At 38.1% G+C, this 57,671-nt stretch carries 60 protein-coding genes, 9 tRNA genes and 1 pseudogene (1 of these 70 running past the window's edge); 23 read left to right on the forward strand and 47 right to left on the reverse strand.

Annotated features, from left to right (window positions below):
* Nucleotides 1-139 precede the first annotated feature (139 nt).
* The 18 genes from AC1M9N_RS03955 to AC1M9N_RS04040 all read right to left on the reverse strand — a co-directional run bounded on the left by AC1M9N_RS03955 (nt 140) and on the right by AC1M9N_RS04040 (nt 14,571).
* Nucleotides 140-214, reverse strand: a tRNA-Thr gene (locus tag AC1M9N_RS03955).
* A gap of 14 nt (nt 215-228) precedes the next feature.
* Nucleotides 229-304: transfer RNA gene (locus AC1M9N_RS03960), tRNA-Gly, on the reverse strand.
* 34 nt (nt 305-338) lie between these two features.
* Nucleotides 339-422: transfer RNA gene (locus AC1M9N_RS03965), tRNA-Tyr, on the reverse strand.
* A gap of 53 nt (nt 423-475) precedes the next feature.
* Nucleotides 476-551, reverse strand: a tRNA-Thr gene (locus AC1M9N_RS03970).
* A 98-nt stretch (nt 552-649) separates the two neighbouring features.
* A complete protein-coding gene (gene trpE, locus AC1M9N_RS03975; protein ID WP_481591890.1) occupies nt 650-2,143 on the reverse strand; it encodes an anthranilate synthase component I in 1,494 nt (497 codons plus the stop codon).
* Nucleotides 2,144-2,260: 117 nt separating this feature from the next.
* Nucleotides 2,261-2,932, reverse strand: a complete 672-nt coding sequence (locus AC1M9N_RS03980) for an HAD-IA family hydrolase (RefSeq protein WP_035270445.1) — start codon at nt 2,930-2,932, stop codon at nt 2,261-2,263.
* A 58-nt stretch (nt 2,933-2,990) separates the two neighbouring features.
* Nucleotides 2,991-3,665: an FHA domain-containing protein gene (locus AC1M9N_RS03985; protein ID WP_481954308.1), complete on the reverse strand. Its 675-nt coding sequence runs from the start codon at nt 3,663-3,665 to the stop codon at nt 2,991-2,993.
* A 69-nt stretch (nt 3,666-3,734) separates the two neighbouring features.
* A complete protein-coding gene (gene gspD / locus AC1M9N_RS03990) occupies nt 3,735-6,122 on the reverse strand; it encodes a type II secretion system secretin GspD (RefSeq protein WP_373683353.1) in 2,388 nt (795 codons plus the stop codon).
* Nucleotides 6,123-6,164: 42 nt separating this feature from the next.
* A complete protein-coding gene (locus tag AC1M9N_RS03995; RefSeq protein WP_481954309.1) occupies nt 6,165-7,001 on the reverse strand; it encodes a type II secretion system protein N in 837 nt (278 codons plus the stop codon).
* On the reverse strand, nt 7,001-7,744 hold the full coding sequence (gene gspN, locus AC1M9N_RS04000) for a type II secretion system protein N (RefSeq protein WP_092766456.1): 744 nt from the start codon (nt 7,742-7,744) through the stop codon (nt 7,001-7,003). The genes AC1M9N_RS03995 and gspN overlap by 1 nt, the downstream gene beginning before the upstream one ends.
* 166 nt (nt 7,745-7,910) lie before the next feature.
* Nucleotides 7,911-8,234: an H-NS histone family protein gene (locus AC1M9N_RS04005; protein WP_035267603.1), complete on the reverse strand. Its 324-nt coding sequence runs from the start codon at nt 8,232-8,234 to the stop codon at nt 7,911-7,913.
* A gap of 126 nt (nt 8,235-8,360) precedes the next feature.
* The gene (locus tag AC1M9N_RS04010; protein ID WP_035267539.1) at nt 8,361-8,777 is read right to left on the reverse strand and encodes an acyl-CoA thioesterase; all 417 of its coding nucleotides are present in this window, start codon (nt 8,775-8,777) and stop codon (nt 8,361-8,363) included.
* A 9-nt stretch (nt 8,778-8,786) separates the two neighbouring features.
* Entirely contained in the window at nt 8,787-9,980 is a 1,194-nt protein-coding gene (locus AC1M9N_RS04015) for a heme biosynthesis protein HemY (protein ID WP_481954310.1), read from the reverse strand.
* 2 nt (nt 9,981-9,982) lie between these two features.
* The gene (locus AC1M9N_RS04020) at nt 9,983-10,822 is read right to left on the reverse strand and encodes a hypothetical protein (protein WP_035267542.1); all 840 of its coding nucleotides are present in this window, start codon (nt 10,820-10,822) and stop codon (nt 9,983-9,985) included.
* Complete coding sequence (locus tag AC1M9N_RS04025) at nt 10,819-11,601, reverse strand: uroporphyrinogen-III synthase (protein ID WP_481591886.1); 783 nt, start codon at nt 11,599-11,601, stop codon at nt 10,819-10,821. Before AC1M9N_RS04025 ends, AC1M9N_RS04020 begins: the two co-directional genes overlap by 4 nt.
* A gap of 9 nt (nt 11,602-11,610) precedes the next feature.
* Complete coding sequence (gene hemC / locus AC1M9N_RS04030; protein WP_481954369.1) at nt 11,611-12,531, reverse strand: hydroxymethylbilane synthase; 921 nt, start codon at nt 12,529-12,531, stop codon at nt 11,611-11,613.
* Nucleotides 12,532-12,626: 95 nt separating this feature from the next.
* Nucleotides 12,627-13,364 carry a LytR/AlgR family response regulator transcription factor gene (locus AC1M9N_RS04035; RefSeq protein WP_092766460.1) on the reverse strand — a complete coding sequence of 246 codons (738 nt, stop codon included), beginning with the start codon at nt 13,362-13,364 and terminating at the stop codon, nt 12,627-12,629.
* A gap of 52 nt (nt 13,365-13,416) precedes the next feature.
* The gene (locus AC1M9N_RS04040) at nt 13,417-14,571 is read right to left on the reverse strand and encodes a sensor histidine kinase (RefSeq protein ID WP_035267548.1); all 1,155 of its coding nucleotides are present in this window, start codon (nt 14,569-14,571) and stop codon (nt 13,417-13,419) included.
* Here AC1M9N_RS04040 and argH point away from each other — a divergent pair.
* Nucleotides 14,562-15,992, forward strand: a complete 1,431-nt coding sequence (gene argH / locus AC1M9N_RS04045; protein WP_051586571.1) for an argininosuccinate lyase — start codon at nt 14,562-14,564, stop codon at nt 15,990-15,992. The genes AC1M9N_RS04040 and argH overlap by 10 nt on opposite strands.
* 28 nt (nt 15,993-16,020) lie before the next feature.
* Nucleotides 16,021-16,290, forward strand: a complete 270-nt coding sequence (locus tag AC1M9N_RS04050) for an oxidative damage protection protein (RefSeq protein ID WP_035267550.1) — start codon at nt 16,021-16,023, stop codon at nt 16,288-16,290.
* 217 nt (nt 16,291-16,507) lie between these two features.
* Here the strand turns inward: AC1M9N_RS04050 and AC1M9N_RS04055 are convergent, their stop codons facing one another.
* Nucleotides 16,508-16,975 (reverse strand): hypothetical protein, encoded by a 468-nt coding sequence (locus tag AC1M9N_RS04055; protein WP_180028781.1) that lies wholly within the window; start codon nt 16,973-16,975, stop codon nt 16,508-16,510.
* A gap of 270 nt (nt 16,976-17,245) precedes the next feature.
* Between AC1M9N_RS04055 and AC1M9N_RS04060 the strand changes: the two genes are divergently transcribed.
* A complete protein-coding gene (locus AC1M9N_RS04060) occupies nt 17,246-17,668 on the forward strand; it encodes a GNAT family acetyltransferase (RefSeq protein ID WP_179999046.1) in 423 nt (140 codons plus the stop codon).
* A 6-nt stretch (nt 17,669-17,674) separates the two neighbouring features.
* On the opposite strand, the gene AC1M9N_RS04065 is transcribed toward AC1M9N_RS04060, so the two are convergent.
* The 4 genes from AC1M9N_RS04065 to AC1M9N_RS04080 form a co-directional block, all read right to left on the reverse strand.
* Nucleotides 17,675-18,451 carry a class I SAM-dependent methyltransferase gene (locus AC1M9N_RS04065; RefSeq protein ID WP_481954311.1) on the reverse strand — a complete coding sequence of 259 codons (777 nt, stop codon included), beginning with the start codon at nt 18,449-18,451 and terminating at the stop codon, nt 17,675-17,677.
* A gap of 132 nt (nt 18,452-18,583) precedes the next feature.
* A tRNA-Phe gene (locus tag AC1M9N_RS04070) sits at nt 18,584-18,659 on the reverse strand.
* A 136-nt stretch (nt 18,660-18,795) separates the two neighbouring features.
* A tRNA-Phe gene (locus AC1M9N_RS04075) sits at nt 18,796-18,871 on the reverse strand.
* Nucleotides 18,872-19,043: 172 nt separating this feature from the next.
* Entirely contained in the window at nt 19,044-19,421 is a 378-nt protein-coding gene (locus tag AC1M9N_RS04080; protein ID WP_481588832.1) for a GNAT family N-acetyltransferase, read from the reverse strand.
* Between the two features lie 93 nt (nt 19,422-19,514).
* On the opposite strand from AC1M9N_RS04080, the gene hisB reads away from it, so the two are divergent.
* A complete protein-coding gene (hisB, locus tag AC1M9N_RS04085) occupies nt 19,515-20,108 on the forward strand; it encodes an imidazoleglycerol-phosphate dehydratase HisB (protein WP_035267557.1) in 594 nt (197 codons plus the stop codon).
* Nucleotides 20,108-20,725, forward strand: a complete 618-nt coding sequence (gene hisH, locus AC1M9N_RS04090) for an imidazole glycerol phosphate synthase subunit HisH (RefSeq protein ID WP_035267559.1) — start codon at nt 20,108-20,110, stop codon at nt 20,723-20,725. The genes hisB and hisH overlap by 1 nt, the downstream gene beginning before the upstream one ends.
* Nucleotides 20,726-20,775: 50 nt before the next feature.
* Here the strand turns inward: hisH and AC1M9N_RS04095 are convergent, their stop codons facing one another.
* Complete coding sequence (locus AC1M9N_RS04095; RefSeq protein ID WP_228133253.1) at nt 20,776-21,204, reverse strand: helix-turn-helix domain-containing protein; 429 nt, start codon at nt 21,202-21,204, stop codon at nt 20,776-20,778.
* Between the two features lie 556 nt (nt 21,205-21,760).
* Here AC1M9N_RS04095 and AC1M9N_RS04100 point away from each other — a divergent pair.
* The 3 genes from AC1M9N_RS04100 (at nt 21,761) to AC1M9N_RS04110 (ending at nt 24,324) form a co-directional block, all read left to right on the forward strand.
* On the forward strand, nt 21,761-22,522 hold the full coding sequence (locus AC1M9N_RS04100; protein ID WP_179999052.1) for a hypothetical protein: 762 nt from the start codon (nt 21,761-21,763) through the stop codon (nt 22,520-22,522).
* A 129-nt stretch (nt 22,523-22,651) separates the two neighbouring features.
* Nucleotides 22,652-23,383, forward strand: coding sequence for a 1-(5-phosphoribosyl)-5-[(5-phosphoribosylamino)methylideneamino]imidazole-4-carboxamide isomerase (gene hisA / locus AC1M9N_RS04105; protein WP_035267561.1), 732 nt, complete (start codon nt 22,652-22,654; stop codon nt 23,381-23,383).
* Between the two features lie 53 nt (nt 23,384-23,436).
* Nucleotides 23,437-24,324: a DMT family transporter gene (locus AC1M9N_RS04110; RefSeq protein WP_481591884.1), complete on the forward strand. Its 888-nt coding sequence runs from the start codon at nt 23,437-23,439 to the stop codon at nt 24,322-24,324.
* 2 nt (nt 24,325-24,326) lie between these two features.
* Here the strand turns inward: AC1M9N_RS04110 and AC1M9N_RS04115 are convergent, their stop codons facing one another.
* The 4 genes from AC1M9N_RS04115 to AC1M9N_RS04130 are packed head-to-tail and all read right to left on the reverse strand — an operon-like array spanning nt 24,327 to nt 26,689.
* Entirely contained in the window at nt 24,327-24,641 is a 315-nt protein-coding gene (locus AC1M9N_RS04115) for an antibiotic biosynthesis monooxygenase family protein (RefSeq protein WP_035267565.1), read from the reverse strand.
* A 26-nt stretch (nt 24,642-24,667) separates the two neighbouring features.
* A complete protein-coding gene (locus tag AC1M9N_RS04120) occupies nt 24,668-25,060 on the reverse strand; it encodes a DUF4870 family protein (RefSeq protein ID WP_035267567.1) in 393 nt (130 codons plus the stop codon).
* A gap of 29 nt (nt 25,061-25,089) precedes the next feature.
* Nucleotides 25,090-25,713, reverse strand: a complete 624-nt coding sequence (locus AC1M9N_RS04125) for a DUF1294 domain-containing protein (protein ID WP_035267569.1) — start codon at nt 25,711-25,713, stop codon at nt 25,090-25,092.
* Nucleotides 25,714-25,738: 25 nt separating this feature from the next.
* Complete coding sequence (locus AC1M9N_RS04130; protein ID WP_481591883.1) at nt 25,739-26,689, reverse strand: homoserine kinase; 951 nt, start codon at nt 26,687-26,689, stop codon at nt 25,739-25,741.
* Nucleotides 26,690-26,803: 114 nt separating this feature from the next.
* On the opposite strand from AC1M9N_RS04130, the gene hisF reads away from it, so the two are divergent.
* The gene (gene hisF, locus AC1M9N_RS04135) at nt 26,804-27,562 is read left to right on the forward strand and encodes an imidazole glycerol phosphate synthase subunit HisF (protein ID WP_035267573.1); all 759 of its coding nucleotides are present in this window, start codon (nt 26,804-26,806) and stop codon (nt 27,560-27,562) included.
* A gap of 265 nt (nt 27,563-27,827) precedes the next feature.
* Here hisF and AC1M9N_RS04140 read toward each other — a convergent pair whose 3' ends face one another.
* Nucleotides 27,828-28,463 carry a sterol desaturase family protein gene (locus AC1M9N_RS04140; RefSeq protein ID WP_180028773.1) on the reverse strand — a complete coding sequence of 212 codons (636 nt, stop codon included), beginning with the start codon at nt 28,461-28,463 and terminating at the stop codon, nt 27,828-27,830.
* Between the two features lie 199 nt (nt 28,464-28,662).
* Between AC1M9N_RS04140 and AC1M9N_RS04145 the strand changes: the two genes are divergently transcribed.
* Nucleotides 28,663-29,673, forward strand: a complete 1,011-nt coding sequence (locus tag AC1M9N_RS04145; protein ID WP_481591882.1) for an AraC family transcriptional regulator — start codon at nt 28,663-28,665, stop codon at nt 29,671-29,673.
* Nucleotides 29,674-29,712: 39 nt separating this feature from the next.
* Here the strand turns inward: AC1M9N_RS04145 and AC1M9N_RS04150 are convergent, their stop codons facing one another.
* Together AC1M9N_RS04150 and AC1M9N_RS04155 are read right to left on the reverse strand one after the other, a co-directional pair.
* Nucleotides 29,713-29,958, reverse strand: coding sequence for a hypothetical protein (locus AC1M9N_RS04150; RefSeq protein ID WP_179999072.1), 246 nt, complete (start codon nt 29,956-29,958; stop codon nt 29,713-29,715).
* A 72-nt stretch (nt 29,959-30,030) separates the two neighbouring features.
* Nucleotides 30,031-31,074, reverse strand: coding sequence for a DNA/RNA non-specific endonuclease (locus tag AC1M9N_RS04155; RefSeq protein WP_481591881.1), 1,044 nt, complete (start codon nt 31,072-31,074; stop codon nt 30,031-30,033).
* A gap of 300 nt (nt 31,075-31,374) precedes the next feature.
* Here AC1M9N_RS04155 and AC1M9N_RS04160 point away from each other — a divergent pair, with 300 nt between their 5' ends.
* The gene (locus AC1M9N_RS04160; RefSeq protein WP_228133254.1) at nt 31,375-31,737 is read left to right on the forward strand and encodes a hypothetical protein; all 363 of its coding nucleotides are present in this window, start codon (nt 31,375-31,377) and stop codon (nt 31,735-31,737) included.
* Between the two features lie 69 nt (nt 31,738-31,806).
* Here the strand turns inward: AC1M9N_RS04160 and AC1M9N_RS04165 are convergent, their stop codons facing one another.
* Nucleotides 31,807-33,687 carry a potassium transporter Kup gene (locus AC1M9N_RS04165; protein ID WP_035267583.1) on the reverse strand — a complete coding sequence of 627 codons (1,881 nt, stop codon included), beginning with the start codon at nt 33,685-33,687 and terminating at the stop codon, nt 31,807-31,809.
* Between the two features lie 123 nt (nt 33,688-33,810).
* Here AC1M9N_RS04165 and AC1M9N_RS04170 point away from each other — a divergent pair.
* The 3 genes from AC1M9N_RS04170 to AC1M9N_RS04180 all read left to right on the forward strand — a co-directional run bounded on the left by AC1M9N_RS04170 (nt 33,811) and on the right by AC1M9N_RS04180 (nt 34,588).
* Nucleotides 33,811-33,901, forward strand: a tRNA-Ser gene (locus AC1M9N_RS04170).
* 206 nt (nt 33,902-34,107) lie between these two features.
* A complete protein-coding gene (locus AC1M9N_RS04175; protein ID WP_035267585.1) occupies nt 34,108-34,335 on the forward strand; it encodes a hypothetical protein in 228 nt (75 codons plus the stop codon).
* 177 nt (nt 34,336-34,512) lie between these two features.
* A tRNA-Thr gene (locus AC1M9N_RS04180) sits at nt 34,513-34,588 on the forward strand.
* A 49-nt stretch (nt 34,589-34,637) separates the two neighbouring features.
* On the opposite strand, the gene AC1M9N_RS04185 is transcribed toward AC1M9N_RS04180, so the two are convergent.
* The 3 genes from AC1M9N_RS04185 to AC1M9N_RS04195 form a co-directional block, all read right to left on the reverse strand.
* Entirely contained in the window at nt 34,638-35,477 is an 840-nt protein-coding gene (locus AC1M9N_RS04185) for a class I SAM-dependent methyltransferase (protein WP_481954312.1), read from the reverse strand.
* A gap of 8 nt (nt 35,478-35,485) precedes the next feature.
* Complete coding sequence (locus AC1M9N_RS04190) at nt 35,486-36,784, reverse strand: FAD-dependent oxidoreductase (protein WP_481612715.1); 1,299 nt, start codon at nt 36,782-36,784, stop codon at nt 35,486-35,488.
* A 448-nt stretch (nt 36,785-37,232) separates the two neighbouring features.
* A complete protein-coding gene (locus tag AC1M9N_RS04195; RefSeq protein WP_035267590.1) occupies nt 37,233-38,102 on the reverse strand; it encodes a pirin family protein in 870 nt (289 codons plus the stop codon).
* 300 nt (nt 38,103-38,402) lie between these two features.
* Between AC1M9N_RS04195 and ycaC the strand changes: the two genes are divergently transcribed.
* Both ycaC and AC1M9N_RS04205 read left to right on the forward strand, forming a co-directional pair.
* Nucleotides 38,403-39,029 carry an isochorismate family cysteine hydrolase YcaC gene (gene ycaC / locus AC1M9N_RS04200; protein ID WP_035267592.1) on the forward strand — a complete coding sequence of 209 codons (627 nt, stop codon included), beginning with the start codon at nt 38,403-38,405 and terminating at the stop codon, nt 39,027-39,029.
* A gap of 122 nt (nt 39,030-39,151) precedes the next feature.
* Complete coding sequence (locus tag AC1M9N_RS04205) at nt 39,152-40,075, forward strand: LysR substrate-binding domain-containing protein (RefSeq protein WP_481954313.1); 924 nt, start codon at nt 39,152-39,154, stop codon at nt 40,073-40,075.
* A gap of 45 nt (nt 40,076-40,120) precedes the next feature.
* On the opposite strand, the gene ahpC is transcribed toward AC1M9N_RS04205, so the two are convergent.
* From ahpC to gigD, 8 genes and pseudogenes are all read right to left on the reverse strand, one after another.
* The gene (gene ahpC / locus AC1M9N_RS04210; protein ID WP_035267594.1) at nt 40,121-40,684 is read right to left on the reverse strand and encodes an alkyl hydroperoxide reductase subunit C; all 564 of its coding nucleotides are present in this window, start codon (nt 40,682-40,684) and stop codon (nt 40,121-40,123) included.
* Between the two features lie 420 nt (nt 40,685-41,104).
* On the reverse strand, nt 41,105-41,599 hold the full coding sequence (locus AC1M9N_RS04215; protein ID WP_035267597.1) for a flavin reductase family protein: 495 nt from the start codon (nt 41,597-41,599) through the stop codon (nt 41,105-41,107).
* Nucleotides 41,600-41,711: 112 nt separating this feature from the next.
* Nucleotides 41,712-42,144, reverse strand: a pseudogene (locus AC1M9N_RS04220) (uroporphyrinogen decarboxylase/cobalamine-independent methonine synthase family protein); the annotation flags it as partial.
* Nucleotides 42,145-42,378: 234 nt separating this feature from the next.
* Nucleotides 42,379-44,463 (reverse strand): catalase, encoded by a 2,085-nt coding sequence (locus AC1M9N_RS04225; RefSeq protein ID WP_481609751.1) that lies wholly within the window; start codon nt 44,461-44,463, stop codon nt 42,379-42,381.
* Between the two features lie 319 nt (nt 44,464-44,782).
* Entirely contained in the window at nt 44,783-45,004 is a 222-nt protein-coding gene (locus tag AC1M9N_RS04230) for a hypothetical protein (RefSeq protein ID WP_035267598.1), read from the reverse strand.
* 542 nt (nt 45,005-45,546) lie between these two features.
* The gene (locus AC1M9N_RS04235) at nt 45,547-45,759 is read right to left on the reverse strand and encodes a cold-shock protein (protein WP_035267602.1); all 213 of its coding nucleotides are present in this window, start codon (nt 45,757-45,759) and stop codon (nt 45,547-45,549) included.
* A 241-nt stretch (nt 45,760-46,000) separates the two neighbouring features.
* Nucleotides 46,001-46,077: transfer RNA gene (locus tag AC1M9N_RS04240), tRNA-Met, on the reverse strand.
* 518 nt (nt 46,078-46,595) lie between these two features.
* On the reverse strand, nt 46,596-47,048 hold the full coding sequence (gene gigD, locus AC1M9N_RS04245) for an Lrp/AsnC family transcriptional regulator GigD (RefSeq protein ID WP_092766480.1): 453 nt from the start codon (nt 47,046-47,048) through the stop codon (nt 46,596-46,598).
* 141 nt (nt 47,049-47,189) lie between these two features.
* Between gigD and kynU the strand changes: the two genes are divergently transcribed.
* The 4 genes from kynU to AC1M9N_RS04265 all read left to right on the forward strand — a co-directional run bounded on the left by kynU (nt 47,190) and on the right by AC1M9N_RS04265 (nt 51,877).
* Nucleotides 47,190-48,443 carry a kynureninase gene (kynU, locus tag AC1M9N_RS04250; protein ID WP_481954314.1) on the forward strand — a complete coding sequence of 418 codons (1,254 nt, stop codon included), beginning with the start codon at nt 47,190-47,192 and terminating at the stop codon, nt 48,441-48,443.
* A gap of 40 nt (nt 48,444-48,483) precedes the next feature.
* Nucleotides 48,484-49,884, forward strand: coding sequence for an amino acid permease (locus tag AC1M9N_RS04255; RefSeq protein ID WP_180028467.1), 1,401 nt, complete (start codon nt 48,484-48,486; stop codon nt 49,882-49,884).
* A 17-nt stretch (nt 49,885-49,901) separates the two neighbouring features.
* Nucleotides 49,902-50,651 carry an alpha/beta hydrolase gene (locus tag AC1M9N_RS04260; protein ID WP_481954315.1) on the forward strand — a complete coding sequence of 250 codons (750 nt, stop codon included), beginning with the start codon at nt 49,902-49,904 and terminating at the stop codon, nt 50,649-50,651.
* A 65-nt stretch (nt 50,652-50,716) separates the two neighbouring features.
* A complete protein-coding gene (locus AC1M9N_RS04265) occupies nt 50,717-51,877 on the forward strand; it encodes a porin (protein ID WP_481954316.1) in 1,161 nt (386 codons plus the stop codon).
* A 115-nt stretch (nt 51,878-51,992) separates the two neighbouring features.
* Here AC1M9N_RS04265 and AC1M9N_RS04270 read toward each other — a convergent pair whose 3' ends face one another.
* From AC1M9N_RS04270 to AC1M9N_RS04285, 4 genes are all read right to left on the reverse strand, one after another.
* Complete coding sequence (locus tag AC1M9N_RS04270) at nt 51,993-52,397, reverse strand: hypothetical protein (RefSeq protein WP_481954317.1); 405 nt, start codon at nt 52,395-52,397, stop codon at nt 51,993-51,995.
* A 153-nt stretch (nt 52,398-52,550) separates the two neighbouring features.
* Entirely contained in the window at nt 52,551-53,126 is a 576-nt protein-coding gene (gene ssb, locus AC1M9N_RS04275) for a single-stranded DNA-binding protein (RefSeq protein WP_481954318.1), read from the reverse strand.
* 51 nt (nt 53,127-53,177) lie between these two features.
* Nucleotides 53,178-54,542: an MFS transporter gene (locus AC1M9N_RS04280; protein WP_481954319.1), complete on the reverse strand. Its 1,365-nt coding sequence runs from the start codon at nt 54,540-54,542 to the stop codon at nt 53,178-53,180.
* A gap of 173 nt (nt 54,543-54,715) precedes the next feature.
* The gene (locus tag AC1M9N_RS04285) at nt 54,716-55,801 is read right to left on the reverse strand and encodes a DUF475 domain-containing protein (RefSeq protein ID WP_179999088.1); all 1,086 of its coding nucleotides are present in this window, start codon (nt 55,799-55,801) and stop codon (nt 54,716-54,718) included.
* 317 nt (nt 55,802-56,118) lie between these two features.
* On the opposite strand from AC1M9N_RS04285, the gene tenA reads away from it, so the two are divergent.
* From tenA to uvrA, 3 genes are all read left to right on the forward strand, one after another.
* Nucleotides 56,119-56,793 carry a thiaminase II gene (gene tenA / locus AC1M9N_RS04290; RefSeq protein WP_481586851.1) on the forward strand — a complete coding sequence of 225 codons (675 nt, stop codon included), beginning with the start codon at nt 56,119-56,121 and terminating at the stop codon, nt 56,791-56,793.
* Between the two features lie 172 nt (nt 56,794-56,965).
* Nucleotides 56,966-57,337 (forward strand): hypothetical protein, encoded by a 372-nt coding sequence (locus tag AC1M9N_RS04295; protein WP_481612722.1) that lies wholly within the window; start codon nt 56,966-56,968, stop codon nt 57,335-57,337.
* 255 nt (nt 57,338-57,592) lie between these two features.
* Nucleotides 57,593-57,671 carry the beginning of an excinuclease ABC subunit UvrA gene (gene uvrA / locus AC1M9N_RS04300; RefSeq protein ID WP_180028471.1) on the forward strand. The gene runs 2,753 nt beyond the window's last position, so only the first 79 of its 2,832 coding nucleotides appear in the window; its start codon is at nt 57,593-57,595; its stop codon lies off the right edge, out of view.

Here is a 57,671-nt window from a genome sequence, read left to right on the forward strand (position 1 = left end):
CGTTTACGTCGAACACAATTCTAAGATTGTTCAGTATCGACCTGTCGCCAAAAAAAATGACACTTTAAATACTTGAAAAGCAGACTAATAAGCCTGCTTTCTTTAAAACTTTGTAGAAATTTCTACTAAACTGTATATCTGGAGCTCTTATCGAGATTTGAACTCGAGACCTCTCCCTTACCAAGGGAGTGCTCTACCACTGAGCTATAAGAGCATTTAATACTTCGATGGAGCGGGAGACGAGGGTCGAACTCGCGACATGCAGCTTGGAAGGCTGCCGCTCTACCAACTGAGCTACTCCCGCATATTGGTAAGACACTAGATCGAAGTTTTAAAATTGGTGGTGAGAGAAGGATTCGAACCTTCGAAGCTTACGCGGCAGAGTTACAGTCTGCTCCCTTTGACCGCTCGGGAATCTCACCATTTACACTTACTTCAGTGTTGTTCTTTACTCGACTACTTAAACTCTCTAAGATGGTGCCGGCACACGGATTCGAACTGTGGACCTACTGATTACAAGTCAGTTGCTCTACCAACTGAGCTATGCCGGCGTTTCTTAGTGTTTCGTACGTTTCGTATCGGAACGGTGTGCAGTTTAGCAAAACTTGAAATCCGTGCAAGTGTTTTTTTCAAAAAAAACCCTAAAAACTCACAAAATCAATCCGTTTGATGATAATTCAACCGCTTTGATCACTGCGCGAGCTTTTATTTGGGTTTCATTCCACTCAGAATCAGGATTTGAGTCTGCAACAAGACCCGCACCAGCCTGTACATAAACCTTATTTTCGCGAATAACACAGGTTCTAATCGCGATAGACATGTCCATTTCACCATGCCAGCCTAAATAACCAACAGCACCGCCAAAAATTCCACGTTTTACTGGCTCAACTTCGTCAATAATTTCCATAGCACGAATTTTTGGTGCCCCAGAAAGTGTTCCTGCAGGGAATGTTGCTTTAAAAACATCCAAAGCATCTACGCCTTCCTCAACTTCCCCTTGCACATTAGAAACAATATGCATGACATGTGAATAACGTTCGATCACCATTTGATCAGTGACTTGCACTTTACCGATTTTTGATACACGCCCAATATCATTGCGACCCAAATCAATCAACATTAAGTGCTCTGCGATTTCTTTCTCATCGGAAAGTAAATCTTTTTCCAGCGCTAAATCTTCTTCTTTGGTTTTACCTCGTGGTCGTGTGCCCGCTAATGGGCGCACAGTCGCCACTCCATTTTCTAAACGCGATAAAATTTCAGGTGATGAGCCCACAATATAAAATGGCTTTTCATCACTAAGCGTCTTTCCTTGTACTAAAAACAGATATGGTGAAGGATTAAGATGACGTAATGCACGATATACTTGTAAAGGATCACCATCAAAGTCCGATACCATGCGATGACCAGGAACCACCTGCATCACATCACCTGCACGAATGTATTCTTTAACAGTTTCAATCGATTCTAAGAATTTTTCTTTACCTGTTAATGATTCAAAATGAGGGGCCGTGTGAGGCTTTGCCTGCAAGCTCACCGGTGTGGCAAGTAATGATTCAATTTCATCCAGCTGGCTTTGTGCTTTATTAAAAGCATCCGCATCCTGTGTATCCGCATGTACGATAATAAATAGCGTGTCTTTTAAATTATCAAAAACTACAACTGTTTTAGACAACATGAGCCATAAATCTGGCAATCCAACAGGATCAGCATCAGGAACGTTATTTAAGCGCGGTTCAATATAGCGTACCGCGTCATAACCCAAATAGCCCACCAAGCCCCCTGTAAAGTTGGGCAAATCTGGGAGTTCTGCTTTTGATGGCACTTTGAACTGCGATTGAAAGTCACGGATATACTGGAAAGGATCTTGACACTCAAACGATTCGACTTGGCCATCAGCTTTCTGAATTGTTAACTGTCCTTCATTGCAAGAGAATACCGTTGACTCGCCCAGACCAATAATCGAGTAACGCGCCCAGTTTTCACCACCTTCTACAGACTCAAATAAATAGGCTTGTTGATGTTGTTTTAAACGTGCAAATACTGACAATGGAGTGTCAGTATCAGCTAAGCGTTGGCGATAAACTGGAATTAGGTTAAAACCTTGCGATTGAAGCTGTTGAAATTGAGTTGATGTTGTCATGAGGAATTCTCTGTAGTTTTCGATGCATATTGAATGTTCTATAAAGTCTGCGCTGAGAGACGCCATCGAAAAACATTAAAACTATTCATTCCTCTACCCTTCTTTATTTATTACAACTTACTTAGAAATCAACACAGTTAAATCATCAACTACTTGTTGCGGCTTACATAGCTGAATATCTTCGCCATGATTATAACCATAGCTTACGACAATACAATCAATACCCGCACGGCGCGCTGCCTCTACATCATTCGATGAGTCACCAATCATCAAGGTATTGTCCAGATCAGTTCCAAAGGCCTCAACACAATGCAACAAAGGTTTAGGATCTGGTTTTCTCACCTCAAAACGATCTCCACCCACCGTATCCACAAAATAGTGATCCATCTTTAATTCAGCCAATATTTTTCTAGCGGGTAATTCCGGCTTATTCGTGACACACACCATTTTTTTTTGATGAGCTCGACCCCACTCTAAAAATTCGATAATGCCGTGAAATGGACGCGTATCCACGCACGGTTCGGCATTATAAATTTCTAAAAAAGTATCCAATAATTGTTGATGCTCAGAAGGCTCTACACGCCCAGTCAGATGCATTAAAACACTCTGACAGAACAATGAAGTCCCTTTGCCAATCCAATTTCGAACTTGAGATTCTGTGACCAAAGGCAGTTCTAATACATTCAAACTCATATTCATGGCACGATATAGATCAAATGCCGAATCAACCAAAGTTCCATCCAGATCAAAAAGAATTAAGTCACGCTGTTCCAAATTCGCAATATTCATTATTTTAAACCTAACAAAAAAGGCATGCGAAAGCATGCCTTAAAAAATCACATGCAACTTAGTTGAAAATAAACCAGGCAACTAGTGCCACAATCACTAACACCAATAATGCCATTAAGCCAATATTGGCATTTTTTTGAGTTTCCAACTCTTTTTCCGTACAAGCTGCAGGAATATTTACCTCACACGCTTCATGCTTATTGACAGTTGTATTAACATCAACTCCTTCAGGAATTGGGGCTGGTTTAGGAATTCCTACATTTTGAGGCATACCATCTCGAGTAAGCTGAACTGAGCTATCTCGCTCTTTCAGATCAGGCATACCCTGCTCAAGCATTTCAGCTGCTGCTGTCTTCTCTACTGCAACCTTTGAAGAAATTTCAGCTGTTGCGATTGCTTCGGTAGGCTGCTGAACATCTTGTAATGTTTGTGCAGATTGCGCAGGTGCTAAAACTGAAAATTTATGGCTAGCAAATTGCAGAATATCGCCATCTTTAACAATAGTTTCGCCTTCAGCAACTTTTGTATCGTTAATAAACGTGCCATTTGACGAACCTAAGTCTTGAACAGTGAGCACCTGCTCTTTTAGAAACAAAGCAGCATGACGACGTGATACATCTGCAGACTGAATCAAAATATCTGCATCTTGATGACGACCCACCAACATGTCTCGATCGATATCAACTTCTTTACCCGCAAATTCGCCAGTAATTGTTTGTAATTTCCAAGTCATAGTTTCGATCCATTATTCAAGTTTTGACATTTTAACATGGCTGTTTTCGAGATTCACATTGAACGCATGTTATCGAGACGGTCTCAATGTCGTGGTTGTGACCGTATTTTGTGTTCTTTGCACATCTTGTTTTGGCTCAATCGCGACAGGGGTTTCCACCACGACTTGGGCATTGTTTGTATTTGTTGTGGCAACTTGATTGTAAATCACAGGCTTTGGCAGCACTCGCGTTGATTTCACCACAGGATCCTGAGTCACGATGACATTTGGACGTTCAATCACACGCCCTACTGGCTTAGACTGCGCTGTTGGAGCAGTATAACGCTGTACCTGTGGCTCTACTGCTTGAGGCGTTGATGGCACTACGATAGGCTTGACGGGTTGAGGAGTACTTGATACAGGCAACCGCTGTTGGAAGATATCATCAACATTATCTGGTAACTTCTTAAATGTCCCATCACCATCCAGTGCTAACTGCAAACTGTATAAACGATCATAGCGTTGCTGTGACAATCTACGAATATCAGCCGTATCTCCTACGATTGTTGGATGAATAAAAACGAGTAGGTTTCGTTTCACATTATTCTTTGCATCTGCTCTAAACAGTCTACCCAAACCAGGAATCGAGCTTAAACCTGGGACGCCTTGACGCGTTAACTTAGTATCATCTGAAATCAGACCACCCAGTACAATTGTTTGACCATTTTCAGCCAAAATCGAGGTTTTTATGGCACGCTTAGTGGTCACCAAGTCTTTCGCCTCACCACTATCTGGCTTCACCGAGGATACTTCTTGTTCTACAGCAAGACGAACTGTTCCACCTTCACCAATTTGCGGAATGACCTTTAATGTAACACCAACATCTTTACGCTCAATTGAAGTATAAGGGTTTGCTGTTCCACCTGTTGTTGTCACAGATCCTGTCTGGAATGGGACATTCTCACCCACAACGATATAAGCTTCCTCGTTATCCATGGTGACAATCGATGGTGTAGACAATAAGTTCGACTTAGTATTGGTCTTTAATGCCTGAATCAGTGCGCCATACAGTTTACGCGATCCATTCGCACCTTCTTTATATTCACCTAAGGCCAATGAAGCACCAGCTCCAATCAAACCAGCACCCGTAGCTACATTACCAAGGAATCCAGAAGCCAATTGACTCAGCCCTACACCCGCTTTATCAAAATTGATTACACCAATACCGCTACTGATGTCACCTAGTGCCCACTGAACACCCAATTGATCTACGTCATTTCCTTCAACTTCAACAATAGCAGCCTCAATGAGAATTTGTTGACGACGCACGTCAAGTTGATGAATAGCAGATTCAATTTCACGCATGAGTTGAGGATCTGCTTTTACCACTAATGCATTTTGTGCACCATCAGCAATAATACTCACGCCATTACTATTAAAACTTGTAATATCTTGTTGATTTTGATTTGAACCACTATTCAAATTAATCGCTGGGGTATTCACACTCCCATTTGAAGACGTATTACTCGAGGTATTATTAATTAATGAGTTACTAGCACTTGAATTGGAGCTTGAACTATTTGAATTACTGGTACTATTCACCGCCTGACCAGATACTAAACCTTGTAAAATTTCAGCCAAATTTTTTGCGCTTGCATACTTAAGCTTAAATACTTTTAGACCGCCTAAGCGATCAGCTGAAGGAACATCAAGCATTTCGATCATTTGACGAATGCGTTTACGAGTACTTGGATCACCCTTGATCAAAATCCGATTAGTACGTGCATCTGCGATAATACGTACTCGAGAACCTGAAATGTCTTTGGCACCCCCCGTAGAAGACATTGAATCCAACAAAACTATCAGCTCTTCAGCTTGGCTAGACTGCAAGCTAATAGCCTCAATATCGTTTTGTCCCGTTCCATCTAAATTACGAATAATCGTTTCAAGCTGTGCAATATTATTCGCACGATCTGAGACTATAAGCGCATTTGTACCTTGTACCGCCGCCAAATGCGCAAATTGCGGCATGAGTGGTCTTAACGCGGGTATTAGATCATTGGGGTTAGTATTTTCCAGCCAAATGACACGAGTGACCACTTGATCACCTCGTGCGTTCCGAGAGGCATCAAAAGGCACACCTGAATTTTTTACATTATTGTCAGGGACTAAGCGGATAGTGTTACCCGCAGGTACAGCAACAACGCCATTAACGTTTAACACACCCAAGAACAAATCATAGACTTCAGCTTTGTTTAAAGCCTTATTTGAAATGACCGTCACATTACCCCGAACCCGCGGATCAACTGCGAAGTTTTTTCCCGTGATATCTGCCACTTCATTAATAAATGCAGTTAAATCTGCATCACGCAGGTTAATTTTCCAAGTTTGCGCTTGCGCAGCGGTACTTGCGACAGCCAATACTGGTGCTACTGCGACCATCGCCCAAAGTGACCGATTTCGATTTAAAAAATCCATAACTTGTTATATTTCCTAATACTTTATGCAAATTTACACATTTTAAAATTCTTGTTGGAAGGTCATCACTTGATCACCTCGTTTTACTTCAATGCGAACTTTACCTTCTCGTTTAGCCTGTTCTAGCAGTTGTGCATCGCTTTGTCCTTGACCGACTGACTGCCCATTCAAGGATAAAACGCGATCACCAGGTCTTAATCCCAGTTTGCTTCTCAAAAATGCAGGCGTTCGATCCGTGACTTCATAACCTTGACCACTGTCAGTGTTGACACCCATATTACTTAAGTATTGTTCACGATTTTCTTGAATTTGGTTGATTGCCTGACCAATGGCATTTTGAGTAGTCGTTTGACCTGAATTCGAAGTTGCGTTAGCAGAATTCTGCTGTGCATCAGGTACCAGCGGCTGATTAAGATTTTCTATTCCGGTAAATCTCAACTCAGTCGTCGCACCACTCGGCTGTTTCAATACCACATGATCCCAATATACTTCTGAAAGCTGATAAGAACTTCCTTCCAAAGTTTGTCCAATGGTATAACGATCAGCAACCTCTCGAACTTTAATCACCGCTGAAGATTGACTACTCGGCGTCGAAACCACAACCCCTTGCAACGTAAGCGCTAAATTAGCATCAGCAGCACTTACTTGCGCACCTGTTTCTTGAAACAAAGAGAAACTCGATATATTCGGAACAGGAGGTTGCTGCGAACCTAATGCGACTCGCTCAACTTGCATGACTTGCGGTGGTGCAACCACCAACCAAAATAATGAAGCGAGCTTCCACATTAAGATTAAAATCAGAATAAATAAAGTAAGCGGAGCAATTCGATCTAAATCTTTAAATGAAATTTGTGAAAACTTATCTTGGAATCCCTTCATTAGAAGCCTCCACTCAGCAGTGGCTGTCTCGTACTGACAACAAAGGTATCCAAACCAGCTTTACCATCATATGAAGGCACATTCATTAATAATCTTTGGGTCACCTGTGCATCCAACATTAATGCAGGATCTAAACTAAGGTTGGCCATTTTTTGCCCGCGCTGATCTTGTACATCAATGAGCAGTTTTCCAGCTTCGTCTGAAAATTGCCCTTTTAAAGATGGCATATTCATTCGTTCTTGTTTCTGGGCAAAGGTATAAGTTAGCGTACCACCACCCCATTGCATCTCTCCGGCGGTTTTTGCAAAACCATCGTTTTGTTTGAATTGAAATGCTACATCCTTCAACTGAATACTATTCTGAGGCCATTGCCAATCCACAAATGTTTTGAGTGTTTCAGGGGCAATATTTCCATTCATATTTTTGATAATTATTTTTTTTCCAAGCCCATAACCCACCACACCGTTGAGTTGCGTCTGACCACTATGTATTTCTAAGTTGGCACCAGCTCTTAATAAAATCAGATCGAGAGGACGTGTTTGCCAGATGACAGAACCTGCAAGATTTCCTTTTTGCCAATCTGCTTGACCTTGCCAGATATTGCCACTGACATTTTTTAAAATTTGATTATTTTTATAAAATTTAGCAATGAGCCACGATGCTGGAACTTGTAAAAAAACAAATAATAAAAAAGCGAAGATAGCGACGCTTAACCACACCATTTTTTTTGATTTTTTTATCATTCCATGTATACCAACATCTAAGTCTAATTAACCGCAAAATGTTTGAAAATTTTCTATCTTGGTATTATGCATAAATTTTACACTTCTCCAATTCACTTATAAAAAAACCAAGCAGATTTGCTTGGTTTTTTTAATATTAGTGTCATTACATGACAAATCAGTGAAATTAGATAAGGAAATCTTCTAATTTGGCACCTTTTTCAAGCTCTGCAACCAACCAACGTGGCTTCTTTCCACGCCCTGTCCAAGTCTCCGCAGTATTATTTTTATTACGATAACGAGGCTCTACAGATTTACGCGTGCTTTTCTTACGCTTTTGTGCACCATATTCAATGAATTGCTCTAAAGACATACCCACTGATTCAGCAATTTGAGTAATCTGATGATAAGCATCTTCAATTTCCTGATCTTTCTTAGACTCGATCAAAGCTTGGGCTTCAGCAGTTAACTTTCTTAACTCTTCAACAGATAAATTACTAATATCAGGCATAACATTTACTCCAAAAAATTCAATATCATTATTAGATTTATAAAGCGCCATCTTATTGTTATAAATTATTTTAATCAATCCATCATGTTATTTAATATACATAAATAAAACAAATAATTTAACACATTAATTAACCGAGTCTATTTCTATTATTTTTTCTCTAATATGCTCTGGAATCAAAACCTTTTGCATTGTATTTTTATCCACACAAACTATAACGGCCTCAGCAATTGCCACAATTTCATTCTGTTGCTCACTCCAAACTGTATATTCCATCCTGAAGGCAGAGTTACGTAATTCAACCACTTTAGTTCCAATGCGTAAATAATCAGGATAAAACACTGGTTTAAGATATTTACAACTATTTGAAGCCACAACAGTATTAATATCTAACGCTAAGATTTCTAATTGATTCAAATACTCTATTCGAGCAGTTTCAATATAGCGATAATAAATCACATTATTGACATGTCCAAAAGCATCCATATCACCCCAAGCGACTTTTTGATGGGTAATGACTTTGTACTCATTCATTTGTTTCATTCATCATTCTCATAACTTAAATTGAATAAATTTATTATGGGTCTCAAAGACACTGTTCAATTGCTGAGTTAATACAGCATCGCCTTTTAATACAGATTTAATTCTTAAATAGTTCATTAAAGGGTGATCAGGATATAATTGCAATAATGCCTCAGCATCCTGTTCACGATGAGTCGCAGTATAAATATGCCATTTAGAAAAACTCAAAATCGGTAATCCAGGATATTTCATTTCAAAATAATCAATCTGGTTTTCAAGCATTTCATAATCAGGATTTTGTTTTAACAATTGTTGTTGAAACCATAAATAAAAAATATCCTGATCGAACCGTTCTTCTAATAAAGACAAAGAAAGTTGAGTTTCATCAAAAGCCATCTCAGGAATGCGAGAAATAAGTTTTAACCATAACGATTTAATACCATATGAAGACGACACAATTTGATCACTCATTTGAGCATACCGAATTTGAATAAGCTCTAAATCTGTATTTGAAACGTTGTCAAAATCATTGAGTAGCTTTAAAAGCCATTTCTTTTTATGTTCCAAATCTAAATGACCATATTGCGTGGCTTTTAAATAATGCCATGGATATTGAATCGCAAATCTACCCCATAGATGATTCAACTTATGCTGATAAGCATCTTCAAGATCTTTTAACCAAGGTGACAGCATATGACCATGTAAAAACTCTAAATGGGTTAAAGCCTGATCTGGAAGCTCTTGAGCTAAATAAATTTCAATACGCTGGAGTTCAGCCAATTCAAAAGCATCTGCAGGACTTTGTTGTAAAACACTCAACGCATCATCAATACGATCTTGCTTCAACCATATACGAGACTGAATAACCTCTTTGAGTAATCCTGAGTTCTCAAACACAGGTTGTAAATATTCTCGCTGTTTTGTGTTGGCCTCCAAAACCCACAAAACACCTAATTTTTCATACGTATGTAACCTTGAAAAGTCTGTAACTTGTTGAATTTTACGCTGCTCTCTTGATCTCATCTTTCCAACCCAAAACCATAAAAGATGAAGAGATAAAGCAACGAATAGAAGAAAAAATGAAACAAACCAGAGGTTCGTTTGAATCTGAATACCGTGCCAAAGTATGTAAATATAACCTGGCCCTTCTTGATAACTCAGCACACTTAACACGGCTAATATCATTAAACCAACTAATGCATAAACTATAAAAATATGTTTCATGATTAGCCCTCTAAAATTGCTTTACTGTTCAATTTAGGGACAGGTAAAAGTTGTGCTTGTTTGAGATGTTTCGCTTTATTTTTTATTTTGATTGCCACAGCATCAGGCAGTTGATCCAGTTCATCTATAATTGAGGTCAGTGCATTTTGATAATCAATGTATTGTCCTTGTTGTAGTGCTCTTTGAGCAAATAACACTCTCAATTGAACTTCTTTTAAAACTAATCTTCGATTAAGTAATACCGGCATCTGTTCATCAACGCGTTCAACTTTGAATACACGCTCAAACCATGAGGATTGCGAAGAGTTATCACTCGTGAGTTGCTGTACTTGTTGTTCATTTTTCAAATTTGCATCAATATTTTCAAGCAAGTCACCTAACTGAGCAATTTGAATATTTTTTGCCACAACATATTGTTGAATCATTTTTTGATCATGCTCAACAGCTCGATGCATTGAAACCTGCAATGTATCTGCCAAAGCCAAGCGCTCAACCAGTTGATCCAGTTGATTGAGTTGCTCAAGTGCATATACAAACTCATGTTGATCTAAGGCAAATTGAATTAGCTCTAATTTTTGACTTAAGAGTTTGATTGGATTGATTTCAGATTGAATTTCTTGTTGATTATTGTTTTGCTGAGGTGGATTGGATTGAGACGAAACCTGCTGATTTGAGCGCTGAATTGCTACCAACTGATCATTCAAACTTGCCACTAATTGCTCTGATTTATGTTGAGTTTGTTGTAGCAACTCAACTTTTTCTTGTAATGAAAAATGATCATAGCTGAGTTTAATCAACCAAATGATTAAGCCTAAAATGAATAGATATAAAATTTTCTTCATGAGTGCCTATGTTCACTTTCAAGCTGCGACAAAATCGTATCTGGCATTAAGTCCGCAATTTGAGTGATTTGAAATTTAGTATTCGAGGTCTGTTGATACATACACACGATCTGATATAACCGATCCGCTAAAACCAAGTAATGACCGTGTTGCATAAATACAGGATAATTTTTGCATAAACTCAGCCAATTTTTCCAACTGGCTTCACTACTAATCAATACAGCATAAGGTTGTGGATTTGCATTGAATGCTTCAAGTAGATGTTTAAATTTATCTTGAGCATCACTTGGGCAGTAGCGGGAGTATAAAACAAAATTAAGTACTTCAATTTTAGCAGTACGACACTGCTGCATCATGAACTGACGGCCACCTTCTCCCCGCCAAAACGCAATACGTTTGAGATCAGCATTTTGTGTTAAAACCGAAAGACTTAACATTCCTTCAGATGTTTCAACATCTGGAACTAAACTTTTAACACCATATCGACTTAGAGCTTCAGCTGTTTTCCGGCCAACTGCAATCCATTTGATATGATTTAAATCGGTCAATTTAAGTCCCGATTTTTCGAGAAACTGCATGCCAACTTCAACGGCTGTTGGACTGACGACCACAATCACTTGTGCTGAAATTAATTGCTGAAAGAGCTGATCAAGTTCATCACTCCAATGAACAGCAGCCAACTCTAGTACAGATAACTCGATAGGCTCATATCCTGCACGTACCAGTGCCTCATTGAGAGGCTTAGCACGATCTGCAGGTCGAGTATTGATAAACTTCATTTCATTTTTTTATTTATACAGTGCTTTTAATAAATCAGCAGCACCTTGGTCAATCAAAGCTTTTGCTAGTGAAACACCCAACGTTTCAGCTTTTTCAACTGGACCTTCTACTTTAGCAACCAATAATGTTTGACCATCCACACTGCCAACGCGCCCCTCTAATTGAATCTGTTGATCATTTAAAGTCGCATATCCCGCAATCGGTACCTGACACCCACCTTCCAAATAAGCATTAAATGCCCGTTCTGCACGAACACACGCATCAGTTTCTGCATGTAATAAAGGTCGAATCAACTCTAATACGCGTGCATCGTCACCTCGACACTCAAGACCTAATGCGCCTTGGCCAACTGCGGGCAAACTCGTCTGTGTATCCAGCGTGTGTCGAATACGCTGTGCTAAACCTAAACGCTTTAAACCTGCGCTTGCCAAAATGATGGCATCGTAAAGCCCCGAATCAAGCTTAGATAGTCGCGTGCCTACATTTCCACGTAAATCTATAATCTCAAGATCTGGACGAGCTTTTAAAATTTGACATTTACGACGCAAACTTGAGGTTCCTACTTTGGCACCGAGGGGCAAATCTTCAAACTTGCTATAATTATTCGAAACAAAAGCATCTAAAGGATCTTCTCGCTCGCAAATCACGGCAAGACTTAATCCTTCTGGGAGCGCCATCGGCACATCTTTCATGGAATGGACAGCCAGATCTGCACGACCATCAAGTAATGCAGCCTCAAGCTCTTTAACAAATAAACCTTTTCCACCAATCTTGGCTAAAGGAGTGTCTAAAATTTTATCACCTTGGGTCACAAACGTCACCAACTCAACTTTTAGGCCAGCATGTAGGGTCTCAAGTCGCTCACGAATATGCTCCGCTTGCCATAAAGCCAATGGACTTTGACGAGTTGCAATTTTTAAGGTTTTGATCATTTTAATGCTGCCAAACTTTAGACATCCTAAACTTACCCTGCTGTCCCAAAATTGCAAGTAAATTGTTCGGCAATCACTATAATTTTAGGCAACTAAATATTTTGCATTCTTTCTCTAAGCAAAGGTAAGTGACGGCGACTGACCGCCAATTTCTCTTCAAGTTCACGACAACGAACTTGATACTGGCCTGAAGCAACCAACTCCAATCCATCCAAATAATCCAATGCAATCAGCGCATTTCGATGAATTCGTATAAATTTATTTGAAAACTCACGCTCTAGATCTTTTAAAGTCTCATCAATCAACACACTGCCGTTTTTGTGTCGTACTGTTACGTATTTCTGATCAGCTAGAAAATAGTAAACATTTTCGATAGGAATGAGTTCAAGACCACGATACGTTTTCGCAGCGATTTGCTGACGTTGATGTTTTTCTTCCATATTTTCTTTTTGCTCTATATTCGACATTTGAGCTTGAGTAAGTTTAGTTAAATTATTGAGTGTATTTTCTAATTCTGATTTGATAATCGGTTTTAATAAATAGCCTTTCGCTTGTGCCTGAATCGCAGTCAAAGCATGCTCATCATAGGCCGTGCAAAAAACAATAGCGGGCATTGGGTTTAGCTGTGAAAGATGCTGAGCACATGTCAAACCATCCATTTCAGGCATTTGGATGTCAAGTAAAATTACATCAGGCTCATATTGTTGCACTAAGGTCAAAGCTTCTTTTCCATGGTGCGCAGTTGCAACAACTTGATGCCCCAATTGAGTGACCAAGCGAGATAAGCGCTCAACCGCGAGTGGCTCATCATCACAAATTAGGATGTCCATTGTTCCTCCTTGCTCAAGTTAACGTTACTTATTTTAATGTATTAACTTGATTTTATTTATATTGGTACTGGACTACAGTCGTGTAAATTCCATTACCTGCATGACTCCTAAACTGTACCGTATACCCATAGTGTGCTTTCAAACGCTGTTTCACGTTTTCTATCGCAATACCATTCCCCTCCCTATTGGCCATTTTATCGGCTATATAAGGGTTAGTAATGACTATAGTGACTTGATTTTGTAATATTTCAACCAATATGACAATCTTTGCATCAATTAACTTTTTCTCCACCCCATGAAAGATACTATTCTCAATTAAAGGCTGTAAAGTTAAAAAAGGAATACTTGCTTGGCCCAACTGCTCTGGTTGCAAGATATTCCATTCCACATTTAATCTCGAACCCAACCTTAGCTTTTCAACCGCCAAATAATGTTCACACAATTGGATTTCTTCTTTTAATGTGACAATTTTAAGTTCTTGAAAGCTTGCTCTAAACAACCTTGAAAGATCGATGAGCATTTGCTCTGCTTTATCTGGATCACTCCCAATCAGACTCACCACACTATTTAAACTATTAAAAAGAAAGTGTGGATGTATTCTTGCTTGCATGGCTTGAATTCGAGCATTCAATTCACCTTGTTGCTGCTTTAACCACTCACCCCGAACATAGATATATCGTAAACAAAAAGTGATCAACAATACGCCATAGCTCATGTGTAAAATCACATGATCAAATAAAAGTAACCATGAAAATTTTTGTAAAGAAAAGTTACTTCCCCAAAAAAACAGAAAATTCAAACTACAAGTAGTGAAGAGGATGATGAGTTCTAATAGTACAAATGTATAAATCGCAGACTGCAAAGTGGTTAGTTTTTGCCAAAACTCCCTAAATAAATCAATTACGGCAATAAAGACCAATACCACCCAATTGATATAAAGCACATACTTGATCACTTGTGATGTCTGTAAATTTGACCAAGACTGTGACTCTGCTAGGCACAGCAATAACGCCAAAAAAATACTGGCAATAAATAACTCTGCAAAATATTGCCATTGCCCAATACGTACAAAGAAATTCGCATCAATAAATTCTTGTTTATCTTTTGAAGAATTATCCATAGGCAAGACTTCGGCATCTTGATTTGAATTTGTTATACTGGATGCAAAATTACTGCTTTTTCTTTTACTGAGCCGACATGACCACATCTTCTAATTCCTCTAATCCGTCACAAGCCCAAACTTCAGGTATGTGGGGCGGTCGTTTTTCCGAAGCAACTGATGCCTTTGTCGCTGAATTTACAGCATCTGTCCAATTTGACCAACGCTTTTATAAACAAGATATTGCAGGTTCAATCGCACATGCAACGATGTTGGCAAAAGTCGGTGTACTCACTGAACAAGAGCGTGATGACATCATCGCAGGCTTAACCGCAATTAAAGCGGACATTGAAGCTGGCAACTTCGAATGGCGTATTGATTTAGAAGATGTTCACATGAACATTGAATCTCGATTAACACAACGTATTGGGATTACAGGGAAGAAATTACATACAGGTCGTAGCCGTAATGACCAAGTAGCAACGGATATTCGTTTGTATGTACGTGATGAAATTGATGCCATCCTAGGGTTATTACACAAACTGCAAAAAGGCATTCTAGGTTTGGCTGCTAAAAATACAAATACAATTATGCCTGGCTTTACACATCTTCAAACTGCACAGCCTGTGACGTTTGGACATCATTTAATGGCATGGTTTGAAATGCTGGTACGTGACTCAGAACGTTTGATTGACTGCCGTAAACGCGTGAATCGTATGCCTTTAGGTTCTGCTGCGCTTGCAGGTACCACTTATCCAATCGATCGTGCTTATACAGCAGAACTTTTAGGGTTTGAAGCAGTTGCAGAAAACTCATTAGATGCTGTATCTGATCGTGATTTTGGTATTGAGTTTAATGCTGCGGCATCACTCATCATGATGCACTTATCTCGTATGTCTGAAGAATTAATTCTTTGGACATCTGCACAATTCAAGTTTGTGAATATTCCTGACCGCTTCTGCACAGGCTCTTCAATCATGCCTCAGAAGAAAAATCCTGATGTACCTGAACTTGTTCGTGGTAAAACAGGCCGTGTATATGGTGACTTAATGAGTCTACTAACCCTCATGAAAGGTCAACCTTTGGCATATAACAAAGACAACCAAGAAGATAAAGAACCATTATTTGATGCTATTGATACGGTTCGTGGCTCTTTAATGGCTTTCGCAGACATGATTCCTGCGCTTGTTCCAAATATTCCTGAAATGCGCGAAGCTGCGCTGCGTGGTTTCTCAACAGCAACCGACCTTGCTGATTACTTAGTGAAAAATGGTGTTGCATTCCGCGATGCACATGAAATCGTCGGTAAAGCAGTTGCGCTTGGCGTACAAGAAGGTAAGGATTTATCAGAACTTACGCTTGAACAACTTCAACAATTCTCTGATTTAATTCAAGCTGACGTCTTTGAAAAAGCATTAACTTTAGAAGCTTCTGTCAATGCACGTAACCACATCGGTGGAACAGCACCTGCTCAAGTTGAAGCAGCAATTGAGCGTGCTCATGCGCGTTTAGAAGCTCTTTACGCTTAATTTCTGATTATATTTTTGGAGTATTGATATGTCTCGCCAAGTATTTTGCCGTAAGTATCAAAAAGAAATGGAAGGTTTGGATTTTGCACCATTCCCTGGTCCTAAAGGTCAGGAACTATTTGATAGTGTTTCTAAGCAAGCATGGGGAGAATGGTTAAAGCATCAAACTACTTTAATCAATGAAAAACGTTTAAATGTCTTTGAAGCTGATGCAAAAAAATTTCTTGAAGAACAACGTGAAAAGTTCTTCAACAATGATGAAACTTTAGAAAAAGCTGAAGGCCTAAAGCCTGAGTAAAAAAAGAAAGCACTGCTTTTCTTTTTACGTAAGATAAGGACGAAGTCCGCGTAGGCTTTAATCTAAAAAGAATCCCCATCTTTGGGGATTCTTTTTTATGCGTTACTTTAAAAATTAGGCAAGAAAAACACAGAAGGTGTGCACAGGCTTTAATCCCAAAAGAATCTCCGTAATAGAGGTTCTTTTTTTATGGGACATCAAATAAATATCAATGGAGTTAAAATTTAGCTGACGAAAGAAGTGCTTGTGGTGGATTTAAAATATGACCTAATTGGTAAACTCCATCCATATTTAACTGCATCTCCATTCGGTCAACACGAATTGGGCCAAATTTAATGTAAATCTGCCGATTTTGAAGATCAAACCGCTGCTCCAAAACCTGTCCATTGAATTGTAAAGAGTTCATAGATGTTAAGTCCATAAGCGCTTTAAAAGGTTGCTCTTCATCCTTTGTATAATGAATCCTTTTTCTATCACTCACGAAATTTTCTAAATGGTTTAAATCCTGAGATTTAAAAGATGTAATTTCACGAATTTGAGATTCCTCAATACCTAAAGCATTGACCAAACTTAACTGATCATCTGGCAGTAATTTAAAATGCCCATTGTTAGGATGTGCCGCCCAACTCAAACTCGAAAGACCCCAAGCACAGATTCCCCACAAAACTTGCTTAAATTGTCTCATTCCCCATCGCTCTCACTGAACGTAATAAAAGCCATCTTTAAAAACATTTCAGCCAAACACAACTACCATTTATCTTAAATATCATTTACTTAACAAGAATTGTTAGACTCACGTCACAGACAAATCTTTTTTATTGATATTTATCTTCCTATCTAAAAAAGACTGCATAAATGTAAAGCAGAAAATAGACACATAAGATGATTATGAGTTATCAATTTCATCAGAGTAGGCTAATCTCTGTATTAAAATTAACCACCATTTGAGCGCATCATGTTTATCATTCGTCCTTATATTGAGACTGACTTAGAAGACATCATTCAACTCTGGGAAAGATGTGATCTAACACGACCATGGAATAATCCGGAAATTGATATTTTTAGGAAGGCTGCACAAAAAGATGACTTATTCTTGGTGGCTGTGAAAGATCAGTTCATTATCGCAACATTAATGGGTGGTTACGACGGTCATCGCGGGTGGATCAATTACCTCGCGGTACATCCCAATCATCAACGGAATGGTGTTGCTACAGCGTTGATTCAACATTTGGAAAAAAGATTGATTGCACTTGGTTGTCCAGAAGTTCAGCTTTTAGTGCAAAAAGAATTTATTGATATTCAAAACTTTTATGAACAATTGGGATATGACGAAAAAGAAGTTGTATGCCTTGCTAAAAGACTCATTCACGACCATTAAGAAATTTTATAAAACAGGAGCATTTATCAATTTACCGATCCGTAAAAATATTGGGAATCGAATATTAAATTTATGACCGGTATCATTATTCAAAGTTAGGGCATATTGGCTCATCTGATTTAAGATTTGTGTCGCCTGATTATTGGCTTGCGTATTTTGTTTAAGATATTTCTTTAAAGCTGACCATGTATTTAAATAATCAATCAATTGATCAATGCGCCATTTACAATGCATGTGCTGCTCACAGGTCGGGATTTCTTCAAAAGGAAATGGAATCGTTTGATATTTCAGATCAATATAGTGACGCTCACTCTCCCAATATGTTTTCAATACTTGGTGATATAGCTTTTCAATACAGCTTTGAAGCTCCTCATTCTCCACTTCAATAAGCCCATATCCAATCACTGCAAAGACACCCTGGGGCTTCAGTGTTCGATAGACCTCTTGAAAAAATAACTCGAAGTCAAACCAATGAATGGCTTGGGCAACTGTAATCAGGTCAAAACATTGTGCTTTAAAATTGCTATGTTCAGCATTATCAATTCGGTAAATTACATTATCTATTGCTGGGGCTTGCTGAAGTTGTGCTGCGCTTATATCCGTTGCAATGACTTGATTAAAATGCGGAGCCAATAAGCGGGTAAATTGTCCTGAACCTGCCCCGCAATCCCAAGCCATTTCATAGTTCTGAACATATTTGAAGATTTCGTCAAGCACACTTTGTGGATAACTTGGACGAGCTTGTTGATAAAGCTCACTTTGATCAGAAAATAGGTCTTTCATTTTTTATTCTGAATTTGATCGAGAAATCAACCTTAGCACATCAAAAAAAATGGATGATGAATGACTTCGATTCATTTTGTATTATTTTATAAGCAAAAAAAATCCTCAACATTGTTGAGGATTTTTCGAATATGGTGGCGAGACCCAGGATCGAACTGGGGACACACGGATTTTCAATCCGTTGCTCTACCAACTGAGCTATCACGCCGATGGGGTGTATTAAGCCGTAACTGAGCTCAATAGTCAATAAAAATCATGCATTTTTTATTTGTTCGAGTAAATTTTACCCAAAAAAAAATCTCTGATGGGATCAGAGATTGAAAATACAAATTCTTAAAATAATATGGTGGCGAGACCCAGGATCGAACTGGGGACACACGGATTTTCAATCCGTTGCTCTACCAACTGAGCTATCACGCCGATGTCGCGTATTAAACAGTTTCATCTCGATATAGTCAAGCAAGTTTTTGGGATATTTAAACAAATGGATGTTTTTAAAACAACATTTAGATTATTCGATGTAAATACATACAAATCCAATAAAAAAAGCCAGTATTGACTGACTTTTAATATTTAAAATCGAACAATAGTTTTAAATTTTTTCCAAACTACTTAAACAACGATGTATTGCACCACATCCAGGCTCAAAATGATTAACGCCTTTCTCTTCTTCCATTCGACATGCTTCACTCACTAAGCGCTCTGCGACACCACGTCCACGGTTAGCCGGATGAACTACGATATTTTCAAGCGTTCGACTTTCACCTTGTCCAGTTGACCAAATGGCCCCAATGATCTTTGTATTAAATTCTGCCGTGTAAAGTAAGGTATACTGAGTTAAGTTTTGCTCAAGTTGTTCAATGGCATCTTGTCCGTCACTAAATTCTGGACTGGTGTCATATAAGCGCTCAAGCTGTTCACGAACTTCAACATTATCAAGCGAAGTTATTGCATGTACGGTTATAGGCATTGATTAACCCTCCTGAGCAATCTAATATGCTGTCACTTTCGTGACATCGAAAATCTACATTCATCATTTTTAACGTTTTTGAGGAACGTGTCTATGACGCAACGTATCAGTGAAGTGGTAAGAAACACAAACGAAACCAAAATTCGTGTTCGCGTGAATCTTGATGGTACTGGTCAAGGCACCCTCAATACAGGTGTTCCATTTTTAGACCATATGATCGACCAAATCAAGCGTCATGGTTTATTTGATATCGATATTCATTGCGACGGCGATTTAGAAATTGATGATCACCATACAGTAGAAGACTGTGGTATTACCCTTGGTCAGGCATTTGCACAGGCTTTAGGTGACAAAAAAGGTTTACGTCGCTATGGTCACTTCTATGCACCACTTGATGAGTCCTTGAGTCGTGTCGTTGTTGACCTATCAGGCCGCCCTGGCTTATGGATGGACATTCCATTTACGCGCGCGCGCATTGGTACTTTTGATGTCGACCTATTCTCTGAGTTTTTCCAAGGCTTTGTGAATCACGCATTAATGACACTCCACATCGACAATTTGAAAGGTAAAAATAGCCATCACCAAATTGAAAGTGTATTTAAAGCATTTGCACGAGCACTTCGTATGGCTTGTGAAGTAGATCCACGTGCAGAAAATACTGTAGCTTCAACCAAAGGTACTTTGTAATGACCCGTATTGCCCTTCTTGATTATGGCATGGGAAATCTTCACTCAGCAGCAAAAGCACTTGAGCATGTTGGTGCAACCGTTGATGTGACCAATGATCCTAAGCTGATTGCTCAAGCAGATAAAATTGTGTTCCCAGGCGTTGGTGCAATGCGTGATTGCATGCAAGGTATGCACGAGGCTGGCATTGACGAGGTTGTACGCAATGCCGTTTTCAACAAGCCTGTCCTTGCGATTTGTGTCGGCATGCAAGCTCTGCTGCAACACTCTGAAGAAAATGGTGGTGCAGATGCATTAGGCATTTTTGATGGTGCTGTTAAACGCTTTCCAGATATTGAAGGTTTAAAAGTTCCCCATATGGGTTGGAATCAGGTACACCAAGCAGATCCAAGCCATCCAATGTGGAACAACATTGATCAAGATGCTCGTTTCTATTTCGTACATAGTTTCTATGTTGAACCGAAACAATCTGAGATCATTGCTGCGACATGTAACTACGGTTTGGAATTCTGCACCGCAATCCATAAAGATAATTTGTTTGCTACGCAGTTCCATCCAGAAAAAAGTCATACAGCTGGCTTACAGTTGTTGAAAAATTTTGTAGAGTGGAAAATTTAAAGCCATAATAAAGCTCACTGTTTTCAGTGAGCTTTTTTTCAGACTTTACTCTAAATATCTTTTACGACAAAGCCACCTTCAATTGGCTCAACAGTTACTTTAATTTCTGCTTTTAGATTCAGCGCAGCATAACGACTTTTAAGTTCTGAAATTAATTGTTCTGGCGTTGCATCTTTTAAAGCCAACTCATCCTTCAAAGGATACTGTTTAAAACTTTCTGATTTTTTACCATCTTTAGCGTCTGAAACCCATCGTTCTGCAGCACTCAGTACTTTCGCTAATTCAACTAGATGTTGAGCATTGGCAGGAGTTGACTCTTGCACCCATTTCGACAGCGTTTCCTTAGAGACTCCCAATGCATTCACCACATCAGTCGGTTTAATGTTTTTCTCTTTGATCAATTTTCTAAGTTTTTTAGCACCTTCGCTAAATAAATCATCTTCTTGAACTGCCATCGCTTCTGTCCAAATCTTATTCACTGTCTGCAGTTTCAATTTAACATTAAGCCTATGCAGTTGAGTCTAATATTGCCAAACAAATCAGATGAAATTGAAATTATTTTCAATATAGATAATTCACAAATAAAAGTGTGATCTAATTTTTCTCATTACTCAGTTTGAATTAAAAAGAAAAATAAATTGACCCAATGATTAATTGTTAACTTATGTAAAGACAATGAGCACCAATTTTAATCATTAAAAAAATACACAAAATTCACAAAATCAATCAACGAATCGAACAAGTTGGCATTTTAGGTATTTACACCATGCTACTCGATAATATTCATGCATTATAAGTGTACATTTATTCTATCAAGCACCAAATTAAACCACAATAAATAATTGATTTTGTTAACATTTTTAAACATTACCCTTGTGTTGTATTAAGTTGCTGTTTTTACGGCATATCTTCAAAATTATTCCACTTATATTGTTTTTTTTCGATTTGTCTGAAATTTTTTTCTTTGTTAATTATGAACTTGCTGAAACAACAAAGATCCAACACTAACCAGATATATTTTGGAGCAATCTGCACATGTTTAAACTTTTTACTGGAAAAATCAGTGGCGTTCTAAGCCTTGCTTTACAGGGAATTACGAAAGCAGTTGGTTTTATTCTAGAAACCGTAACGACAGTTGTAGATACCGTTGTTGACACAGTAGGGACGCTGACCAAACCATTAACGGATAAGTTAACAGAATTGCCACTGATCGGAGATACAGTGGAATCGGTACTCAATCTTGAAAATAATTTACTAGGAAATTTAAGCGGAGGCTTACACGCTATCGCTGATGATTTTTCGAAGGGAGATCTATTAGGGGGCATTAATACTGCATTGAATGGCACTACTGCAACTGTAGGCCAAACCATCAAAGATGTTTCAAATGTTGTAGGTGAAGTCGCTGGTTTAGCCGATCCCGTGACCGACCTGCTAAGCCAAGTGCCAGGTTTAGGTGCTGTTGTAGATGTTGTCGGAGAAACTTCTTCAAATCTTTTGGGATTCGTGAGTGAAACGGGAGATTATGTCGCAAGTACCAAACCTCTTGATCTCGTGACTGGTCTCATTGATGATCCTTTAGGCAGTGTCACAGGAACATTAGGAGACGTCTCAGGAACATTGGATAATTTACTGGATGATTTAGCACCTGTAACAGATGCTCTGTCATCGATTCCTGTCGTGGGTGATCTTGTAGGATTCACGGGAGAGATCACAAATGCTTTAGGTGCAATCCCAACCAGTATCACACCAACTAGCTTTGATCTAATCTCTAACTTAGATACAACACCATACATTTAATTCAAAGTTCGTATTAAAAACCGTCAACATTGTTCTGACGGTTTTTTTTCATTGTTACTTCGCTCATTTGATGTTTCTTTGCTAAGATTGCTGCGAATAAACTCCAGAATACTGGCAAGGAGCGAAAGCATGCTGATTATCCCTGCAATTGACCTTAAAGATGGTAAATGTGTCCGTTTAAAACAAGGTCGTATGGAAGACGATACCGTTTTCTCTGATGATCCTGTGGCAACAGCACAACATTGGGTAGACGCTGGTGCTCGCCGTTTACATTTAGTTGATCTAAATGGTGCTTTCGCTGGTACACCTATTCACAAACCTGTTGTGGAAGCGATTGCAAAAGCACAACCTGAACTGCCAATTCAAATTGGTGGTGGCATCCGTTCTCTTGAAACTATCGAACACTACTTAGATGCAGGTGTATCATTCGTCATTATTGGTACAAAAGCAGTCAAAGAACCTGAGTTTGTTGAGGAAGCTTGTAGAAAATTCGCAGGCCACATCATTGTCGGTATTGATGCAATCAATGGCATGGTCGCAACTGATGGCTGGGCAAATGTAACTGACGTAAAAGCAACTGATTTAGCTAAACGCTTTGCAGATGCTGGTGTATCTAGTATCGTGTATACAGATATTGCACGTGATGGCATGATGCAAGGTGTGAATATCGAACAAACAGTTAATCTTGCGACTTATTCAGGTTTACCTGTGATCGCTTCAGGCGGTGTGACCAATCTTGACGACGTTCGCAACTTAAAAGGTCAGCCTGGTATTTTAGGTGCGATTACTGGTCGTGCAATTTATGAAGGCACTTTAAATCTTCGTGAAGCTCAATTATTACTTGATGAACAAGCGCTCTAATAGCGCATGTTTCTAAAGAGGTCTTAGGACCTCTTTTTTCTTACTTAAAAAATATGTTGAATTTATCTCCTACCCTCAAAACCAAAACACCACAACTTGCCCTTATTGCAATTACGATGATTTGGGGTGCCAGTTTCATAACAGTCAAATATGGACTGAACTTCAGCACACCAGTGCTTTTCGTTGCCTTTCGATTTGCAGCAGCTGCGCTGGCTGTTGGTCTGATCTCACTTCAATATTGTAAATATTTTAGTGCCAAAGATATTTGGGCAGGATTTTGCATTGGAACAGTGATTGCAATTGGCTATGGAACGCAAACCATTGGCTTACAGACCATCACCAGTAGCGAGTCTGCCTTTTTGACAGCACTTTATGTGCCGTTGGTTCCCATCTTATTGTGGTTGCTCTTTAAAAAAAGGCCACATGTCATGACATGGATAGGGGCAGGACTCGCCTTTGTAGGTTTAGTTTTCTTAACAGGCAATGGGTTTGGTGCTATTCGGCTTGAATTTGGTCAGATCATTACCTTGATAGGATCAATTGCGATTGCGCTTGAAATTATTCTCATTAGTTACTTTGCACCTCGAGTCAATTTACGCCGAGTGACGATATTACAACTCATTTTTGCATCGTTAATTTGTTTTCTAATGGCACCATTGGTGGGTGAAACACAACTCCCTGAGTTTAACTGGATCTTCGTTGCGATTATTGGAGGATTAGGACTTGCAAGTGCAATCATTCAGTTAGTCATGAACTGGGCTCAACGCGTGGTTGATCCTTCACAGGCTGCCATTATTTATTCTGGCGAACCTGTTTGGGCGGCTTTGATTGGGAGATTAGCAGGTGAGCGTTTAGCTATGCTCTCAATTTTAGGTGGCGTGTTGGTTGTGCTCGGTGTAATTACCAGTGAGTGGAGACCAAAATTTAAGAAGAAAGAATAAGCTTATTGGGGCTCTTTTAGCTTTAACATCATACATGGTTGAAAATACTGTGCTTCAGGCATAGGCGCATAAAAGGGATGCAAGAGTTCCTTCCATTTTAAATACGCCTCTGACTGCCTAAAACCTTCCGTATGATCTTCAAGTTTGTTCCAGTAAATCAGTAAAATATAAGCATGTTCATTATTCGTATTTTTAATCAGCTGAACCGCATTTAGCCCCTTCATTGGTGAAATAATGTCTTTAGCTAATTTAAAAGCATTTTCGAATGCCTCACTCTGGTTCATTTTGATATTTAAATGAACATGCTCAATAATCATGACACCACCCCATTCATGAGTTTTAATTATTGATACATTGGCTCGTTATCATTGACCTTAATAATTCCTTTGATCGCACGATAAACAATCCAAACCCATGACAAACCAATCACTGCGATACAGAATGTTGTTGCACCCAGTGCTACACCAGCAAAGGCATTAGGATTGTCACCCGTGAAGAATAAGAACAAAAACGGCAGGAACGCGATGATATTCCAAATTAAATACCACCAAAAAGTACGAATTTGCCAAGTAAAATGACTTTCAAAAATTGAGCCCTGTACCTTTGATCGTTTCCAATAGTTAATAATTAGCGCAATAACCGCCAAAATACCTGCTGAAAAAATAGCGATGATATACAGGATATAAAGTAAAATCGTTAAGCTGCGGTTTGGATCTTGATCAGCTGTATAATTCATAAAGTCACCTTTTTAATTTTTTTGAGGCTTTATAATTTCAAACCATTAAATGGTGAAATTATCCATAAAATAATCAGTATATTAAACGCTATAGTACAGAAATAAATTTTTCGAAATGGTTGTTTTTGTGTTTTATGACGCAAGCGTTGCTGAGCAAGCCAAGCACTCGGCCATCCTCCTAATAGAGAAACCACATGTAATGTATTTTCTGGTACACGTTGACTCCCCTGTTGAGCCGCCGCTTTATCGTGTGCATATAAGCCATAGGTGATCAGGTTCATCAATAAAATGACCAACACCACCATCATACTCAATAGCCCCAATAGGACTAATGTAGCAAGCGTCAAGATATAAGCAATAATCGCTACTTGCATCGGTTGCATTTTTTGTTGAGTAACTGGTGAATGACGCGGCTTCGTTTTTACTTTTTTTGCCTGAGTCGCTTTTAAGTATGTTACTTGTTTCGCTTTAAATCGACCTTGACCATCCAATTGAACGATATACTCCAAAGCACAACCTGGAATCGGTCTTGGGCCTGGTTTGGCAAAATCTTTAATGTGAAGGAAAACGCGATCTTTGGATGAATCATTGGGTTGAATAAATCCATAGCCTTTTTCATCAAACCATTCAACTAGACGACCTTGATCACGCATATTTCCCCCAGATTTTTTAAATTTTTTAAGCTGTTACAAATTTTAATCGTTCAACCAGCATATTGCGCATTTCTAAAGGATTTTTTTGCAAAATATCTTCGCCAACACGCCCCATTTCTTTGTTCTTTTGAGCCACTAGCAAACGCATCATCCAGAAACGCCCAGCTGCCATCGCTAAATAGAGTTCTAGACATGATTTTTCATCACTGGTCATTTCACGTACACTTTGATAAGCCTCCAAGAATGCTAAGGCCTTTTCCTCATTCAAATGAACACTTGGATATTCCGTACAGAAATCATTCATCGTAATGGCGATATCAAACAAAAGTTCATCTTTATTCAACTCATAAAAATCGAGTATCCCTTTTAAAGTAGCCCCTTCAAATAAAGTGTTATCTCTAAATAGGTCAGAATGGATAAAACCTCGTGGACGATCAGGGTACATTGCGGTAAGAGCGTCATATAAACCTAACAAACTATTTAATAATACTTGATCGGCTGGATTTAACGTAGGTCGAAGCTGCTGAGCCACACTTAACCAATAATCATGATTACGATACTCTGCGCGCTCTAAGGGAAAGTTATCGAGAGCCACATGTATTTGAGCCTGTGCAATAGCAATGGACTGAACCTGTTCAAGTGATGAAGGCATAGGATGCTTGCCACGCATTCTAGGCGCAATTTGTGCAGGTTTATTTTTTAAGATCTGAATCGAACGTCCTGAATGTTTCAAAGGTACAGGCACAGGCAGACCTGCATGACCCAGATGCTCAAGTACAGGGACGAGTTCACCTGCGCCTTGCTTATCCATATCTTCAAAAATTGTTAAAACAAATTCGGTTTGATCTGCACAAACTAGAAAATAGTTCGTATTTTGAATACCTCCTTGAATCGGAATCAGGTCAATCACCTCTAATCCATAAGGCGTAGCAAAATCCTGAACTTCCTTTAAAGTCAAAGTGGTATAAACCGACATAAAAAAACCTGCGAAAAAACTTACATTATTTTGATAGAATACCTGCTCCGACTACCAAGGTGTAGCACCAAAGTCTGTAAGTTTCATAATCGGCTGTTATTTTTGGAAAAAATTATGCTTGCTAAACGTATTATTCCTTGCCTCGACGTAGATAACGGTCGAGTTGTAAAAGGTGTTCAATTCCTTGATATTCGTGATGCAGGCGACCCAGTTGAAGTAGCACGTCGTTATAACGAACAAGGTGCAGATGAGATTACTTTTCTCGATATCACTGCAACATCTAATGGGCGTGACACCACTTACCGTACGGTTGAGCGTATGGCTGAAACTGTATTTGTACCACTGACCGTAGGTGGCGGTGTTCGTAAAGTTGAAGATATTCGTTTATTGCTTAACGCTGGTGCAGACAAAGTCAGTATTAACTCAGCTGCTGTCTTTAATCCTGAATTCGTTCAAGAAGCCTCTCAACGTTTTGGTGCACAATGTATTGTAGTTGCGATTGATGCAAAAAAAACGGGTGAAAATAAGTGGGAGATTTTCACACATGGTGGTCGCAAACCAACGGGTATCGATGCGATTGAATGGTCTGTGAAAATGGCAGAATACGGCGCAGGCGAATTGCTCATTACGTCAATGGATGCAGATGGTACAAAAGCTGGTTATGACTTAGCATTGATGCGTCAGATTAATGATCGTGTAACGATTCCAACGATTGCTTCAGGTGGTGTGGGTAATCTTCAACATCTAGCAGACGGAATTTTACAAGGGGGTGCTGATGCAGTGCTTGCAGCCTCTATCTTCCACTTTGGTCAACACACTATCCCGGAAGCAAAACAATATTTAGCTGAACAAGGCATTGAAATGCGTCTTTAATCATGCCCCATAAAAAAGAGGCAAATGCCTCTTTTTTTGCAAAAAAAAGAGCCCGAAGGCCCTAAAAACCAAGAAAAAACAGCGCTTGGTTCGTTATGCAAAGCGATAAACTGGAGAGTTCTACCATCAGATTTTCATTCTCCGATTTATTCATCTCATATCATAAATGACAGATCTGCACGAAATCTTGACAAAAGCTACATATTTTATTGACCAAACATGACAAATCAGACGTCAATTCAGCCAATTCCATATCTAATCTGACTTACTCCACTATAGCCAAAGCTTTTTTTGAAATATCGGAGCGCGCTGCTTTCTGCTCAACCCACTTTGCGGGGAAATATTGTTCAACGATATGATTGACTCGTTTTGAAATAAAAGACGGTAACTGCACCCCTAAAGGGTTATCTTCCTTCAAATCTGGCGTTGAAATGACGCGTGTCCCTAAAATGTAATCAAACCAAGGCTTAGTGACACACCAATTTGCATCTTGATTGGCGTTCATATGGTGGTCATAGTGCCAAGGAATTTTCTTTTTTGCCCAATGAGGTTCGAGGTGAGCTCTGCGATGCGTGTAGTAGTAGTTACAAGCACTATAAAGCACGGATAAACTCATGCCTTTCGAGATTGGATAAAATGCTGTTCCAAATACAGCAGCAACAATCCCCAATGATACGATTTCATTTTTTGTTCGCCAATTTGAGATTCCCTCTACATAACCCTCATCATGGAAATCTTGTGTTCTAACTTCACGGTGATGTGCCCAATGAGATTCCATATTTTTAGGCACAGGACTAAACCTCGCTTTACCCGGACGGTGTACACCATGTAGAACATATTTATGCGCGACCCATTCAAATCCATTGGCAATGATTAAGCCTGCAACAAAACCTTTAATCATGTTCAAAATCCCTGTTTCTTTTCTTTCAATATATCTAACTCAAGCTCTCAACCATTGACGCAAGATAAAATTTTCATTGACAAATCACGACATATTTTTCAATGTCGTATGGTAGAAAAAGCGCTTGTATGGCACTGTAAAAACAGGCTTAATAACTCATCGTGATTTCAATTGATAAAACAAGAAAAGTATTAATCACATGCAGCAGATAAAGGACTATTCAGGCTCGGTTCATGGTGGACTTGGACATCTCTTACATAATTATTGTGAAGAGAACGGTCTCCCTATTTCTGCAAAATTGGCAAGTATTCAGCAAGCCGAACGCTTTGACTTTAGCATTTGGCGTGAAATATTAAATGAAATTTATGAAGTACACCCACAACCTGCGTTAGGGTTAGAAATTGCTCAATGGGTCAAACCACAACATTTAGGCATTATCGCGTATATCGCTTTATCATGCGATAACCTAGCAGAAGCACTCACCCGTTATCATGAATATCATCGTTTAATTTATGATGGTACACCTCTCGCCGTCGATCTGGAGCAAGGCGTATTTAGCGTACGTTGGGAAGATTTGCCGATGCATTTGTCGACACAAATCACGGATGAAATTGCGATGGCATTATTGGTTGAATTTCTAAAACGTTATGCGGGTATTGAGCATTTACATATTCAAGAAATTCACTTTCGCTTTCCAGCACCAAAAAATGTTGCGATTTATGAGCGTTTTTTTCAGAGCAAAGTAAAATTCTCTCAGCCTCATGTCAAGCTTACTTTTCCAAGCCAGCTCCTACAAGCACCGATTAAACAAGCTGATCAAACTTTACAAAAACTCCTGATGCAGCAAGCTCAAGATTTGTTAAGTCGACTCCCCAATAACACACAAATCGATGAGCGGTTACAGCAAGCCATTCTGATTGGAATCCAAAGACACAATTATCAAATTCAAACTGTCGCAGAACAAGTGGGAATGTCAGTCAGACAACTTCAGCGCCATTTACAAAATCAAGGTGATACCTATCAGCAGCGCGTTCAAGAAGTCCGCAAACTTCTAGCGATTCAATATTTACAAGATCCTTATCTCAGCTTACATGAGATTTCGTTATTGCTCAGTTATTCAGAACAAAGTGCATTCCAACGCGCATTTCGTCAGTGGATGAAGATGACGCCCCAACAGTGGCGTATTCAACATCATATTCGCAGTTCATGATTGTCAATCTAAGCCATCATTCTAAAGATGATTAATGAATCACAAGAATGGATTTTCTATTTCATTCTCAGCCGTCGTTTCTATTTTTTCTGCTAAATTTTTTTGATCTTCTAAATAGATGACCATTGCATCTAAATATTGTTTTAACGCTTTCGCAGCGGCTAAACCGGCTTGATCTTTGGTGATTTGTAAGTTGCCATAAATACTCACACGATCAAGATCATTTTCAAGCGTCAGATCATGTATCGAATGTGACTCAGTCCCATTTTCAAAAGGCTTAAACATGGCAAATCTCTTTATGTTTATAAATATCAATCCCTGAAGATAAATGAATCTTCAGGGCAAATTCGAGCTTTTTTATTTAAGGATTTGTAATAAATATTGCAACAACGCTTGAACCAACTCTTTCACGATTGCATCTTGTGCTTGTTCATCGATCTTAGCCTCTTGATTCGTTACGGTTGTATTGACAGGTACGCTTTGACTACTAAACTCTTTTTGCAGCGCTTTGAGTTGATCTGTTGAGATATCAACTGCACATTGGCTTTCGGCATCCCAGTGCGAATACTCTATCGCTTGTTGAGCTTTGACCTGATTGGCTTTTAATGGCAATTTATAAGTATTACGCTTTTGCTCAGATGTAAGTTGAGGAAACAGATTCATGCCAAGCACTTCTTCTAACTGGCATACACTGACCACTTGCATCTGTAGTGAATTATTATTTGGAGCGTAATATGCGCCAATAGCACCTGTTTTAGGTATATATACGGCTTTAAACACCGCTGTTGGAACAATAACACCGCGTCCAATGGTTTTCAGTTTTTTGCCACTATATACAGGCCCGGTAATCACATACACATCATGTTTCTGCTTCGTAACGATTGCACGTGTCGCTTCCTCAATTTCTCGCCAGATTTGTTGGTTATTCTGCGGAGCTTGAGGAACCATATTGGCTAAAGAAAAACTGTCGTACTGTGCAGCTTTATTTGGCATATCAGCATTTGGAGCCATATGACCACGGTCATATCCCGACCCACGATAATCTGATAATAATGCTCGATGCTTTTCTGCTACACGAGTCTCCTCATGGAAACTGTCTTCTCTTTTTATTTTTTGGCTCAGCCGATCTGGATTCAGATATTCAGCTACCCATAATGGTGTTTTTGAGACACCAGAATACATAGTGGTGAATCCATTAAAGCATAATGGGTAGCGATCTTTATTTAAGCTCTCTTTGATTAAATAAGGTGGCTCTTGGCGATAAAATTGATTTAGACAAGCTGTATTATTAACCGAACCTGAAAATGGCAGATATGAAGACAACTTTTCTTGACCGAAAGCAATTGCAAAGCTTCCTGCTGCAACAATACCTAATACAGCTTTTACCACAATATTATTCAAACTCAGATTACCTATTCATTCCGTGTTCAACTTCTGGCCCAATGCGTGGGCTTTATTCAAAACCGGCCACAGCTTAACAAGCTATGAATTTGAAGTACATCAAGTGAATTTTCAAGTGAATAAAGGATCTTCGCATTCCGTTCAAATATCACTCAAAATAAGTAACAAATTGTTGTTTTTATAGAATAGTTTTTTAATACTCTTTAAGGTTTTACGTGTATTTGATTGAATTACATCAATTACTTGTGAGATGGTATAAAAGTTATTTAGTAAATTAAAAGAATTGAAAGTGAGGACACTATGAAATTAGCACATACTTCTTTGACAGCATTAGTAATGGGTTTATCTTTGGCAAGTGCAAGTGCATTTGCTGAGCCACCAGTTCAAGCTGGCGAAACTTTGGAAAGCCTTTCTAAAGCTAAAGTCGTAACAACAGTGAATGGTCAGCCTGGTACTTTACAAGAAGTATTAGCTAATGGTCAGATGAAAGTTATTTCTGAAGGTGCTACAACACAAGCGCCTGCTGATGCGAAAGCGCCTATTGGAAACTTACCACCTGCTGAAGCAGAAGAAACTGCTCCTCAAGCACAAACTGCAGTTCCAGCTCAACCTGAAGTAAATGCAACTGAAGAAGCGCCTGTAGAAGCACCAGCGGCTGAGTAAGGTATTAGGCTTAATAAAAAACCGCCTTTGAGGCGGTTTTTTATATCCAAAATTTTAGCAAACGCTTACTCAGATTTCGATCTGGCTTCCCATTTCGACCACGCGATTTGGTGGAATTAAATAGAAATCACTCACAGGACTGGTATTCCGCTGCATTGATATAAATAATTTTTCACGCCATGGCGCCATTCCTTCTCCCACGGTATGAATCAGACGATCACGTGAAATAAAGAAACTAATTTGCATCATATCAAATTCAAAATTTAACTGCTCATATGCCGCTTTCAGCGCGACTGGAATGTTGGGTTGGTCTTTAAACCCATAATATACAAAAATCCTAAAGAATCGATTATCCATCTTTTCTACACGAATTCTCTCAATATCAGGTACATAAGGTACATCTTTAGTAATGACCGTAATCATCATATTACGTTCGTGTAGAACCTTATTATGCTTAATATTGTGCAACATCGCATGTGGAACGATATTAGGTGTTCCTGTGAGGAAAATTGCATCCCCAGGAACGATCAGAGTTTCATCACTCATCTTGACACTTTGAATAAAGAGATCAATAGGTAACGCATCAGACTCAAGCTTATTAAGTACGATTTGACGGCCATCTTTCCACGTCATTAAAACGGTAAATACAATTGCACCAATCAAGATTGGCACCCATCCACCACCAACAATTTTTAAAGAAGTCGAAGCAACAAAAATGAGGTCGATGATCAATAAAGGCACAGCAAAAAGGGCTACTTTCCAAACAGGCCAGCGCCAAACGCCATAAGCTAAAATCGAAATTAAAATCGTACCGCACAGCATCGTCATGGTCACTGCTACACCGTAGGCACTGGCAAGATTCGCGCTATTTTCAAATAATAAAATGAGAATAATGACTGAAATAAATAATACCCAGTTGATGAACGGGACATAGATTTGTCCTTGTTCAACATCAGATGTATGTTGCACGGTTAAACGCGGTAAATAGCGCAATTGAATCGCTTGATTGACCATTGAGAATACGCCCGTAATCACCGCTTGAGACGCAATCACGGCAGCAGCGGTTGCAAGACCAATCATTGGAAATAAAGCCCAATCAGGGACTAACAGATAAAATGGGTTCTCAATTGCATTTGGATCTCGTAAAAGTAAAGCACCTTGACCCGCATAGTTAAAAACTAGACTTGGCAATACAATCACAAACCAAGCAAGCTTAATAGGCATACGACCAAAATGCCCCATATCTGCATATAGTGCTTCACCCCCCGTCATCGTTAAAATGACGGCACCCATCGTGAGGAATGCAACAAAAGGTTGGTTGATGATAAAGCCAAACGCCCAATGCGGACTGATCATTGCCAACACGAACGGTGTTTGCATAACACTCCATAAGCCTAATAGTCCAATTGATGCAAACCACAATAATGTGATTGGTCCAAAGAACTTACCCATGGTCGCCGTGCCGTGGCGCTGAATTAAAAACAGTGCTGTTAAAATACCGATGGCCAATGGTAATAACCATTGATTAAACATCGGAGTCGCAATACTTAAACCTTCAATCGCGGATAAAATAGAAATTGCTGGGGTAATAATGCCATCACCAAAAAACAGTGATGCACCGATAAAGCCCAAGGCAATGAGATAAATTTTGCGCTGATCTGCAATACGAGTTGAACGTAGATTTAAGGCAAGAAGCGACATAATACCGCCTTCACCATTGTTATCTGCCTTCATAATGACTGAGACATATTTAAAGCTGATGGTGAGCATCATGCACCAGAAAATGAGCGACAAAATGCCCAGAACGGTTGCCTCAGTAATTGCAATATGAGCCGTAAGGAAGCATTGACGCAATGCATACAGAGGACTGGTTCCAATGTCACCAAACACCACCCCTAATGCTGCCAATGTTACCGCAGGAAGTGCGGCTTTTTTTGCAGTGCTTTGCATATTTTAGTCTTCATGCATTCGACAGAATTTTTCGGCAATCATATCACTGGCTAAAAACTTTTTCTTTAAATCAATTGTTTCAACTTGGCATCTGCTTTTTTTTTAGTTATCATCGCACGCCTTGGTGAAGTGTCCGAGTGGCTGAAGGAGCACGCCTGGAAAGTGTGTATACGTTAATAGCGTATCGAGGGTTCGAATCCCTCTTTCACCGCCAGAATTTAAAAAACCGAATCTCATGATTCGGTTTTTTTTCGCCTAAAACTTCGCTTTTGGCACGTATCTCGCTTCATTTTACTGTCATCAACATCATGTTAAGTTAATAAAAACAATACTTAAGGAGCTGAGCAACCTAACAACGTTATTCAAATAGATGATTTTTGCACACCTATAAAATAGAGAACCTGCTATTCCGGAGATAATATGAATAACAGCGCCAACTATGTAAAACAAATTAAAAATGCAAAACGTGGTGGCTACACACCCACTATCGCTAAAGATGTGAATAAACACAAAATTCAAAAAGCGCTAAGATTAATTGAGCAATGGAGAAAATTAGCACAAGAGTTAAAACCTCAAATGCAATTTGATATGGCTTATACTCTTGAAGAGTGTGCACAAGACCTTGATCGTATTCTAAAAAACAAATAACTGATCCTATAAAATTCTCTCAAGATGCCTGTACACGCTATGACGGGCATCACTATAAAATGAGGAGAAAAGAAGATCAAAAATAAAGCAAAAACAATTCATCCTGCTCAATTTTAATTAATCGATTAATTTTTGACTTGCGTTTTAGTGAAAAAACGCTATTATTCTCTCCACGTTGCCGGCATAGCTCAGTTGGTAGAGCAACTGACTTGTAATCAGTAGGTCCACAGTTCGAATCCGTGTGCCGGCACCATTTTATACTTAGCCTCGCTTTTTAGTGAGGCTTTGTTGTTTTTGATGATTTATTTTTTACTTGCACTCACTTGTACATACCGTACGATTCCCTCTTGATAAAGTTTCGCACACAACTTTGCTGTCATCTTAATTTTTGCCAAATCTAAAACGTGATACGAATGAGCTTGGATGTTCTTTTTAAAAATATCACTCTGAATATACGTTGCAAATCCTGCAAATACCTCGCGACTCAGATCTTGAATATGTATATCTCTAAAGCCCATTTGCGCTAATATTGATTGCGTTTCATCGAATGAATGCAAATGGTTCAGTTGAACGTCAGCTGCTTTTAATAAAAATTTAACTTTCAATTGCGCTAGAGGACTTAATGCATAGAACTTCGAATTCAAAGCAAGATAATGAAATGCTAAGCGTCCTTTTGAATTCAAAATACCATCTACAGAACGAAGAAATAAATTCAAATTACTGTGATAAGCAGCATCGATGCAAATTGCAACATCAAATTTAAATTCAAATGATCTAGATTCTAAATTTAAAAATGTTCCTTGCGAGATCTGATCGATATGGGGTAAAAATTTACGCGTATGATTTACATAATATTCTTGTAATTCAATTCCTTCCAAGTATTCGATTTGAAATTTTTCTTTCCATAAAATTAAGCTAGCACCTTGCCCACAACCTAAATCAATTAATTTATCTTTTGAATTTAAATCAATAGATTGAGCAAGGGTTATTGCGAGTAACTCGCAGGCTTGTGGATAATTCAGCTGGTCAGTTTTCCACAGACCTAAATTACTCCAAGCACAATTACGGTGATCCCCCAATAAAGCTGCATTGATCGCATATTTATGTTGAGGTGCTTTCATCCATGCTTGGAGCTTCTTCATTCAATCCCTTAATATCCTAACTCTGGTGCAACTTGTACCTTAGGCTTTAAACCTAAAAATGGTAACGGCGCATCGAGTAATTTTGCTATATCCATTGCTGAAGTCACCGCTGACTCCAAAATTGGTAATCCATCACATGACCAAGAGCCACAATAAAATACTTTACGACCTTGTTGTTGGTGACGAGCATTCAACTCATGCGTTAGTGGTAGAGTATGTCGGTCTACAACAGCTCTAGTGAGTTTCACTTTATGTATTACTTTTTTAGGATCAATCTCAATTACTGGATTCCAAGTTTGAAAAACAGGAGATTTACCCACTAATGTTGGCTCAATCGAATTCAGCCAAACAGTGAAATGCTGTTTAGTAAATTTACGATCCATCATATAACTCAATACGCACCAATCTTTACGCTTCACAGGCATTACCACTGAATCAGTATGAATGACCAATTCACCATCAACAAACTTAAATTGTTTGAGAAGTGCAATATCATCCGCAAACTGTTCAGCATCTAAAAACTCATGAACTTTTGTTGTTGGTGTCGCGACAATCACGCGATCAAATAAGTCAGATTCACCTGCTTCATTTTCCACATAGACTAAATCACCCTGCTCTTGTACACGAGTAATGGGCTGCCCACTTCTTAAATCGATATCTTCCAGCAATTTATCAACGAAAGCTGGCGTCCCACCTTGAATTCGAAGGAGTGCATCTCCATCCGTCAGTTGGCGTAAGAAAATCAACAATGGTTTTGCTGGCCATTCACCAATGGTTTTTGCATCACATGTACAAATGGTAAATAGGACAGGCATGACTGCCCCATTCCAAAATACTTCTTCTATTTGGTTATATTTAACGAACTCATCTAAAGTGATATCTTGATTTTTAGATTTAAAAAACTGCTTCAATGCAGATCTAAGTTGTAACATCCCTTTCACTAAACGGATGCCATATTGCTTTAATCCTTTTCGATTGTTAATGATTGGAAAGTTGCCTATGCGTGAACGTGATGTTGTCAGCCAAGTATCGATTTTATCTTCAAATAACCAGCTACATGACATATAGGTACGTACTGGAAAAGTGTTGAGACCCAAATGTGTGGCAAGACTCAATGTATTTTTCCAGAGCATTGGATTCATGACACGTAATGGCGAATCAATAATCCCACCTTCATACTCAAGACTATAACTATCCATACCACGCCCTGGAAGCGCCTCGAAAACTGTGATCTGGTGACCAGCATCCTTGAGAATTCTCGCAGTTGCCAACCCTGCCATACCACTTCCAATCACTGCAATTTTCAAAATTATGATCCAAGCATTAAAAATTTTTTTAATTATGCGATAGAACACTTTGAAACTTGCTATTAAAAACTTCCAGATTTTATTTGTTTTTGATTAATTTTTAATCAAATAAATTTACGTAAAATTCTTGCTACACTATTCGTCATACGCTAAATATTTAATACACTTGTATTTTTTAAGAAATCAAAAAATATGTTTAAAAACAAAATAGATATTTTCACCAATAATTTAATTTTTTAGTTTACAGCTTAAAAAAAATGCATTATCATTGTTTTGAAAATGAGAACTACATCACATTAATAAGAAGCACAAATAGAATGTGATCTAGAAAATAAATATAAATTACAGCGTATAAGGACCTCTGTTGTGTGGGATAGAGGTCCTTTATTTTTTTAAAATGATGATCACAAAAAAAGCGGAAATGATATTTCCGCTTTTGTCGTTCCAATTAACGTGCAATTTCACCAAATTTACCATTATTGAAATCATGAAAAGCTTGAATGATTTCTTCTTTGGTGTTCATGACGAATGGTCCATGCCCTTGAATTGGCTCATTTAGTGGCTCACCTGTAAGCACTAAAAATTGTGTATCTTTATATGCTTGCAATTGAATTGCTGCCTCACCATCACGAGCAAACATCACAATTGAACTGTCTAGAACTTTTTGAGTCCCATTAATTACGAGTTCACCATTCAACACTACAACCAATACATTGTGATCTACAGGAACATGTATGAATGTTTCATACTCAGCTTTAAGCTGACCATCCCACACATTTATTGGAGTAAATGTTTCAGCAGGACCATAATGACCACCAAACTCACCCGCAATTACACGGATGTGACCAGCATCATCATCCATGGTAATTGTTGGAATATCATGAGATGTGATCGCTTGATAACGTGGTTGAGTCATTTTATCTTTGGCTGGTAGATTGACCCAAAGCTGTGCCATTTCAAGAATTCCACCTTTTTGAGCAAATTCAGGAGAATGAAACTCTTCGTGAACCAATCCAGCCCCAGCAGTCATCCATTGCACATCTCCTGCCTCGATAACACCACCACCACCACTGGAATCCTTATGTGCCAAACCACCTTGGTAGGCGATAGTCACTGTTTCAAATCCGCGATGAGGATGTGAACCAACACCTAACTGACGTGTCGTTGGCTCAAAGTGATGTGGTGCACCATAATCTAATAACAAAAAAGGACTAAGTGCTTGACCTAACCGATCATAAGAAAATAAGTTACGCACTGGCAGACCATCACCAACCCAATGTGTATGTTGGTTACGATAAACCCCAATTACTCTTTTCATCTTTTACTCCTATATTCGATAGGATGAACATGCGCTCATTTTAGACTTTGCACAGAAAATAAAAAGAGCTTTACTGCCACACAGATTCCTATTTTTATGATTATAATAATCTAAATTAATTCATATATGTGACTATTCACTGAAATTTGAAATTCATGATTACAATATTCCTATTAATAAGACTAATTATCCTAAAAATGGTCACAAATTTATCTCATTTTCAGTCTAATATAACTGGTGACTGAATACGAGTTCATTGATACGTATTCACACTTACTAACATCATAGAGGCTAATAATAATGGGCAAACCTTACGTTCGTTTAGATAAAGATAATGCAGTAGTGCTTTTAGTCGATCACCAAACAGGTCTTCTTTCTCTTGTACGTGATATCGATCCTGATAAGTTTAAAAACAATGTTTTAGCACTCGCAGCAGCAGCAAAATACTTTAACTTGCCGACAATTTTAACAACAAGTTTTGAAGATGGTCCTAATGGTCCACTCGTTCCAGAATTAGTTGAAATGTTCCCTGATGCTCCATATATCGCGCGTCCAGGTCAAATCAATGCTTGGGATAACGAAGATTTTGTAAATGCTGTTAAAGCGACAGGTAAAAAACAACTGATCATCGCTGGTGTTGTGACTGAAGTATGTGTTGCATTCCCTACACTTTCAGCTCTTGCTGAAGACTTTGATGTATTCGTGATTACTGATGCATCTGGTACATTCAACCAAATTACGCGCGATGCTGCATGGAACCGCATGTCTCAAGCAGGTGCTCAACTTATGACATGGTTTGGTGCTGCAGGTGAGTTACATCGTGACTGGCGTAATGATATCGAAGGTTTAGGTGCTTTATTCGGTGAGCATATTCCTGACTATAAAAACTTAATGGTTAGCTATGTAAAGAACACCACTAAAAAATAATATTTAATAAAAGCGACCTTTGGGTCGCTTTTTTTTACCATATTCAAAACCCAAGATGATTTCTTGAACGGCTTAGTTTAACCTATGCTTAAACTTTATCGGATCAGGCGTCGAGGTGAAAATTGCATTCATTTGATGACTATTACTATTTTTATTTGGTCGTTAAATACGGCGGTTTCAGTGCTGCTAGTGACGCGTCAAATATAACTAAATCAAAGCTTAGTCGACGTATTTTAGAACTCGAAGCAAAATTTAATGTCACACTCATTCAACGTTCTACTCGCCATTTCAAAGTAACGCCTTTAGGTCAAGAATTTTTTCAAGAATGTGAAAAAGTAATCAACCAAGTTGATTGCGCTCATAATGTTTTACTTAAACAGAAAAGTGAACCTCAGGGTCTAGTTAAAATTAGTTGCCCACCCGTAATGATGCGTTATCAAATTCGCTCTTTACTCAATGATTTTTTGAAGCGCTATCCAAAAGTTCAAGTCGAGATGGAATTAACCAGCCGACGCGTAGATGTATTGCACGATGATATTGACTTGGCGATCAGAACTAATTTTTCTGCCAATGAAGACTCCACCATCGTGGTTCGTGATGTCATCAAAACCACTCATTGTTTAGTGGCAACCCCTGAGCTTTTACAGGGTCGCGTTTTAGAATATCCAACTGAAATCAATGATTTTCCAACAATTGTTTTAGGAACTCAAAAAACTCATTATCAATGGAATTTGCACCGAATTGAAGGGCATGATCTCATTGAAATTCCATTACAACCACGTATTAAAAGTAATGATTTGGCTGGTGTGTATTATTCAGTAATGGATGGATTAGGTATTGCAGATCTACCTTATCTTACAGTGCAAAAGGATTTGGCAGCAGGACGGCTTATACACATCTTGCCTGACTGGTGCTCAAATATAGGGACTGTGCAACTCGTTTATGCATCACGTAAAGGACAACGACTCGTGATGGAAAAACTCATCGACCAATTGGTTGAAGGTTTACGACAAGCAGCACAAAATCAAGAAGGTTATGCCTCTTAATAAAAAACCAGCACATCGTGCTGGTTCTTTACTTTTCAACTTAATTTAGATCTTACCAACAAGATCGATTGATGGTGCAAGTGTAGCATCACCTTCTTTCCATTTCGCAGGACATACTTCGCCTGGGTGAGCATGAACATATTGAGCCGCTTTCACTTTGCGAAGAAGTTCTTGAGCATCACGACCAATACCACCTGCATTAATCTCTACAATTTGAATTTTTCCTTCAGGATCAATTACAAATGTACCACGATCTGCCAAACCTTCAGATTCAATCAATACATCAAAGTTTTTAGACAATGTCCACGTTGGGTCACCAATAAGTGGATACTGAATTTTACCAATCACATCAGAAGTATCATGCCAAGCTTTATGTGTGAAATGAGTATCTGTAGATACACCATAAATTTCTACACCTAACTTTTGGAATTCAGCATAGTTATCAGCAAGATCGCCTAATTCTGTTGGACATACAAATGTAAAATCTGCAGGATAGAAAAAGACAACAGACCATTTACCTTTAAAATCTTGCTCAGAAACTTCAATGAACTCACCATTTTGATAAGCAGTTGCATTGAATGGTTTGACTTCAGTATTGATTAAACTCATGTGTTTTCCTCTATTTCTTTGTGAGAGTGTTGCTTCATTGAAATAGAGAATACAAAAGATGATTAAATTGGTAAAACCGAAAGTATTTATAAAAACAATCGAATTTCTAGATTTAAAAGTTAATATATTTCTTTAAGAGAATGAATCAAATATAAAACACTGTTTATTTTTTGAAATTTATTCAATTGGTTTCAAATTTTTGAAAATAATACTTGTCTTTTTTCATCCCAAAGAGAAAGATCATTCACTCTGTATGACCATAAATGATTCGAGTAATATCCATTGGGTTTAACCTCACACTATGAAAGCTCACTGTTCGAGGCTTACGATTCACCATCTTTCCCAAGATCATTAATCAAACGCTGATCTATTTCTATAATCATTATAAGAAACGATTGAAAATCTTGCTGCTCTAGCTCATTAAACTTCCTCTTCTGCACTCACCTGATGATAAGATCGATTAAAATAGACAAGACTTTCCTCTTGCGAGCTTTGTTGAATGGCTACAACTCGGCAAATAAAAATACTGTGTGTGCCCACTCGTTGAATTTGCTCAATCTCACAATCAAAACTGACTAAAGCGTCCTTTAAGACCGGGCAACCTGTTTTCAATTTACCCCATTGGGCTAATCCAAAACGTTGTTCTGCACTTAATTGACTCGATGCAAAAGCATTTGAAAGAGACTCATGTTGAGAACTGAGCACATTGACAGATAAAACTTTGTTCTCAATAAAATACTGATGAGATCGGGATGATTGATTCATACACACCAAAAGCGTAGCAGGTGAATCAGTAACGCTACATACAGCAGAAGCCGTGAAACCATGCTGTCCTGTTTCACCAGCTGTTGTAATAATATTGACTGCAGTGGTTAATAAAGACATTGCGTTTCTGTAGTCTGAAGCTTCAACCATTTTTCTCTTCTCAAATATAAATTGCTAAACTCGTGCGAACCTAGGATATAGGTGATTGCACAGATGATCCATCTTGAATGTAGAAAATAAACTCAGCTAAAGCACTAACTTCTTAGTTTAAGATCGCTGAACCCATACTTAAGGCTTCAAGTTTGTCACGTCCCACGTGACGAGACAGTGGTATCATTCCACAGTTGGTTGAAGGATATAGCTTATCAGCATCGACAAATTGCAAAACTTTACGCAAAGTGTTCACCATTTCGTCAAGTGTTTCAATTTGATTGGTTGCCACATCGATTACACCGATCATGACTTTCTTCCACGAATCAGTTCAATAAGATCCATGGATATATGTGAGTTTTGCACTCTAAAGAAATGATGCCCCAACTTAGATTTTTGTAGTATCGGAGTGACGTTTCAAAAGGACACCGTTCATTACTCAAAGTTTGTTTCCCATTTTTATTATCTTTCATAGAATTACTTTTACAAATATGTATGGCGGTTTCACATTTCAAATTTTCAAGCGCTAGCTCAAGAATAGCAATTCTCTAGACAAATCAAAATTAACTTTGTATCAAATTACTCAAGGTCATCAATAGAAATAAATCAAGTAGCGATCTAACGTCGCTCGAATGACGAGTCTAAAAGCTCTATGATGAACTGTGCTCAGATTATTCACGGTATATTTACTTAAGACCAATCAAAATAATTCGATCAATAAACCTATCATGACTACCTAAAAAAAGAGCCTAGATAGTGAATCTAGGCTTCTCTTATTTTTATGCTGGGATACTTGCTACTATATCCTCTCGAGACCAGAGTCTGTGATTTTGTATCGCTTTCTTAAATTTATCTTGATGATCTTTAAAGGTTTTACTACTAAAAATAGCATCATCTTGTTCGATACCAAAGTATTCGAGAAGATTTTCTTTATCTCCAAGCAAATAAATTGGTTTAAGATGTTTAAACGTTTCAAGAACATAGTGTTTTGCAACTCCATCAGCCTTAAATGCTTCTAGATTATCGCCATCAATAACAACAATTGCGTCATATGTGACTGACGGCTCACCATTTTGTCGACCATCTACTGCAATTTCTTTTCCATCTTTAGATTTAACTGGAGCTGCACTTGGAGCTAAAACTTCTGCAACCGCATTTTCACTTTCAGCCCATGCTTTCACGGCATCTACAGAAGTTGCATTTGCACCATTATGCACAAGTACTGCAATTTTACGTTGTTTAATATCTGGTGCAGGGAAAGCCTCAATGCTAAGTTTTTCTGAAATTTTAACTTTACTTTGTTTTTTAATCGCTGGCTTATCAGACAGTTTTAAACCTAACTCATTTGCAACGTATGTCGCGAGATCTTTATCGATATTTACTAGAATTCGATCAACCACGCGTTGACGAATTTCTTCATCTTGAACTTTAGAGAGTTCAAATGCATAAGCATCTTTAATATGCTGTTGTTCATGCTTCTTCAAACTCATATAGTGAAGTGTCGCTTGTGAGAAATGATCTGCAAAGCTTTCAGGTCGAATACGTAATTTACTTGCTTCCACATGTTCAGGATACGAACTAAATCCCCCTTCTTGCTGCCCAATTTCTCGTGGCCAATTATCATCCACTGAATTTGGTTCATAATTTGCTTTTCCCTTGTAAACTTCATGGTTAGCAAATCCACCACGTCTATTGGTATGAAAAGGGCATACAGGTTTATTAATTGGAATTTGGTTAAAGTTAGCTGTACCTAAACGATGTAGATGGGTGTCTGTATAGCTAAATAATCTTCCTTGAAGTAAAGGATCATTACTAAAATCTATACCAGATACAATATTTGCTGGGCTAAAAGCAACTTGCTCCGTTTCGGCAAAGAAATCATCTGTATTACGGTTCAATATAAATTTGCCTAATGGAGTTACAGGTACTAATTCCTCTGGTACAAGCTTAGTTGGATCTAAAACATCAAAATCCCATTCAGAAGCTTCTTCTTCCGTGAAAATTTGAGCTCCTAGCTCCCATTCAGGATAATTTCCATTTTCGATTGCATCCCATAGATCTCGTCGATGGAAATCAGGATCTTTGCCATTCAGTTTTAATGCTTCGTCCCATACGACTTGAGCAACCCCTTGCTTTGGAGTCCAATGAAATTTGACTAAATGAGCTTTGCCTTGCGCATTGATAAGTCTGAATGTATGTACACCGAAACCTTGGATAGAACGCAAATTACGAGGAATAGCACGATCTGACATCACCCAAGTTGTCATATGTGCTGTTTCGGTATTTAAAGAAATGAAATCCCAGAAGGTATCATGTGCTGATTGTCCAGTCGGGACTTCATTCGGATCTTCTGGCTTGACAGCATGGACAAAATCAGGAAATTTAATAGCATCTTGTATAAAGAAAACAGGAATATTGTTTCCTACTAAGTCATAATTTCCTTCTTGCGTATAAAACTTAATAGAAAAACCTCGAACATCACGAACAACATCTGCTGAGCCTCGTCCACCTTGAACTGTAGATATCCGCGCAAAAATAGGGGTAGGATTGCTGGTATCAGTCAGAAATTTGGCTTTAGTCCATTTTTCATTGCCTTTATACGGTTCAAAATATCCATGAGCACCAAATCCTCGAGCATGGACAACTCGTTCTGGTATACGCTCACGATCAAAGTGAATCAGTTTGTCACGTAATAGAAAATCTTCTAACAGTGTAGGACCGCGCTCCCCTACTTTAAGACTATTCTGATTATCAACTACAGGAACCCCTAGTGAAGTCGTAAGTGTTTTACCTTTAGGGTCGACATAGCTATCCTGTTCAAACTGTTGAATTTTTGCATTGCTACTGATCTTTTTCTTACTCATGTTATTTTCCTTATTACATAGTTGTTAAGATAATAAGTTGTGCTTTATAAATTGAACTTACACAGGTCACTATTTGTACAGCAATTTATCTTAGTATGTTAAAAAGATATTCTCATTATAGTTTTACTTAAAAATAACAATGTTAAAAAATGAGTTATCCAACTTTTATTCACATAATTTTCGGATATTTTTTATAAAATCATCATTGGTATGTATGGGGTAAATCTTAATCGTGATCTATATAATTCTGTTACTAGTATTATGATTCTATTTCCATAAAAGTCTAATTTTTCGCATTAGACTTTTATGAAAAATATTTTTAAATCATAATCTTATATAGATTATTAAATCCCAAGAAAAAAGATCGGCCATCTAAGTTTATTTCAAATACTTCACCTGATTCGACTTCAACTTGTTTAGAAACTTCTACAAGAATTTGCCCTCTCATCGTATTTTGAACTTTATGAAATGGGATAATGTTAATTCGAATGGTTTCACCATTCACTGCTTTTGCTGTAGTCCAGCCATTAGAGATATTCATTTTCACTTACTCATTCATGAGCTCATGTAAAATTAAAAATAATATTAAATATTTAAATCGAGAGTATGGATTCTGATATCGAAGAGGCTCAAGCCTATAATTCAAATTACAATTTTACATTAGCATGTATTTAATTATAAAAAGCCCACAATGAGATTGTGGACTTCTAAGATCGGCATGGTGCGAGTTCATGCTCTGCGTTAACTGTTTAGACATCATAGATATTAAAATCTATAAATTGAGAATACGCAATTCTAAGTTCTATCTAAACACTTCCGTTTCGCTTACGGATTCGATCAACAACGATTATACCATAAAAAATACTTTATGGTTTAATTTTAATATTTAAATGAGCTGGTAAATTTTACCAGTATTTAAACTATGAAAATTTAAATCAAAACTAGGTCTTATATTTTCATTATCAACAGTGATAAATTTAATATTTATTTGAGATAAGTTCGAAGCATGCTGCGAAGTATTAAATGTACCTATCACTGCATATTTAACTTCAAACTGATCTTTCACCTCAATTAATGAGGTATTCATGAAATAGCTACAATATCACTTGCTTGTAAGCCACGCTGACCTTGTTGTACAACAAATTGAACTCGCTGTCCTTCGACTAGATTCTTGAAACCATTTGCTCGAATTTCACTAAAATGAGCAAATACATCTTGACCATTATCTACAGCGATAAATCCGAAACCCTTAGTTTCGTTGAACCACTTAACAGTACCAGTTGTTAAATTAGACATCATTTATTTCCTATATTATGTAATGAATAATTAGAAAATAATTTTGAAGATAGACTTTTAATAGAATGAAAGATGTAATTAATATCAGATCAAAATAAAATTAGTAAACAATAAAATTATAATTCTAGAAAACCAATATAACACATATTTAATTGATTTATTGATTTAATTTTCTTTAATAAAAAAACCTAACTACAGATCGACCGCAATTAGGTTGTAAACTTTTAAATTAGTTTTTAATTGGTAGCGGGAGCTGGATTTGAACCAACGACCTTCGGGTTATGAGCCCGACGAGCTACCAGACTGCTCCATCCCGCATCAACAAGTGCATTTGTACGCTAATTTGAGATATATAGCAATCTAAATAATTTATTTTTATCAAAAACTATAAAATCATTATTGTTACTAGATAAATTATTCAGATAATTCTGTTTTAAATTTTTGATGTAAAGACCTATACAAATTGAGTTTAAATTTTTCATTATTTAGTAATAATGTCGACTCTTCAGCCCAAGTAGCCTTTCCCACATCTAAACCAGAATGATTCAATGCCCAATCAGATATATACCCATAGATAAAAGAGTTATCAGCAAAGACCCATTTTACGATCTTATTTTGTTCATTCAGAAACACCTTATATGTAGGTAATGAACCAAAAAAACTAAATTTAGTGTATATATATTTGTAATGTTCGTTCATAGAATTATTTTTAAAAAAAAGATGAACCATAATAGCAGTTTTATGTGTTTTAACTCATAAAAAAAACATCGCTTGTAAAATCAATTCGAGGTTGATTTTAAAATACGGATTCACTTTTTTCATAAAAAAATTAATGATCACATGAAGGTCTTCTCGATCACTTTTTCAAGAATAATTTTAGAATTAATGTTGGCTATACCTTTAATTTTGTTTAACTTATTAATAATAAACTGGGAAAACCCATTTAAATCTTTGGTGGCCACAAAGAGAACGTAATTCGAATCCCCTGTAATGATAAAAGCATTGATCACTTCATCAAAATTACGAATCTGGCTCAGAAAATGCTGATGATCTGATTCGGTCAGCTGATTGAGTTTAATTTCGACAATCGCCTCAACCTGAATACCCAATTTTTCATAATTAATTTTTGCTTGGTATTTTTCGATGACTCCATTGTTTTCTAAAATTTTGACACGTCGATGACATGCTGAAGCAGAAAGATTCACTAAATCTGCCAATTCTTGATGACTTAGTCGTGCATTTTGTTGTAATAGTCTTAAAATTTTATGATCAATGAGGTCTAAATTCATTCCTAAATATCATCCTGATTTTTTATATTTAATTCGAATACTATCCAGTTTTAGAACAATTTCAAGCATAATTATCGGATAAATATGAAAAAATGCCGTGATAAAATCGAATGAAATAACACGGACTAAGTCAGGTTAAAAATGATTACTTTAGAACAATGCAAAGCATGGGATGCTCAAGACAAACTAAGCCACTTAAAGAATGAATTTGCTTTACCTGAGAACACCATTTATTTAGATGGAAATTCCCTTGGGGCACGCCCTAAATCTGCTTTAACACGTGCTCACGAAGTGGTGAGTCAAGAGTGGGGAGAAGATCTCATCAATAGCTGGAACAAAGCGGATTGGTGGGGATTATCGACTCGGTTAGGTGATAAGGTGGCTCAGCTCATTGGGGCAAATCCAGGCGAAACGGTGATCTCTGATTCAACCACACTCAACTTATTTAAAGCACTCTCTGCTGCTGTCAAAATCCAAGCTGAAATCGCTCCTGAACGTAAAGTGATTATTGCGGAAAAGGATGTCTTCCCGACTGACCTATATATTATTGAAGGTTATATTGACCTTGTTCAAAAAGGCTACCAACTGGTTTTAATCGAACATCCTGATGAATTAGAATCCACTCTGAAAGCCCATCAAACGGCAGTTGTGGTGTTGTCACATATCAATTACCGCTCAGGCTATTTCTATGACATGGAACAGGTCAACCAAACGATTCATCAACATAACGCTTTGGTCATCTGGGATCTATGCCACTCTGCAGGCGCCGTTCCAATCGATTTAAACAAGACCCAAAGTGATTTTGCCGTAAGTTGCACATATAAATACCTTAATGGTGGACCAGGTTCTCCTGCCCTCATCTGGGTAAATGCAAAACACCAAAATAAATTTTGGCAACCTCTTTCAGGATGGTGGGGTCATCAACGTCCTTTCGATATGGCTGATCACTACGAGCCAGCTCAAGGCATTCGTCGTTTTTTATGTGGCACACAAAGTATTTTGTCCATGAGTTTGATCGAATGTGGTTTAGATGTGTTCTTAAAAACTGACATGCAAAAGATCCGAGAAAAATCTCTAAATTTAACAGATCTCTTTATTCAATTGGTTGAACAGGAATGTGCTGAATTTGGTTTTGAGTTAATTACACCAATCGATCATTTACAGCGTGGTAGTCATGTGAGTTATTGCCATGAACACGGTTATGCCATTGTCCAAGCGCTTGTTGCACGTGGTGTGATTGGAGATTACCGAGAGCCAGCCGTGCTCAGATTTGGGGTCACACCTTTGTACCTAAGCCATGAAGACATTTGGCATGCTGTTCAACATCTTAAACAAGTGATGCTGAATGAAGAATGGAAAAATGAAAAATATTCGGTGCGAGGTCAAGTAACTTAATTCAGTTACTCACTTTATATCACCATGGCCAGGAGGGCTTATGAGTAACTTCGATAAAATTCAAACACGCGAAGCAGGATTACATAAAAAATTAACCGCTAAACAAATGGGCATGATTGCAATAGGCGGTGCCATTGGCACCGGTCTATTCATGGGTAGTAAATTTGCCATTAGTTTTGCAGGACCTGCTGTCATTCTAAGCTATGCGATCGGCGGATTAATTGCTTTTGCACTAATGGCTTGCTTGGCAGAAATGACTGTACAACACCCCACTTCAGGCTCGTTTGGTGCTTACGCTGAACATTATATCAACCCACTTTCTGGTTTCTTAGTTCGTTATAGCTACTGGGCATGTATCGTGTTGGCTGTAGGCACAGAAATTACCGCCGTGGCTGACTATATGAAACTTTGGTTTCCTCATGTCGGTTCAGGTATTTGGATCGTGTTTTTTTCAACCGTACTTCTCGCAGTAAATGCTTATAGTGTCAAAGCATTTGGCTTAGTTGAATATTGGTTTTCGACGATCAAAGTGTTTGCCATCATTGTGTTTATTCTGTTGGCAATAGGTATTTTGACGCAAGATCCAAATCCTCATCAAGCGCTAACTCACAATCTCACTGCACATGATGGCTTTATGCCAAATGGATTTAAAGGTGTTTGGATTGGTGTCATTATTTCTATTTTTAGTTATCTCAGTATCGAAATGATCGCGGTTGCTGCAGGTGAAGCCAATGATCCTGAAAAAGCAGTTAAATACGCTTTCAAAAGCACTGCGATTCGCTTATTTCTATTTTATTTACTATCGCTGAGTTTAATTGTCACTCTCGTTCCATGGACTCAATTGATAGCACCAGGTGCAACCAGTCCTTTCGTGTCTGTTATGCAAATTGTCGGCATTCCTTTTGCTGATCATATTTTAAACTTCATTGTGATTGTGGCAGCACTGTCCGCAATGAACAGCATGTTATATATCTCAACGCGTATGTTATTCAGTTTGTCACGTTCAGGAGATGCACCGAAACTGTTTGGTAAAATTCGTAAAAATGGGGTGCCCATCAATGCCTTGCTACTTTCGGCAACAGGTATTGCCGTGGCGAGTATTGTATATAGCATTAATCCCGAATCAGCATTTCCAATCATGATTGCACTGTCCATGTTTGGAGCTTTATTTACTTGGGGGGCGATCTTTGCCACACACTACTTCTTTAGAAAGAACTTGGCAAAAAATAATATCCACCTCAAATACAGCATTCCTGGTAGTCGTTATATTTCCTTTATTGGTTTGTTTGCCATTCTTGCAATTACGCTTACCACATGGTTTACGCAAGAATTTAAATCAACTCTCCAGTTTGGCGTGCCTTTTATCGTGATGTTAATCATTTTCTATCAAATGAAGAAATCATCCTTAAAGCATCAATTAACTGAAAATGAACAAGCCTAGTAAAGGAGCTGTAAATCATGCTCTATGACAACTCGAAAACTGTGGTGGATGAAAATCAGATCTTGTCTGATTTTAAAAAAATGAGCCAAGCGACTTATATGCAACACCATCATATTGCAGATTTACAGTACGACTTTCAGAGAAGATCTACACTGGATTTTTTCCCCACACCTGTTGCCACCAATACTACTGTTATTTTTATACATGGTGGTTATTGGCAATGGTGTGAAAAAAGGGATTTTGCCTTTGTTGCTGAATTTGTTTTAAAGCAAAATGCTCAATGTGTGTTGGTTGAATATGATTTAGCACCTCAAAGTAGTTTAAATCTGATTAATCTACAAATTCGCAAAGCGCTCGATTATATCCACAAACAAACTTGGATCAGCTCCAATGTCATTGTGGTTGGGCATTCTGCCGGTGCCCATTTAGCTGCTTTAAATTTAGATCACCCCCTGATTGGTTCAGCGGTATTACTCAGTGGTATCTATGACCTAAAACCGATTCAAGAAACGCATTTAAACAAGGCGCTAAATTTATCTGAGCTAGACATTAAAAACTTAAGTCCAGTTGAACATTCTACACACTTTGCGAAGCCCTGTACGATTGCGTATGGACTCGATGAGTTACCAGAACTGAAATGGCAGAGCCAAAAATATTATCAAATTCGACAGCAACTAGAGCCTGAATTCACGCATCTCTTGAGTTTTGTAGACACTAACCACTACTCCATTTTGGAACGATATTTTCAATCGACAAAGACCACCTAATTTCTACTCAGCTTTAATCAGCAGAATCACCAGCTTAATTTATATTTAGTCACACGGATGTTACTATGTCAAAACCATGCTTTTACAAGCTATTGCTTTCCTGCACCTTTATTTTTTCAAATCTTACATTTGCCGAGATAACACTCATTGATGAACAGCAAATTGTGAGTGAATCCGATCGTTTAAAACTCACCACGTCTGGTAGTATTCGCCTACAAGCCTTAAATTTCGATCATTACGATCAATCTAACGAAAATCAGAAATATCGCAGAGATGGCTATAGCTCAAATAGCCGTATTTATGCCAATGCTGATTATGCATGGAATGAACGTTTGCATTTAATTGCAGGCTATCAAAACTATATCAATCTTCCCAAGATGCTGGATTGGGACGGTCATTACCGTTCCTCTGATGAAAACATCACCACCGAACAGGCGTATATTGGTCTGCGAGATTCAGAATACGGTACCGTTAAATTTGGAAAAATCTATAGTATTTATTACGACATTGTAGGTGCCAAAACTGACCTATGGAATTACTCAACCTTGGCTCAGCCCCAAACGTGGAGCCCTGTCGCTTATACAGATGGTACGCAAGCAGCTCATAAAACTTTACGTTATGAGTTCAAAATGGATAAAGCAAACTTATATGCCAGCTATTTGTTCAAGGATAGTACGACGGTCGCAGATACGGATGTGCAATATCAACGTAAAAATGGTGTCGAATTGGCAGTTGATGTGCATTTAAATAAAAATTTAAGTTGGGCGACCTCATGGAAGTACAACGATGCTAGTCTGAACAATCAACAAGATAAACATGATTTAAAGCAAGAAATTTGGGCAAGTTCATTATTTTATTTTGATGGAAAATGGATGCTTAGCTTTGGCGCTGGTTGGTATAAAAATCTAGTTCCAAATTTTGATGCTTACAGTGAATCGAGCGATTTTCAACTTCAATCATTGCTGAATACTGAGGCTTATGGCGTTGAATTTTATGCGGGACAGCACTTCAAGATTGAAGAATACGGTATCAAATTCATTCAGCCCTATATCATGGGAAATCAACTTGAATATACCAGTGGCTCAGAGTTTAAACGCCGTGATCTCGGTGTTGGTATAGCAGCTAGATTTAACCATGGTTTTGGATTTGATTATGAACGTTTATATACACATGATACGTTCCAAACCCCAGATATGCATTTATTCCGTTTACGTTATGAATGGTAAATTCTAATTTTAGAGTAACTATCATGCAAAGCCTTGATATGCTCATAGGCTTTGAATGATGACACATTGATTCAAATATAATGTCACAATGCTCTGCTCTTTAAAATGATTCAATTTATTTGATACACAACATCTCAATTAATTTAATATTTTTAGAAAGTTGCATTGACATGGGTTCAAAATAAATCGTATCGAATGAATTATTATCATCTACGGCTTTACCTTGAGGTGTAAAACGCTGACTTTTTACAAAGGCTCTGGCTTTATTTTGACAATCAATTTGATGAACGGCTTGTATGTAGCCCTTTGGTTTGATGTTTAATGAGGGCACGCCATGTTCATACACATATTTATAGTCAATTTCAAAAATATGCGAGGCTTGATCGAGTGATTTAATAGTCATTTTATCAATATAAGACCAGCCCCCATCATCCCGATCAAACATGGTCCATTGTGGTGATTGTGCTAAACTCATGCTGCTACACAGCACACAAGTTAAAAATATAATCCCGTGTTTCATTCAACTATCCCTAATTCAACTATGAACAAACGTTTTACTATATCACCATAAAAACAAAAAACCCTTTGTTATACAAAGGGTTTTTAACTATTTAATTCATTGTTAAATAATAAAAAACATTAAAATTTAACAAAAACTACTCTCAGGTATGTGTCAGAACGGTAAATCATCATCTAAATCAGATGGTGCTGTCGCCATTGGCTTCGGCGCTGGTTGATTTTGTGGCTTTTGGAAGCCTTGGTTAACGTTGTTATTACCATAACCAGCTTGGTTACCATAACCGCTACCTTGATTATTATTGTTATAACCACCTTGGTTGCCATAACCACTGCCTTGGTTGTTATTAAAACGTGGTTGATTATAACCTTCACCACCATTTTCACTTTGCTGACGATTATTAGAATCTAACATCTGCATTTGTTCGCCACGAATTTCAGTCGTGTAACGTTCTTGACCATTTTGGTCTGTCCACTGACGGGTACGTAAAGAGCCTTCAATATAAACTTTTGAACCTTTACGTAAATATTGCTGTGCAATTTCACCTAAACGATTATGTAAGACGATACGGTGCCATTCTGTTTGTTCTTTGCGTTCACCTGAGTTTTTATCTGTCCAAGATTCACTTGTTGCAATTGAAAACTGCGTTAATGAACCACCATTGGGAAATGTTTTTGTCTCAGGATCTTTACCTAAAGTACCAACTAAAATAACTTTATTCACGCCGCGCATGTGCTCTAATCTTCCTATTCGATTCTATGTTTTACTTTATAAGAGTTATGATTAAATGGCTACCTCTTTACCCAACAAGTGCGTTAAATGTTGTCGCGCAGTGTCATCTAACTGCTGCTTATCAACTTTGACATAGACCACTTGTTGATCAGTCATCACCACGACCTCTTCAATACCACGAATTGCCAGTAACTGAGAAGTCCATTCATCTGTTTCTTGGACTTTGGGCAAACTCAAAATCAGTGATGATAAATAACGTGGCTGCTTTAACCCAAAACTAATCAACAGCCAAAGAATGGCAATTCCTGTGAGTGCCCCCCAGCCTAGAGCAGTGTTATTTAACATCAGCAATTGACCACCCAGTATACCGCCAAAAAAAGCACCTAAGAATTGACCACTGGCATTCACACCCATTGCTGTCGCTTTGGATTGGATAGGTGCTGCCTTCGATAACCAAGATGGCAGTAGTGCTTCCATCACATTAAAGGCAATAAAGAAAAGACCTAAACCAAGCAACAAAATGTATTTCGATTCAAATCCAAAAATCATCACGATCAAACCGGCGATGATCCCAGCAATCGCAGTCAGAAAAATACCTCGCATTTTTCGATATTTTTCAGCAAGAATGATACTAGGAAAAGCAAAAAATAAACTGATTACCAATAAGGGAAGATAGATCAAACCATGCTGAGCTAAAGGAATATCTGCAAAGTCAATCAATTGAGAAGGCACATAGATGAACATCGCCGTCAGCAATAAATGCAAAGCAAACACAGAAACATGTAAGCGATTTAAATCGCCCATTTTCAAAACTTGTTTTAGCTGAGTGAGATAACCTTGCTGAAAATTTTTATGATGACGTGTTGTTTTGGGAACAAGAAATAGCATTGCAATGGCAAGTAATCCCATGAGTGTGGTCACCCAGAATAAGCCTGAAATACCCACCACGCTGGTCAACCATGGCCCTAAACTAAATGCAATAACGAAAGAGAGACCAATACTCATCCCCATCATTGCCATCGCCTTCATACGATTTTCTTCACGCGTAACATCTGCCAATAACGCCATGACGACAGCAGAGACAGCTCCACCCCCAGCTATTGCACGCCCTATAATCACACCATAGATTGTGTCTGACATTGCTGCGATTGCACCACCCAAGGCAAACAACAATAAACCCAATACGATCAGCGGCTTTCGGCTATAACGGTCTGCAATCAAACTAAAAGGAATTTGTAGTATTGCCTGAGTCAAACCATACACACCTACGGCCAAACCAATCAAAGCAGGTGTTGCATATTCATAAGCCTGTCCCGCAACAGAAAAGACCGGGACAATCATAAACAGACCTAACATTCGCAATGCAAAAATGCTGCTCAATGCAAATGTGGAACGGCGTTCTAAGGCATTCATCATAAAATTTAGGTTATCGCGTGATTTCTATGTCTACTTTGATTATAGAATATTCGGCTGATGAACAGGCATGAATTTTATTTGAAATAAAGATCAACACCATCTGTTTTCCCTAGAGCAAAAGCTTTAAGCCAAAAAAAGCACAGCTTATGCTGTGCTTTTTTTGATGTATTCATCTAGCCTTGTAGCGCTTGACGCTTCTTATATTGAATAGATGCAATCACTGCCCAAACAATAAATGCTACACCAATCAGACCTGTTACCACTTCAGGAACATGTACGCCTGTACCACTCGCAATCATAATGAAAGCCAATGCACCAATTGCATAGTGCGCACCATGTTCTAAATAGATGTAAGCATCTAAAGTGCCTTTCTCAACGAGATAGATGGTAATCGAACGAACAAAGATGGCACCAATCGCAAGACCTAACATAATCACCACAACATCTGAAGTAATGGCAAAAGCACCAATCACACCATCAAAACTAAATGATGCATCCAATACTTCTAAATACAAGAACCCGCCGATACCTGCTTTGACTACGCCTGTTGGCACACCATTACTATCGTGACCAATTGCATTACCATTTTCATCAATTTCTGGCTCACCACCCAGCAAATGGCTCAGTACTTGTACCCCAATATAAATGACGATACCCCAGATACCCGCCATAGTCACGACTAAGCGCTTAGCTTCATCAACATTAGCTGCCATAATCAGTAAAGCCACTAAAGCAACAAATACAGATAGTGCAGGTACAGATGCCAATTTCGCTAAACGACGCTCAATCCATTTGAACCAATGCGTGTCTTTACCATCATCCAAGAAAAAGTTAAGGAATACCATCAATAAGAATGCACCACCAAATGCTGCAATTTCAGGATGATGATTCATCAGTCGTGCCGAATATTCTTTAGGGTCATTTAATGCCAAATTGACAACTTCCATCATGCCCATATCCGCTGTGACCGCGACGATCACAATTGGGAAGATTAAACGCATACCAAATACTGCAATGAGAATACCTACAGTCAGGAAAAGCATTTTCCAAAAGTGATCCCAATGACGAAGCACTGAAGCATTCACGACAGCATTATCAAAAGAAAGTGAAACTTCCATCACAGCTAAAATTGCAGTAATGGTCAGTACGGTGAACATGGTCTTGAGGCCAGCTTCTGGACCATGGGTATAACCCCAATAGGCAGACAGCGCAAGACACACGATCGTGAATACGATAGAGAAACCAAAATGTTTCCACATAATCTAGCGACCTTATAAAAAATGAGGTGAATCAATAAAAATTTTACAAAACATAAACTTAGGATTTTTATATGACGAATATTAAGTGAAGTCTGTGCTTAGTGATTTGTAAAAATTCTATAAATTGAATGTCTGATCTCTAGCGCTAAAAGACACTCAATTAAACTGTGCTAATTATGACGATTTTTCAAAATTAATCCAAAGTTCTTCGTATGATTTTTTTGTTGAAGATGATGTATCGCTCAAGCTAGTTTTGTAACGACAAATTGATATGATCTTAGATGATACCTAGAGATGATTTTATTCAGGATGGATTTATGCGTTTTTCAGAAGCCGTTTGGCAACGAAACTACGATTTATATCAAAAAACATTAGCACTCCCTTTTAACCAAGAGCTGGCGCTTGGAACACTCGATCGAGAAGTTTTTTGCCATTACGTCATCCAAGATGCGCATTACCTAGTTGCCTATGGTCGAGCATTGGCTATTTGTGGTGCTAAAGCATATGACTCCGATGCCATTATTCAATTTACGCAAGGCGCTAATGAAGCAATTGTGGTTGAACGTGAACTGCACAATGGTTTTATGCACGAATTCGGCATCACTAAAGCTGATTTTGAAAATACACCTTTGACTGCTGCTTGCCATCATTACACCTCATTTCTGACAGCTACTGCATGGTCAGAGAGTTATCCTGTCGTTTTAGCTTCATTACTGCCGTGCTATTGGATTTATGCTGAAGTGGGCAAAGACATTCTTAAACGTAATATTGCAAATAATCCTTATCAAGCTTGGATTGACACTTATGCTGGCGAGCATTTCAACGAAGAAGTACGAAAAGTCATTGAAATTATTGACCGTGTTGCGGCAGAAAGCGATCAACATACCATTGAAAAAATGCATCAAGCTTACACACGAGGAGCTGAACTCGAATATTTATTCTGGGATAGTGCCTATCATCAACGTCAATGGTTAAGCCTAGATCACTCATGATGCTATCACCTGCATAACCAAATTAAAGGTCGGTGATCTAAACTGCATTGCCGACTTTCAGGCTCATTTCGATTTAAATGGATTTAAGACTGGATTTTAAAGCAAACTTCAAGCACAATTATTATTGATAATAATTCTCATTATCATAAATAAAATTTACTTGAGGTTTTCTATGCAACATTCACTGGGAACAGAAGCAATCCGTGCATATTTCACTTTACAATGCTGTTGGTTAAATAATGAAGAAGTTTATTTAGAAAAAGGCTGTACACACTGTGGATCTGCTGCCACATATCTCATTTATTTTACCAATCATCATATTCAAAATTTAATGCTCGACTTCATTGCTCAATACTCTTGTTCAAGCTCTATACGTTTTGATTTTCTAGATTTACAACATTTCGAAGCCGAATATAACAATTTTCTTCAACACTTAGAAAAAGAAGTAAATTTTTACGCACGTCAACATCATGCTATTGAAAGACATATATGTTTTGAACAGGTGGACTCTATTTTCGAACGTCACTATTCACGTGCTTGCTGATCAATATTCACCCGAAATTCACTTATATTTAACATCCTATGGCTCATCATGACATCAAATTTGCGAATTGATTCTGTCTTGTTCATCTATTTAAAATCAGATTGCAGGAGCTCTCAAAGCACTTTACATTGGACTTTTGCTGTTCAATGAAATTTTACCGACATAATTTGTCGTGTTTTATTTTTCATTTGTGCTTGAACAAAATTAAATCGCTATCATATATCACCTTCACTCAGCATATTTTCGAGATGTTTTATGAGCCAAAGTCATATCCGTATTCGAGGCGCACGCACCCATAACTTAAAAAATGTGAACCTTGATATTCCACGCGATA

The organism is Acinetobacter sp. ANC_7655 (genome assembly GCF_056784015.1).

Coding starts and splice junctions, on each gene's coding strand:
- AC1M9N_RS04040 (WP_035267548.1), bottom strand. CDS start 14,571: ATGTGGTCATGTCGGCTCAGTAAAAGAAAAAGCAGTAATTTTGCATCC.
- AC1M9N_RS04235 (WP_035267602.1), bottom strand. CDS start 45,759: ATGTCTAATTTAACAACTGGTACTGTTAAGTGGTTCAACGAAACTAAG.
- gigD (WP_092766480.1), bottom strand. CDS start 47,048: ATGAATTTAGACCTCATTGATCATAAAATTTTAAGACTATTACAACAA.
- AC1M9N_RS04260 (WP_481954315.1), top strand. CDS start 49,902: ATGCTCTATGACAACTCGAAAACTGTGGTGGATGAAAATCAGATCTTG.
- argH (WP_051586571.1), top strand. CDS start 14,562: ATGACCACATCTTCTAATTCCTCTAATCCGTCACAAGCCCAAACTTCA.
- gspN (WP_092766456.1), bottom strand. CDS start 7,744: ATGATAAAAAAATCAAAAAAAATGGTGTGGTTAAGCGTCGCTATCTTC.
- AC1M9N_RS04255 (WP_180028467.1), top strand. CDS start 48,484: ATGAGTAACTTCGATAAAATTCAAACACGCGAAGCAGGATTACATAAA.
- AC1M9N_RS04125 (WP_035267569.1), bottom strand. CDS start 25,713: ATGCGTGATCAAGGTCGTCTAGTTGAATGGTTTGATGAAAAAGGCTAT.
- AC1M9N_RS04120 (WP_035267567.1), bottom strand. CDS start 25,060: ATGAATTATACAGCTGATCAAGATCCAAACCGCAGCTTAACGATTTTA.
- AC1M9N_RS04215 (WP_035267597.1), bottom strand. CDS start 41,599: ATGGTTGAAGCTTCAGACTACAGAAACGCAATGTCTTTATTAACCACT.
- AC1M9N_RS04280 (WP_481954319.1), bottom strand. CDS start 54,542: ATGATGAATGCCTTAGAACGCCGTTCCACATTTGCATTGAGCAGCATT.
- AC1M9N_RS04005 (WP_035267603.1), bottom strand. CDS start 8,234: ATGCCTGATATTAGTAATTTATCTGTTGAAGAGTTAAGAAAGTTAACT.
- AC1M9N_RS04010 (WP_035267539.1), bottom strand. CDS start 8,777: ATGAAACAAATGAATGAGTACAAAGTCATTACCCATCAAAAAGTCGCT.
- tenA (WP_481586851.1), top strand. CDS start 56,119: ATGCGTTTTTCAGAAGCCGTTTGGCAACGAAACTACGATTTATATCAA.
- AC1M9N_RS04050 (WP_035267550.1), top strand. CDS start 16,021: ATGTCTCGCCAAGTATTTTGCCGTAAGTATCAAAAAGAAATGGAAGGT.
- AC1M9N_RS04225 (WP_481609751.1), bottom strand. CDS start 44,463: ATGAGTAAGAAAAAGATCAGTAGCAATGCAAAAATTCAACAGTTTGAA.
- AC1M9N_RS04060 (WP_179999046.1), top strand. CDS start 17,246: ATGTTTATCATTCGTCCTTATATTGAGACTGACTTAGAAGACATCATT.
- AC1M9N_RS04080 (WP_481588832.1), bottom strand. CDS start 19,421: ATGCCTATAACCGTACATGCAATAACTTCGCTTGATAATGTTGAAGTT.
- AC1M9N_RS03995 (WP_481954309.1), bottom strand. CDS start 7,001: ATGAAGGGATTCCAAGATAAGTTTTCACAAATTTCATTTAAAGATTTA.
- AC1M9N_RS04130 (WP_481591883.1), bottom strand. CDS start 26,689: ATGTCGGTTTATACCACTTTGACTTTAAAGGAAGTTCAGGATTTTGCT.
- trpE (WP_481591890.1), bottom strand. CDS start 2,143: ATGACAACATCAACTCAATTTCAACAGCTTCAATCGCAAGGTTTTAAC.
- hisH (WP_035267559.1), top strand. CDS start 20,108: ATGACCCGTATTGCCCTTCTTGATTATGGCATGGGAAATCTTCACTCA.
- gspD (WP_373683353.1), bottom strand. CDS start 6,122: ATGGATTTTTTAAATCGAAATCGGTCACTTTGGGCGATGGTCGCAGTA.
- ahpC (WP_035267594.1), bottom strand. CDS start 40,684: ATGAGTTTAATCAATACTGAAGTCAAACCATTCAATGCAACTGCTTAT.
- AC1M9N_RS04055 (WP_180028781.1), bottom strand. CDS start 16,975: ATGAGACAATTTAAGCAAGTTTTGTGGGGAATCTGTGCTTGGGGTCTT.
- AC1M9N_RS04265 (WP_481954316.1), top strand. CDS start 50,717: ATGTCAAAACCATGCTTTTACAAGCTATTGCTTTCCTGCACCTTTATT.
- AC1M9N_RS04110 (WP_481591884.1), top strand. CDS start 23,437: ATGTTGAATTTATCTCCTACCCTCAAAACCAAAACACCACAACTTGCC.
- hisB (WP_035267557.1), top strand. CDS start 19,515: ATGACGCAACGTATCAGTGAAGTGGTAAGAAACACAAACGAAACCAAA.
- AC1M9N_RS04015 (WP_481954310.1), bottom strand. CDS start 9,980: ATGAAACATATTTTTATAGTTTATGCATTAGTTGGTTTAATGATATTA.
- AC1M9N_RS04295 (WP_481612722.1), top strand. CDS start 56,966: ATGCAACATTCACTGGGAACAGAAGCAATCCGTGCATATTTCACTTTA.
- AC1M9N_RS03985 (WP_481954308.1), bottom strand. CDS start 3,665: ATGACTTGGAAATTACAAACAATTACTGGCGAATTTGCGGGTAAAGAA.
- AC1M9N_RS04160 (WP_228133254.1), top strand. CDS start 31,375: ATGAAATTAGCACATACTTCTTTGACAGCATTAGTAATGGGTTTATCT.
- AC1M9N_RS04145 (WP_481591882.1), top strand. CDS start 28,663: ATGCAGCAGATAAAGGACTATTCAGGCTCGGTTCATGGTGGACTTGGA.
- AC1M9N_RS04115 (WP_035267565.1), bottom strand. CDS start 24,641: ATGATTATTGAGCATGTTCATTTAAATATCAAAATGAACCAGAGTGAG.
- AC1M9N_RS04285 (WP_179999088.1), bottom strand. CDS start 55,801: ATGTGGAAACATTTTGGTTTCTCTATCGTATTCACGATCGTGTGTCTT.
- AC1M9N_RS04230 (WP_035267598.1), bottom strand. CDS start 45,004: ATGAATATCTCTAATGGCTGGACTACAGCAAAAGCAGTGAATGGTGAA.
- AC1M9N_RS04175 (WP_035267585.1), top strand. CDS start 34,108: ATGAATAACAGCGCCAACTATGTAAAACAAATTAAAAATGCAAAACGT.
- ycaC (WP_035267592.1), top strand. CDS start 38,403: ATGGGCAAACCTTACGTTCGTTTAGATAAAGATAATGCAGTAGTGCTT.
- AC1M9N_RS04140 (WP_180028773.1), bottom strand. CDS start 28,463: ATGATTAAAGGTTTTGTTGCAGGCTTAATCATTGCCAATGGATTTGAA.
- AC1M9N_RS04150 (WP_179999072.1), bottom strand. CDS start 29,958: ATGTTTAAGCCTTTTGAAAATGGGACTGAGTCACATTCGATACATGAT.
- AC1M9N_RS04165 (WP_035267583.1), bottom strand. CDS start 33,687: ATGCAAAGCACTGCAAAAAAAGCCGCACTTCCTGCGGTAACATTGGCA.
- AC1M9N_RS04270 (WP_481954317.1), bottom strand. CDS start 52,397: ATGAAACACGGGATTATATTTTTAACTTGTGTGCTGTGTAGCAGCATG.
- AC1M9N_RS03980 (WP_035270445.1), bottom strand. CDS start 2,932: ATGAATATTGCGAATTTGGAACAGCGTGACTTAATTCTTTTTGATCTG.
- AC1M9N_RS04065 (WP_481954311.1), bottom strand. CDS start 18,451: ATGAAAGACCTATTTTCTGATCAAAGTGAGCTTTATCAACAAGCTCGT.
- AC1M9N_RS04020 (WP_035267542.1), bottom strand. CDS start 10,822: ATGAAGAAAATTTTATATCTATTCATTTTAGGCTTAATCATTTGGTTG.
- AC1M9N_RS04100 (WP_179999052.1), top strand. CDS start 21,761: ATGTTTAAACTTTTTACTGGAAAAATCAGTGGCGTTCTAAGCCTTGCT.
- kynU (WP_481954314.1), top strand. CDS start 47,190: ATGATTACTTTAGAACAATGCAAAGCATGGGATGCTCAAGACAAACTA.
- AC1M9N_RS04185 (WP_481954312.1), bottom strand. CDS start 35,477: ATGAAGAAGCTCCAAGCATGGATGAAAGCACCTCAACATAAATATGCG.
- AC1M9N_RS04195 (WP_035267590.1), bottom strand. CDS start 38,102: ATGAAAAGAGTAATTGGGGTTTATCGTAACCAACATACACATTGGGTT.
- hisF (WP_035267573.1), top strand. CDS start 26,804: ATGCTTGCTAAACGTATTATTCCTTGCCTCGACGTAGATAACGGTCGA.
- AC1M9N_RS04025 (WP_481591886.1), bottom strand. CDS start 11,601: ATGAAGTTTATCAATACTCGACCTGCAGATCGTGCTAAGCCTCTCAAT.
- ssb (WP_481954318.1), bottom strand. CDS start 53,126: ATGCGCGGCGTGAATAAAGTTATTTTAGTTGGTACTTTAGGTAAAGAT.
- AC1M9N_RS04035 (WP_092766460.1), bottom strand. CDS start 13,364: ATGGACATCCTAATTTGTGATGATGAGCCACTCGCGGTTGAGCGCTTA.
- hisA (WP_035267561.1), top strand. CDS start 22,652: ATGCTGATTATCCCTGCAATTGACCTTAAAGATGGTAAATGTGTCCGT.